The organism is Streptomyces radicis (assembly GCF_003626575.1).
Taxonomy (GTDB): Bacteria; Actinomycetota; Actinomycetes; order Streptomycetales; family Streptomycetaceae; genus Streptomyces; species Streptomyces radicis.
Map to the genome: position 1 here is coordinate 56,779 of NZ_RBDY01000014.1, position 57,671 is coordinate 114,449.

Annotated in this window: 46 protein-coding genes and 2 pseudogenes (2 of these 48 only partly in view); 23 read left to right on the top strand and 25 right to left on the bottom strand. The window is 73.3% G+C overall.

The window, feature by feature from the left end; genetic code table 11:
* From D7318_RS19065 to D7318_RS19085, 5 genes are all read right to left on the bottom strand, one after another.
* Positions 1–3,599, bottom strand: partial view of a multifunctional oxoglutarate decarboxylase/oxoglutarate dehydrogenase thiamine pyrophosphate-binding subunit/dihydrolipoyllysine-residue succinyltransferase subunit gene (locus D7318_RS19065; RefSeq protein ID WP_120698321.1) — the 5' portion only. The gene continues 205 nt to the left of window position 1, outside the view; the window shows 3,599 of its 3,804 coding nt (coding positions 1–3,599); its start codon is at positions 3,597–3,599; its stop codon lies off the left edge, out of view.
* A gap of 321 nt (positions 3,600–3,920) precedes the next feature.
* Positions 3,921–4,970 carry a HAMP domain-containing sensor histidine kinase gene (locus tag D7318_RS19070; RefSeq protein WP_120698404.1) on the bottom strand — a complete coding sequence of 350 codons (1,050 nt, stop codon included), beginning with the start codon at positions 4,968–4,970 and terminating at the stop codon, positions 3,921–3,923.
* Positions 4,971–5,017: 47 nt separating this feature from the next.
* Positions 5,018–5,887 (bottom strand): response regulator transcription factor, encoded by an 870-nt coding sequence (locus tag D7318_RS19075; protein WP_408055510.1) that lies wholly within the window; start codon positions 5,885–5,887, stop codon positions 5,018–5,020.
* A 115-nt stretch (positions 5,888–6,002) separates the two neighbouring features.
* Entirely contained in the window at positions 6,003–6,764 is a 762-nt protein-coding gene (locus tag D7318_RS19080) for a spermidine synthase family protein (protein ID WP_120698322.1), read from the bottom strand.
* A gap of 35 nt (positions 6,765–6,799) precedes the next feature.
* The gene (locus D7318_RS19085) at positions 6,800–7,612 is read right to left on the bottom strand and encodes a protein phosphatase 2C domain-containing protein (protein WP_120698405.1); all 813 of its coding nucleotides are present in this window, start codon (positions 7,610–7,612) and stop codon (positions 6,800–6,802) included.
* Between the two features lie 417 nt (positions 7,613–8,029).
* Here D7318_RS19085 and D7318_RS19090 point away from each other — a divergent pair, with 417 nt between their 5' ends.
* Positions 8,030–10,366, top strand: a complete 2,337-nt coding sequence (locus tag D7318_RS19090; RefSeq protein ID WP_183091545.1) for a sensor histidine kinase — start codon at positions 8,030–8,032, stop codon at positions 10,364–10,366.
* Positions 10,363–10,854, top strand: coding sequence for a roadblock/LC7 domain-containing protein (locus tag D7318_RS19095; RefSeq protein ID WP_230423884.1), 492 nt, complete (start codon positions 10,363–10,365; stop codon positions 10,852–10,854). The genes D7318_RS19090 and D7318_RS19095 overlap by 4 nt, the downstream gene beginning before the upstream one ends.
* A gap of 462 nt (positions 10,855–11,316) precedes the next feature.
* On the opposite strand, the gene D7318_RS19100 is transcribed toward D7318_RS19095, so the two are convergent.
* The 3 genes from D7318_RS19100 to D7318_RS19110 form a co-directional block, all read right to left on the bottom strand.
* A complete protein-coding gene (locus D7318_RS19100; protein WP_120698325.1) occupies positions 11,317–12,006 on the bottom strand; it encodes a hypothetical protein in 690 nt (229 codons plus the stop codon).
* A 99-nt stretch (positions 12,007–12,105) separates the two neighbouring features.
* On the bottom strand, positions 12,106–12,360 hold the full coding sequence (locus tag D7318_RS19105) for a hypothetical protein (protein ID WP_120698326.1): 255 nt from the start codon (positions 12,358–12,360) through the stop codon (positions 12,106–12,108).
* Positions 12,357–13,088 (bottom strand): TetR/AcrR family transcriptional regulator, encoded by a 732-nt coding sequence (locus D7318_RS19110; protein ID WP_120698327.1) that lies wholly within the window; start codon positions 13,086–13,088, stop codon positions 12,357–12,359. The genes D7318_RS19105 and D7318_RS19110 overlap by 4 nt, the downstream gene beginning before the upstream one ends.
* Positions 13,089–13,231: 143 nt before the next feature.
* Here D7318_RS19110 and D7318_RS19115 point away from each other — a divergent pair, with 143 nt between their 5' ends.
* Positions 13,232–15,193 (top strand): sensor histidine kinase, encoded by a 1,962-nt coding sequence (locus tag D7318_RS19115; protein ID WP_120698328.1) that lies wholly within the window; start codon positions 13,232–13,234, stop codon positions 15,191–15,193.
* 22 nt (positions 15,194–15,215) lie between these two features.
* On the opposite strand, the gene D7318_RS19120 is transcribed toward D7318_RS19115, so the two are convergent.
* Together D7318_RS19120 and D7318_RS19125 are read right to left on the bottom strand one after the other, a co-directional pair.
* The gene (locus D7318_RS19120; RefSeq protein ID WP_120698329.1) at positions 15,216–16,175 is read right to left on the bottom strand and encodes a methyltransferase domain-containing protein; all 960 of its coding nucleotides are present in this window, start codon (positions 16,173–16,175) and stop codon (positions 15,216–15,218) included.
* Between the two features lie 865 nt (positions 16,176–17,040).
* Complete coding sequence (locus D7318_RS19125) at positions 17,041–17,418, bottom strand: SH3 domain-containing protein (protein ID WP_147437754.1); 378 nt, start codon at positions 17,416–17,418, stop codon at positions 17,041–17,043.
* A gap of 280 nt (positions 17,419–17,698) precedes the next feature.
* Between D7318_RS19125 and D7318_RS19130 the strand changes: the two genes are divergently transcribed.
* Both D7318_RS19130 and D7318_RS19135 read left to right on the top strand, forming a co-directional pair.
* Positions 17,699–18,721 (top strand): glycoside hydrolase family 5 protein, encoded by a 1,023-nt coding sequence (locus D7318_RS19130; RefSeq protein WP_230423887.1) that lies wholly within the window; start codon positions 17,699–17,701, stop codon positions 18,719–18,721.
* 134 nt (positions 18,722–18,855) lie between these two features.
* A complete protein-coding gene (locus D7318_RS19135) occupies positions 18,856–20,598 on the top strand; it encodes a helix-hairpin-helix domain-containing protein (RefSeq protein WP_120698331.1) in 1,743 nt (580 codons plus the stop codon).
* Positions 20,599–20,629: 31 nt separating this feature from the next.
* Here the strand turns inward: D7318_RS19135 and D7318_RS34615 are convergent, their stop codons facing one another.
* From D7318_RS34615 to D7318_RS19155, 5 genes are all read right to left on the bottom strand, one after another.
* Positions 20,630–20,755, bottom strand: a complete 126-nt coding sequence (locus D7318_RS34615) for a hypothetical protein (protein WP_268987352.1) — start codon at positions 20,753–20,755, stop codon at positions 20,630–20,632.
* Between the two features lie 48 nt (positions 20,756–20,803).
* The gene (locus D7318_RS19140; protein WP_120698332.1) at positions 20,804–22,042 is read right to left on the bottom strand and encodes an alpha/beta family hydrolase; all 1,239 of its coding nucleotides are present in this window, start codon (positions 22,040–22,042) and stop codon (positions 20,804–20,806) included.
* 130 nt (positions 22,043–22,172) lie between these two features.
* Complete coding sequence (locus D7318_RS19145) at positions 22,173–23,051, bottom strand: hypothetical protein (RefSeq protein ID WP_230423888.1); 879 nt, start codon at positions 23,049–23,051, stop codon at positions 22,173–22,175.
* Between the two features lie 11 nt (positions 23,052–23,062).
* Entirely contained in the window at positions 23,063–24,313 is a 1,251-nt protein-coding gene (locus tag D7318_RS19150; protein WP_120698333.1) for a glycosyltransferase family 4 protein, read from the bottom strand.
* A gap of 102 nt (positions 24,314–24,415) precedes the next feature.
* A complete protein-coding gene (locus D7318_RS19155) occupies positions 24,416–26,788 on the bottom strand; it encodes a phosphoketolase family protein (RefSeq protein WP_120698334.1) in 2,373 nt (790 codons plus the stop codon).
* Positions 26,789–27,004: 216 nt separating this feature from the next.
* Between D7318_RS19155 and D7318_RS19160 the strand changes: the two genes are divergently transcribed.
* A complete protein-coding gene (locus tag D7318_RS19160; RefSeq protein ID WP_120698335.1) occupies positions 27,005–27,409 on the top strand; it encodes a DUF4870 domain-containing protein in 405 nt (134 codons plus the stop codon).
* A gap of 86 nt (positions 27,410–27,495) precedes the next feature.
* Here D7318_RS19160 and D7318_RS19165 read toward each other — a convergent pair whose 3' ends face one another.
* Positions 27,496–27,900, bottom strand: coding sequence for a hypothetical protein (locus tag D7318_RS19165; protein ID WP_147437756.1), 405 nt, complete (start codon positions 27,898–27,900; stop codon positions 27,496–27,498).
* Positions 27,901–28,164: 264 nt separating this feature from the next.
* Positions 28,165–29,379 (bottom strand): helix-turn-helix domain-containing protein, encoded by a 1,215-nt coding sequence (locus D7318_RS19170; RefSeq protein ID WP_120698337.1) that lies wholly within the window; start codon positions 29,377–29,379, stop codon positions 28,165–28,167.
* Positions 29,380–29,549: 170 nt separating this feature from the next.
* Here D7318_RS19170 and D7318_RS19175 point away from each other — a divergent pair, with 170 nt between their 5' ends.
* Entirely contained in the window at positions 29,550–29,957 is a 408-nt protein-coding gene (locus tag D7318_RS19175) for a hypothetical protein (protein ID WP_120698408.1), read from the top strand.
* 119 nt (positions 29,958–30,076) lie between these two features.
* Here D7318_RS19175 and D7318_RS19180 read toward each other — a convergent pair.
* Positions 30,077–31,504, bottom strand: a pseudogene (locus tag D7318_RS19180) (glycoside hydrolase family 30 protein); the annotation flags it as partial.
* Positions 31,505–31,619: 115 nt separating this feature from the next.
* Positions 31,620–34,127, bottom strand: coding sequence for a beta-glucosidase (locus D7318_RS19185; protein ID WP_120698339.1), 2,508 nt, complete (start codon positions 34,125–34,127; stop codon positions 31,620–31,622).
* Between the two features lie 303 nt (positions 34,128–34,430).
* Here D7318_RS19185 and D7318_RS19190 point away from each other — a divergent pair, with 303 nt between their 5' ends.
* From D7318_RS19190 to D7318_RS19235, 10 genes and pseudogenes are all read left to right on the top strand, one after another.
* The gene (locus tag D7318_RS19190) at positions 34,431–34,973 is read left to right on the top strand and encodes a TetR/AcrR family transcriptional regulator (protein ID WP_120698409.1); all 543 of its coding nucleotides are present in this window, start codon (positions 34,431–34,433) and stop codon (positions 34,971–34,973) included.
* Positions 34,974–35,219: 246 nt separating this feature from the next.
* Positions 35,220–37,640 carry a PQQ-dependent sugar dehydrogenase gene (locus tag D7318_RS19195; protein WP_230423890.1) on the top strand — a complete coding sequence of 807 codons (2,421 nt, stop codon included), beginning with the start codon at positions 35,220–35,222 and terminating at the stop codon, positions 37,638–37,640.
* 3 nt (positions 37,641–37,643) lie between these two features.
* Positions 37,644–38,981 (top strand): annotated as a pseudogene (locus D7318_RS19200) (ThuA domain-containing protein); the annotation flags it as partial.
* A 233-nt stretch (positions 38,982–39,214) separates the two neighbouring features.
* Complete coding sequence (locus tag D7318_RS19205) at positions 39,215–40,276, top strand: inositol-3-phosphate synthase (RefSeq protein WP_120698342.1); 1,062 nt, start codon at positions 39,215–39,217, stop codon at positions 40,274–40,276.
* Complete coding sequence (locus D7318_RS19210; RefSeq protein ID WP_230423891.1) at positions 40,273–41,478, top strand: SCO3242 family prenyltransferase; 1,206 nt, start codon at positions 40,273–40,275, stop codon at positions 41,476–41,478. Before D7318_RS19205 ends, D7318_RS19210 begins: the two co-directional genes overlap by 4 nt.
* Positions 41,475–42,356, top strand: coding sequence for a sugar phosphate isomerase/epimerase family protein (locus D7318_RS19215; RefSeq protein WP_120698343.1), 882 nt, complete (start codon positions 41,475–41,477; stop codon positions 42,354–42,356). Before D7318_RS19210 ends, D7318_RS19215 begins: the two co-directional genes overlap by 4 nt.
* Positions 42,350–42,907, top strand: a complete 558-nt coding sequence (locus D7318_RS19220) for an EboA domain-containing protein (RefSeq protein WP_120698344.1) — start codon at positions 42,350–42,352, stop codon at positions 42,905–42,907. Before D7318_RS19215 ends, D7318_RS19220 begins: the two co-directional genes overlap by 7 nt.
* On the top strand, positions 42,907–43,764 hold the full coding sequence (locus D7318_RS19225; protein ID WP_120698345.1) for a TatD family hydrolase: 858 nt from the start codon (positions 42,907–42,909) through the stop codon (positions 43,762–43,764). Before D7318_RS19220 ends, D7318_RS19225 begins: the two co-directional genes overlap by 1 nt.
* Before the next feature lie 4 nt (positions 43,765–43,768).
* Positions 43,769–44,950: a metabolite traffic protein EboE gene (gene eboE, locus D7318_RS19230; protein WP_120698346.1), complete on the top strand. Its 1,182-nt coding sequence runs from the start codon at positions 43,769–43,771 to the stop codon at positions 44,948–44,950.
* Positions 44,947–46,317, top strand: a complete 1,371-nt coding sequence (locus D7318_RS19235) for an alkaline phosphatase family protein (protein ID WP_120698347.1) — start codon at positions 44,947–44,949, stop codon at positions 46,315–46,317. Before eboE ends, D7318_RS19235 begins: the two co-directional genes overlap by 4 nt.
* 63 nt (positions 46,318–46,380) lie before the next feature.
* Here the strand turns inward: D7318_RS19235 and D7318_RS19240 are convergent, their stop codons facing one another.
* The gene (locus tag D7318_RS19240; protein WP_183091544.1) at positions 46,381–47,028 is read right to left on the bottom strand and encodes a response regulator transcription factor; all 648 of its coding nucleotides are present in this window, start codon (positions 47,026–47,028) and stop codon (positions 46,381–46,383) included.
* Positions 47,019–48,116 (bottom strand): sensor histidine kinase, encoded by a 1,098-nt coding sequence (locus D7318_RS19245; protein WP_120698412.1) that lies wholly within the window; start codon positions 48,114–48,116, stop codon positions 47,019–47,021. The genes D7318_RS19240 and D7318_RS19245 overlap by 10 nt, the downstream gene beginning before the upstream one ends.
* Positions 48,117–48,305: 189 nt before the next feature.
* Between D7318_RS19245 and D7318_RS19250 the strand changes: the two genes are divergently transcribed.
* Positions 48,306–48,929 (top strand): DedA family protein, encoded by a 624-nt coding sequence (locus tag D7318_RS19250; RefSeq protein ID WP_120698413.1) that lies wholly within the window; start codon positions 48,306–48,308, stop codon positions 48,927–48,929.
* 93 nt (positions 48,930–49,022) lie between these two features.
* Here D7318_RS19250 and D7318_RS19255 read toward each other — a convergent pair whose 3' ends face one another.
* Entirely contained in the window at positions 49,023–50,396 is a 1,374-nt protein-coding gene (locus tag D7318_RS19255) for an acetamidase/formamidase family protein (protein WP_120698348.1), read from the bottom strand.
* Between the two features lie 228 nt (positions 50,397–50,624).
* Between D7318_RS19255 and D7318_RS19260 the strand changes: the two genes are divergently transcribed.
* Positions 50,625–51,104 (top strand): MarR family winged helix-turn-helix transcriptional regulator, encoded by a 480-nt coding sequence (locus tag D7318_RS19260; RefSeq protein ID WP_120698349.1) that lies wholly within the window; start codon positions 50,625–50,627, stop codon positions 51,102–51,104.
* Positions 51,105–51,534: 430 nt separating this feature from the next.
* Here D7318_RS19260 and D7318_RS19265 read toward each other — a convergent pair whose 3' ends face one another.
* A complete protein-coding gene (locus tag D7318_RS19265; RefSeq protein ID WP_120698350.1) occupies positions 51,535–52,887 on the bottom strand; it encodes a cation:proton antiporter in 1,353 nt (450 codons plus the stop codon).
* 199 nt (positions 52,888–53,086) lie between these two features.
* Between D7318_RS19265 and D7318_RS19270 the strand changes: the two genes are divergently transcribed.
* The gene (locus D7318_RS19270; RefSeq protein WP_120698351.1) at positions 53,087–53,803 is read left to right on the top strand and encodes a Clp protease N-terminal domain-containing protein; all 717 of its coding nucleotides are present in this window, start codon (positions 53,087–53,089) and stop codon (positions 53,801–53,803) included.
* Between the two features lie 30 nt (positions 53,804–53,833).
* Here D7318_RS19270 and D7318_RS19275 read toward each other — a convergent pair whose 3' ends face one another.
* Positions 53,834–54,439, bottom strand: a complete 606-nt coding sequence (locus D7318_RS19275) for a GNAT family N-acetyltransferase (protein WP_120698352.1) — start codon at positions 54,437–54,439, stop codon at positions 53,834–53,836.
* Positions 54,440–54,523: 84 nt separating this feature from the next.
* On the opposite strand from D7318_RS19275, the gene D7318_RS19280 reads away from it, so the two are divergent.
* Together D7318_RS19280 and D7318_RS19285 are read left to right on the top strand one after the other, a co-directional pair.
* Positions 54,524–55,513, top strand: coding sequence for a dipeptidase (locus tag D7318_RS19280; RefSeq protein WP_120698353.1), 990 nt, complete (start codon positions 54,524–54,526; stop codon positions 55,511–55,513).
* 271 nt (positions 55,514–55,784) lie between these two features.
* A complete protein-coding gene (locus tag D7318_RS19285; RefSeq protein WP_120698354.1) occupies positions 55,785–56,123 on the top strand; it encodes a hypothetical protein in 339 nt (112 codons plus the stop codon).
* Positions 56,124–56,187: 64 nt separating this feature from the next.
* On the opposite strand, the gene D7318_RS19290 is transcribed toward D7318_RS19285, so the two are convergent.
* Positions 56,188–56,892 carry an SIMPL domain-containing protein gene (locus D7318_RS19290; RefSeq protein WP_120698355.1) on the bottom strand — a complete coding sequence of 235 codons (705 nt, stop codon included), beginning with the start codon at positions 56,890–56,892 and terminating at the stop codon, positions 56,188–56,190.
* Positions 56,893–57,049: 157 nt separating this feature from the next.
* Here D7318_RS19290 and D7318_RS19295 point away from each other — a divergent pair, with 157 nt between their 5' ends.
* Positions 57,050–57,671: the 5' portion of a GNAT family N-acetyltransferase gene (locus D7318_RS19295; RefSeq protein ID WP_120698356.1), read on the top strand. The gene runs 143 nt beyond the window's last position; 622 of the gene's 765 nt are visible here — the first part of the coding sequence; its start codon is at positions 57,050–57,052; its stop codon lies beyond the right edge, outside the window.

The following is a 57,671-nucleotide window of genomic DNA, read 5'->3' on the forward strand; positions in this document are numbered from 1 at the left end:
CCGGGGTACCGGCCGAGCTCGGCCTGCAACTCGGCCACCGGCAGCGGGAAAAGACGCTCGACGCGGACCAGCGCCACATCGTTCGCCTTGCGCTTGTCCCGCTCGGCCGCCAGCTCGTAGTACACCTTGCCCGAGCACAGGACGACCTTGCGCACCGCGGCCCGGTCGACCGTGGTGTCGCCGATGACCGGCGCGAACCCGCCCCTCGTGAAGTCCGCCGCCGCCGACGTCGCCGCCTTCAGGCGCAGCATCCACTTCGGGGTGAAGACCACGAGCGGCTTGTGGTGGGGGTTGTGCACCTGCCAGCGCAGCAGGTGGAAGTAGTTCGCGGGGGTGGTCGGCGTGGCCACCGTCATGTTGTTCTGCGCGCACAGCTGGAGGAAGCGCTCGATGCGGGCCGACGAGTGGTCGGGGCCCTGGCCCTCGTAGCCGTGCGGCAGCAGCAGCGTGACGCCCGAGGTCTGGCCCCACTTCTGCTCGGCCGACGAGATGAACTCGTCGATCACGGTCGCCGCGCCGTTGGCGAAGTCGCCGAACTGCGCCTCCCACATCACCAGCGCCTCGGGCCTGGCCAGGGAGTACCCGTACTCGAAGCCCATCGCCGCGTACTCGCTGAGCAGCGAGTCGTAGACGTTGAACCGCGCCTGGTCCTCGGTCAGGTAGAGCAGCGGGGTGTAGTCCTCGCCGGTCTTGCGGTCGATCAGCACCGAGTGCCGCTGGCCGAACGTGCCGCGGCGGCTGTCCTGGCCCGCGAGGCGGACCGGGGTGCCCTCCATCAGCAGGGAGCCGACGGCGAGCAGCTCGCCCATCGCCCAGTCGATCGCGTCCTCCTCGACCATCGCCGCGCGCCGCTGGAGCTGCGGCAGCAGCCGGGGGTGCACGGTGATGCGGTCGGGGATGTTGACCTGCGACTCGGCGATCCGCTTGACGACCTCGGCGGAGACGCCGGTCTCCACCGACACGGGGAACTCCGGCTTGGGCGCGGGGACCTCGGCCGGGGCCGGGGTCACGGTGGCCTCGCGGACCTCCTTGAACACCTTCTCCAGCTGGCCCTGGAAGTCCTGGAGCGCCTGCTCGGCCTCCTCCAGGGTGATGTCGCCGCGGCCGATGAGCGACTCGGTGTAGAGCTTGCGCACCGAGCGCTTCTTGTCGATCAGGTCGTACATGAGCGGCTGGGTGAACGAGGGGTTGTCCGTCTCATTGTGCCCGCGGCGCCGGTAGCAGACGAGGTCGATCACGACGTCCTTGTTGAACGCCTGCCGGTACTCGAACGCCAGCCGCGCCACCCGGCAGACGGCCTCGGGGTCGTCGCCGTTGACGTGGAAGATCGGCGCCTCGATCATGCGCGCCACGTCCGTGCAGTACGTGGAGGAGCGGGCGGCGGCGGCCGTGGCGGTGTAGCCGACCTGGTTGTTGATGATGACGTGGACCGTGCCGCCGGTGCGGTATCCGCGCAACTGCGACATGTTGAGCGTCTCGGCGACCACGCCCTGCCCGGCGAACGCCGCGTCGCCGTGGATCAGGATCGGCAGGACGGTGAAGTCCTTGCCGCCGCGGCCGATGACGTCCTGCTTGGCGCGGGCGACGCCCTCGACGATCGGGTCGACGGCCTCGAGGTGCGAGGGGTTCGCGGCGAGGGAGACCTTGATCTCCTCGCCCGACAGGCCGGTGAACGTGCCCGACGTGCCCAGGTGGTACTTGACGTCACCGGAGCCGTGCATCGACTTGGGGTCGAGGTTCCCCTCGAACTCCCGGAAGATCTGCGCGTACGACTTGCCCACGACGTTCGCCAGGACGTTCAGCCTGCCGCGGTGGGCCATGCCGATGACGACCTCGTCGAGCTTGTCGCCCGCGGCCTCGTCGAGCACCGTGTCGAGCAGCGGGATGACGGTCTCGCCGCCCTCGAGGGAGAAGCGCTTCTGCCCGACGTACTTGGTCTGGAGGAACGTCTCGAACGCCTCGGAGGCGTTCAGCCTGCGCAGGATCCGCAGCTGCTCCTCGCGCTCCGGCGGGGTGTGCGGGCGCTCCACGCGGTCCTGGATCCACTTGCGCTCCTTGGGATCCTGGATGTGCATGTACTCGATGCCCGTGGTGCGGCAGTACGAGTCGCGGAGCACGCCGAGGATGTCGCGGAGCCTGAGCATGGACTTGCCCGCGAAGCCGCCGACGGCGAACTCCCGCTCCAGGTCCCACAGGGTGAGCCCGTGCTCCTTGATGTCCAGGTCGGGGTGCTTGCGCTGGCGGTACTCCAGCGGGTCGGTGTCGGCCATCAGGTGGCCGCGCACGCGGTAGGAGTGGATCAGGTCGAACACCCGGGCGGCCTTGGTGACTTCGTCGTCGTGGTTGACGTCGATGTCCCGGTGCCAGCGCACGGGCTCGTACGGGATCCGCAGCGCCTCGAAGATGTCGTCGTAGAACCCGTGCTCGCCCAGCAGCAGCTGGCTGATCTGGCGCAGGAACTCACCCGAGGCCGCGCCCTGGATGACGCGGTGGTCGTAGGTGCTGGTGAGGGTCATCACCTTGGAGATGCCCAGTCTGTTGAGCGTCTCCTGGGAGGTCCCCTGGAACTCGGCGGGGTACTCCATCGCGCCCACGCCCAGGATGAGGCCCTGACCCGGCATCAGGCGGGGCACCGAGTGCACGGTGCCGATGCCGCCGGGGTTCGTCAGGGAGGCGGTGACGCCGGAGAAGTCATCCATCGTCAGCTTCCCGGTGCGGGCGCGGCGGACGATGTCCTCGTACGCCTGCCAGAACTCGAAGAAGCTGAGCGTCTCGGCCCTCTTGATCCCGGCGACGACGAGCTGGCGGTCGCCGTTCTCCTTGACCAGGTCGATGGCCAGGCCGAGGTTCACGTGGGCGGGCTTGACCAGGGTGGGCTTGCCATCCTTCTCGGTGAACGAGTGGTTCATCGAGGGCATCGCCTTGAGCGCCTGCACCATGGCGTAGCCGATGAGGTGCGTGAACGACACCTTGCCGCCGCGGGCGCGCTTGAGGTGGTTGTTGATGACGATGCGGTTGTCGAACAGGAGCTTCACGGGGACCGCGCGGACCGAGGTGGCGGTCGGCAGGTCGCGCGAGGCGTTCATGTTCTTCGCGACGGCGGCGGCGGGGCCGCGCAGCGTCACGAGCTCGGGGCCCTCGGCCGGCTCCTTGCCCGCCGCGGGCTTGGCGGCCGACGGCTGCGGCGTCTTCGGCGCGGGCGCGGCGGGCGCGGGCGAAGGCGCGGGTGCCGCGGCCTTGGCGGGCTGCGCCGCGGGGGCCGGGGCGGGGCGCGCGGGCTGGGCCTGCGGCTGGGCCGGGGCCTGCGGCCGCGCCTGCGCGGCGGCCGCCCGTGGGGCGGCCGGGTGGGCGTCCGCCTTCGGGGGCGAGACGACCGTGCCGTTCGGCCCGGATCCGTCCGCCGCGGCGGCGTCGCCGCCTCCCGGCTTGTAGTCGGCGAAGAAGTCCCACCAGGCACGGTCCACGGAGTTGGGGTCCTGGAGGTACTGCTGATAGATCTCGTCGACGAGCCATTCGTTGGCGCCGAACCCCGCGGCAGCGCTGGGCACTGCTCCTCGGTCGGTCTCGGCACTCGATGTGTTCGGGGACTGTGGCGACACGGCGGCAACCGCCCTCTTCCGCTCCGCAGTGGTGATGGACAGCGGAAATCAAGGCTACGCCCCTCATGCCCTCCGGCGCAGTCCTGGGCCACCAGTCGTGGCCTACACCACATTCATTCGGGGGTTTCAGGTCACGATGCCCCGGGAAACGGAACAAGTTCGGCGCCGAACGGTAACCATGTGGCAATGGTCGATCGTCGACCGGTCATGACCGGCATCGAGCTGGGCGAATGCCGCCGGGCATGACGAAACCCCCCGCCGCGGGGCGCGCGACGGCGCCGACCCGGCGTGGGGGAGTGGCCCCTCCCCGGGGACCCTACGTCAAGTGTTCGCCTGCGCGTTACCTGGCAGCGTGAGGCGGATCCGGCAGCCCCTGCGGGATTCGGCCACCCCGATCGTGCCGCCGTGCAGGTCGACCGCCCAGCGGGCGATCGCCAGGCCGAGCCCGGTGCCCCCGTCACGCGGCGTGACGCCGTTGGTGGTGCCGCGCCCGAAGCGTTCGAAGACCAGCTCCCGCTGCGCGTGCGGGATGCCGGGGCCCTCGTCGAGCACCTCGAGGACCAGGCCGCCCGTCTGCTGGCCCGCCCTGGCCACCACGGTGACCTGCCCGTTGCGCGGGCTGTGCTTGACGGCGTTGTCCACCAGGTTGGTCACCACCTGGTCGAGGCGCTCGGGGTCGGCGTGCGCCCGCAGGCCACCCGGGGTGACGTCGAGGCGGAACCTCACGTCCGTGCGCGCGTGGCCCCGGCGCAGCGCCACGGTCGCGTCGTTCAGCACGGCCGAGAGATACGGCTCCACCTGGAAGCCGCGCGGCTGGAGCGGGACCGCGCCGTTCTCGAGCCGTGAGAGGTCGAGCAGCTGCTCGACCAGCCGCCCGAGGCGCTCGGTGGAGCGGAGCGCCGTCGTCATGGTGGTGGGATCGGCCTCGGAGACTCCGTCCACCACGTTCTCCAGCACGGCGCGCAGCCCCGCGATGGGGGTGCGCAGCTCGTGCGAGACGTTGGCGATCAGCTCCTTGCGGTGCTGGTCGGCCGCCTGGAGATCGGCGGCCATGCGGTTGAACGCCAGCGCCAGGTCGCCCAGCTCGTCACGGCGCGCCACCCTGACCCGGCGGCCGTAGTCGCCCCTGGCCATCGCCCGCGCCGCCGAGGTCATCTCCAGCACGGGCGTGGCCAGACTGTGCGCGACGAACTGGGTGACGAGCAGCGAGGCGATGATCGCGATGATCGCGATGACCTGGAGCCCGATGTCGGAGCGGTAGGCCATCAGGATCAGCAGGGTGGTGATCGCCACCGAGATGATCACGAGCCAGCCGAGCGCGGCCTTGACCGAGCGGTAGGGATCGAGCGGGCGCAGCACGCGCCACATCATGGGCCACACCCTGCGCACGAGGGAATGGCTGATCTGCTCCTGCACCTCTAGACCTCGTTGGGCGCCTGACTCCGCGCGGCCGTCTCGCCGGCGAAGCCGGGCGGCGTCTCCAGGGCGTAGCCGACTCCGTGGACGGTGCGGATGCGCTCCGCGCCGATCTTCCGCCGCAGCGCCTTGACATGGCTGTCCACGGTCCTGGTGCCCGAGGCGTCGGCCCAGTCCCACACCTCGGCGAGCAACTGCTCGCGCGTGAGCACCGCGCGGGGCGAACGGGCCAGGCACATGAGCAGGTCGAACTCGGTGGGCGTCAGATGGATGTCCTTGCCCGCCGCCCTCACCCGCCGCTGGGTGCGGTCGATCTCCAGGTCGCCGAGGCGGACGCTGCCGGGGCGGGGCGTGGTCGCCGCGACCGCGGCGCGCTCGATGCGGCGGAGCAGCACATGGGAGCGGGCGACCAGCTCGCGCATCGAGAACGGCTTGGTCATGTAGTCGTCGGCGCCGACGCCAAGGCCGACCAGCATGTCCGTCTCGTCGTCGCGGGCGGTGAGCATCAGCACGGGCACCGGGCGCTGGGCCTGGACGCGGCGGCACACCTCGAGCCCGTCGAAGCCCGGCAGCATCACGTCGAGGATGAGCAGGTCGGGATGCCACGCGGCGGCGGTCTCCACGGCGGCAGGGCCGTCGGCCGCGGTCTGCACGAGGAAGCCCTCGGCGCGCAGCCTGGCGGCGATCGCCTCGACGATGGTCGGATCGTCCTCGACGACCAGGACGCGGCGCTGGGCGCCCGGTGTGGTCACTGTGGCGTTGTGGTGGCCGGCCCGTTCCTGCGCTGTGGGGTCGGCGTGGCCATGCGGTGACAGTGCCTTGTCCTGATGGTTCCGATCCATCGGTGGTGTCCTGGTTTCTGTTTGATTCATGTATCCCGCCCCCGGGATTCGTCCTGGTGCCAGTCGGCTGGTCTCTGGCTCTTGTTGTGCTGATCCTGTGCTGATGAGCACTTCCAAGAGCGTAGAGCGACGGATCAACCGTCGGCTACGCGGACCGGCTGGCGAGATGATGGCTGGCGAGAAACAGCACGTCGGGAACGCCCCGGACGACTGGCACTTCTCTGGTGCGAACGGTTGCGAACCCGGCATCCCTCAGATTTCGGGGGAAAACCTGTGAAGGTCGGGCGGACCAGACGGCCAGCACGCCGCCCGGGGTGAGCGCGGCGCGGCACGCCGCGAGCCCGGCGGGCGTGTACAGGCTCTCGTTGTCCGGCGTCACGGTCCAGTCGGGGCCGTTGTCGATGTCGAGGCACAGCGCGTCATAACGCCCCTCGCCCCCCGCGTCGCCTCGCCCCGCCACCTCGCGCAGCTGGTCGAGGAGGTCGGCGACGACCAGCTCGGCGCGCGGATCGGCCAGCGCCTCGGCGGTCACCTCGGACAGCGGCCCTTCCCTGTGCCAGTCGACGACGGCGGGCTCGCGCTCCACGACGGTGATCGCGCCCCAGCGCGGCTCGGCGGCGGCCTCGGCCAGCGAGAAGCCCACGCCGAGGCCCCCGATCAGCACGCGCGGCGCCGGGCGTTCGCCGTCGAGCGCGTCCACGTCGTCAAGAGCCTCAAGTGCCGCGCTCACCAACAGGCGTTCCGAGCGGCCGTCCGAGGTGTCCATCAGGAAGCAGCCGTTGGCGATGATCTGGAACAGCTCCCCGTGCCTGCGCAGCACGACCTCGCCGTGCGGGCCCTGCCTGCGGTCGAGGACCACGGGGCCGGCGTCGTCGGCGGGCTGGCCGGGGGGGTGGAGCGCTGCCATGGGCCCATCCTCCTACAGGTCGCCCTACAGGATCGCTACAGCCGGGATCGCTCCAGCTCGACGACCACGGCGCTGGCGTCGTCGTGCGCCTTGCCGCGGGGGAACGCCGCCCCATCGGGGTCGTCCGCCTCGGCGGCGCGCACCTCGGCGATCGCGGGCCCCGGCCCGCGCGTGAGCAGCGCGGCGAACAACTCGGGCCAGCCGCCCAGCCGGAACGTCTCCACCCAGCGCCCGAGACCGTCCGTCACCGCCGCGAGGGCGCGCACCCGCTCGCGGGTCACCGCGCCCGTCACCGCGAGCTCGGCCACCGCGGGGTCGGCCGCCGCGGTGAAGAAGCCGCCGGGCGCGTTCCGCAGCGACTCGACGAACGCGCCCCTGCTCTCCCTCGGCAGCCTGCGGGCAGCCGGGCCCAGGTCGTCGAGGCGCGTGTCGAGCACGGGGCGGACCGCGCCCTCGGGCTCGCCGAGCAGCAACACCGAGTCGGAGAGCACCAGATACTCCACGGCGGCCTCGTCCCAGCGCGCGCACACGACCGTGGACTGCGGCGTTCGCGGGTGAGAAAGGTCACATGTCCCCCGATGGGCGTCCGCCGTGCGGGAGATGGCCGACGCGAGACAGTCGGTGAGGGACAAGTCCCGCCGGGAGCCGGTGAGTTCGAGCAACGCCCCGCCCAGGCGCGCGACGTACCAGGAGACCTCGTGGGAGCAGCCGTTGTCGGGGAAACTGGCCGTCACCCCGTCGAGCAGGACCAGCGCGCCGCCGGATCCGGCGGCGGGGACGGCGACGGCGGCGTAATCCTCGTTCGGCCGCCCCGGGGTTCCTGGCACGGTCGTGGACTGGGTGCGCATGGTGATCACTCTGCCGTAAGCTGGCATTTGTCAGCGAATGTGGGGCTGGCCCCGGTTGGGGGAGCCTTCGTCCCCGGCGAGTCCGGGGAGGGCGTTCCACTCCGGTCGCCCCACGGTCCGGCAGGCAAGGAGGAGGGATCTTGCCAGGAGCCGATGGGGAATTCCAGTCGGCTCCCCGCGTCCCGACGCGCCCGGCGAGGTCACCGGCTTGTCCGTCAACTCCCGGTGTTGTTCACTCCTTCGGGTAAGGCCGGAGGGAGTCGGCCCCCGGGTGCCGCCGTCGCTGGCAAGGTCGGTGCCCACGTGACGAGAATGCGAGCACAGGTGCGGAAGACGACACTGCACGACCCCGCCGACCCGTCTCCCTCCGCACCGGCAGGCTCCCGGGCCCGAGCGGCTCGCAGGCGGCGCGTCCGGGTGCGCAGCAGGCTGCTCGTGGGCGTCCTGCTGACGGGGCTCGCCGTGGTCGCCGCCGGCGCGCCCGCCGTGCACGGGGCCTTCACGCGGCTGACCGAGTCCCAGCGGCTCGTGGACGACGCCGAGTCGGGCCGCCGCGCGCTCGCCCTGTCACACCTGCTCGCCGACGAGCGCGAGGCGCTCGTGGTGGCCGTGGCCGACGGCGACCCCGACGTCCTCGGCGGCGCGCTCTCCGGCGAGGCCAGGGAGCGCACCGACCGCGCCGTCGACCAACTGCCCGACGACGCGGGGCAGTCGGTCCACGACCGGCTCGCCGCCCTGCCCGCGGCCAGGGACGCCGCCCTGGCGGGCGAGAGCACCGCCGTCGAGACCTACGAGGCGTACACCGCCGCGGTCGACGCGCTCGACGCCGTCTTCAGGGACGTCAGCCGCTCGCGCCCCGACCGGGCCGCCGACCCCACGGGCGACGCGCTGCCCGACCTCGTACGCGCCGTGCACGCCTCGTCCGCGACCCGCGGGCTCGTGCTCGCCGGGCTGCGCTCGGGCGGCGAGGCCCCCGAGCTCGCCTCCCTGGCCCACCTCGAGGCGGCGCGCGAGCGCGCCGCGGTCGCCGACTTCACCACCATCGCGGGACCCGCGGGGCGCGACGCGTACGAGCGGGCCATGGCGGGCGACGAGACCGCCGCGGCCGATGAGTTGCTCGCCTCGCTCACCGACACCGCCTATCTGTCGGCCGAGGACCGGGCCGCGGACGAGGGCGCGGTGCACGAGGCGCTCGTCGCGCGCACCGCGCTCCAGCAGGAGGTGCTCACCTCGCTCGCCGCCGAGCGGGCCGCGGCGCTCACATCCCTGAACGACGAGGACATGACGGCGCTCCAGATCACCGCCGTCGTCGTGCTCGTGGCGTTGCTCCTCGCGCTGGGCGTGAGCGTCCAGACCGCCCGCTCCCTCACCCGCCCGCTGGCCGCCGTCCGGCTCGGCACGCGCCGCGTCGCCGCCGACCCCGCGGGCCAGGAGCCCGTCAAGTACACGGGAAGGAACGACGAGTTCGCCGAGGTCGTCGCGTCGGTCAACGCCCTGCGCGCCCGCACCGTCGCCCTCCAGGAGCAGGCCACGAGCGCCGTGACGGAGGCCGAGGAGGCCGCGCGGGACAGCGGCGGGCTGCGCATGGAGCGCGACCGGCTGCTCGCCGAGCAGAGCGATCTGACGGCGCGCCTGGCGGCGTTGCACGGCGCGGTGCACGGGATGTTCGCCCACCACGCCCAGCGGCTGCTCGCCCTCGTCGGCGAACAGCTCGCGGTCATCGAGGGGTTGGAGGAGCACGAGGCCGATCCCGACCGCCTGGCCGTGCTGTTCAGCGTGGACCACCTCGCGGCCCGCATGCGCCGCCACGGGGAGAACCTCCTGCTGCTCGCCGGTGCCCCGCCCGTCGCCGAGCTGGGCGAGCCCCAGACCCTCATCGACGTGGCGCGCGCCGCCGTCAGCGAGATAGAGCGCTACGAGCTGGTGGAGACGACGCCCCCGCCACCGCCGGGGCGGGTCGTGGGCGTGGCCGCCCGCGACGTCAGCCACCTGCTGGCCGAGCTGCTCGACAACGCCACGGCGTTCTCGCCGACCGGCGCCCGGGTGCGGCTGACGGCGCGCTGGGTGGAGAGCGATCTGCTGTTCTCCGTCGAGGACGAGGGCCTCGGCCTGTCCCCCGCGCGGCTCGCGGAGCTGAACGCACGCCTCGTCGACCCCGTGACCCCGCCGCCGGGCGCCGACCAGGCCGGGACCGGCGTGGGCATCGGCATGGGCCTGTACACCGTGGCGCGCCTCGCCGCCCGGCACGGCCTGCGCTGCTGGCTCGACACCAGGCCCACCGGCGGCACGATCGCCCAGGTCGTGGTGCCGGGCGCGTTGATCGAGGCGATGCCCGACGCGTACCAGGCCGACCCCTACACCTCGACCGGCGCGGTCCCCACCGTCGCCCCGCCGACGCCCCACCACACCGGCGCCGTCCCGACCGTCGGGCACCACCCCGTCGATCACCACACGGGCGCGCACCCGACCCTTCCACACCCGTCGGTCGAGCTGCCGCCCGAGCACGGGCGGGCCACCGACACCATCCCAGGATCACACCCGGTCACCGAGAGCGGCCTGCCGCTGCGCAGCCGGGCCACCGCCACCCCCGCCACCCCGCCCACCGCCGCACGGGAGCGCGCCTCCGTTGACGCCGAGGAGCTGCGCCGCCGCCTTGGCGGCTTCCAGCGCGGCGCCAGGGACGGCCACCGCGACGCGGCAGGTGCGGCGGGGGGCCCGTACCCCGGCGAGACCGGAGAGGGGATGCCGTCATGAGTTCACGGACCCGTATGGCCCCCGGCACCAACAGCGGCCGAGGGGGCGCCGACCTGCGCTGGCTGCTGACCCGGCTGGTCGAGGAGGTGCCAGGGGTGCTTTCGGTCGCCGTCGTCTCGGCCGACGGCCTGCCGCTGCTCTCCTCGCAGCCGTCGAGCGGGGCCCCGGGGCTTGCCCACCCCGGCGGAGGCCCCTCGGGCGCGGTGGCCGACCTGGCCACGGTGGTCTCGGGCCTCGGCAGCCTCACCGGCGGCGCGGCCACGCTGATGGAGGGCGGACGCGTCCGCCAGACGCTTGTCGCGATGGACACCGGGAACCTCCTGGTGATGACCATCAGCGACGGCTCGCTCCTCGGCGTCTACACGGTGCCGGACGCGGACATGAGCTCGGTGACGTACCAGATGGCCCTGTTCGTGGGCCGCGCGGGCCACCTCCTGACCCCGGAGCTCAGAGCGGAGCTACGCCAGGCGGCACCGGCGATCCGGTGAGGGCCCCGGGGCGGTGCCCCTCCCCGGGAACCCCCCGGTGGCGGCTCGTTGCCGGATCGCTGGCGTGGCAGCGCGGCCGCGACTCGGTCGCGGATCACCCGGTGGCTGCTGGTTGCCGGATCGCTGGGGCGGCGACGCCCGCGCCGGGAGGCGGTGTCGAGCTGCGGGCCGGGTGGGCGTGTTGACCGCTCGGCAGGCAACCGGGCGGGCCCGCCGGGAGTCGGCAGCTGCGGCGCAGCCGCGAACTGTCCGCGGGTGGCCTCTCGCCGTGGGGTGGCGGCGGCGTCCCGGTCGCGGACCACTCGGCGGCTGCTGGTTGCCGGATCGCTGGCAACGCCCGTGCCGCGGAGCGGCAGCCGCGGACCCCCGGTGGCGGCTCGTTGCCCGATAGTTGGTGCCGTAACGCCCTCGCCGCGCAGCGGCAGCCGCGTGGTGGCTTCTCGCCGGGCAGCGCCCGGCAGTTCACGAGCGCGTCGTCGTGGGCGTCGTTTCCCGGCGAGGGACAAGCTCGGCCGGTGAGAGTCCCGCCAGCAGGGCCGCCGCCTCGTCCATGCGTCGGTGCACCTCGTCGCGCTGCTCGCGCCGTTCCTCGGCGAGCGAGCGTTCCTCGTCCAGTGCGGCGCGGGCCGCCGTGGCCAGCTTGTCGGCGTGCCGCTCCCCGGCCGTCAGCCGCCGGACGGCATCCGCCGTCCGTGCCTCGGCGCGGGCGGCGGCCGTTCCGGCGTGGAGCGAACGCGTCGGGTCATCGCCGAGCAGCACGAGCAGCGCGGGCGGCAGGCGGAGGCCCCCGCCGCCGCGGTACTCCTCGCGCGCGATGGCCCCGGCGAGCTGCCTCGCCTCCGCGAGCTCGCCGCGGACGTCCGCCAGCTCGTCGGTCAACTCCTCGGTCTCCCGCTGCTGTTCACGCAGCCGGGCCTCGGTCTCGCCGTATGCCTCGGCCGCCTCGCCGGTCGCGCGGTACGCGGTCCGCAGCTCGGCCAGCAGCTCCGCGGTGTCCCGCGCGCCCGCTTCCGAAGCACCCGCTTCCGAAGCACCCGCTTCCGATGCACCCGGCTCCGACGCGCCGGGCTCGGCGGCCGCCGGGGGCGCGAATGGCGATGCGGTGGCCAGGGCCAGCGCGGCGAGGGTCGTGCTCAGCGTCGTTCGGTACATCGGGGCGCACCTCTCCCATCCGTCGCGGCGCTCGCCGCGACGGACCGATGGTGTGCACACCCGCGCCGGGGGCGCGCGCCGGGAGGCGCGAACGGGTGGTCAGCCCCTGCGGCGGTGGGCCCGGCTGGGTGTGGCGTCCGGCGCGTAGACGTAACGCCAGCCGCGCGGCACCCGCAGCAGGCGGGTGTGGCCCGCGGCCTCCAGGTGGTAGACGTGCACGGTGTCGGGCTCGTCGCCCTCGCCGGGCACCGGCACCTCGTACACGCGCGGCGGCTTGCCGGTCGGCCCCGTCAGCACCGGCAGCACCCGGCCGTCGAGCGGCCCCCCGACGAACGGCGTCTCCTCGCTTCTCACAGCTCGAGTGTGGCAGGCGCCATCCTGGTGAGCGTGCGCTCCACCAGCGCGTCGACGCGCCCGCCCGGCGCTTCGAGCGCCGCCGCGGCGCGCAGCACGCGCGCGGTCTCCTTGTCCCGCCCCGCCGTGACGACCAGCTGTGCGATGAACTGGTCGACGAGCCAGTCGCGCAGCTCGCCCAGCGGCACCCGCCGCCCCTCGTCGAGCCAGATCAGCGACGCCGCCTCGACCGATGTGATCCAGGTGCGCACCGTCAAGTCAAGGCGGGCGCCCGGCTGTTCGACGGCGAGATGGTCGAGCACACGCCGGGCCGCGGCGCGCCGCACGCCGTCCACGATGGCCGAAGTGCGCGACGTCTCCACCACGCTGCCGCCCGCGAGCAGCGCCGAGAAGCCCTCGCCGTGCTCCACGGCGAACGTCAGATAGCGGTCGAGCACCTCGGCCAGCCGCTCGCTCAGCGGACCCGAGGCGCCCACGGTGAAGCACCGCTCGAGATCGGCCGCGGCGCCGCGCAGCACCGCCTCGTACAACTGCTGCTTGCCGCCGGGGAAATAGCGGTACACCAGCGGCCGGGAGACGCCCGCGGTGCGCGCCACCCGGTCGAGCGACACGGCGTCGGGCGCGTGCCGCGCGAACAGCCGCCGCGCGGCGGCGAGCAGCTCGTCCTTGCGCTGCTCCACGCTGAGCCTGCGGTACGCCCGAGGGGGTGCTGCGGGACGGCTGGTCATGCTCCGAAGCGTAACGGCCGCCACCGACACGACGTCGTGACCCGGCCATCCACAGGTTCACCCACAGGTTCACTCCCCCCGTTCACTTGACGGACACGGGTCCCCGGGGCGCAGGTAACCGCGTTGGGCTGTGCTGGGTGACCATGAAGCGACGACGGACGGGCCGCCTTCCCTACTGGGGCACGATCCGAGGCCGGGTGGCGATCGTTCTCGCCGTGCCCACGGCCCTGCTCCTCGTCCTCACCGGCATCGGGGTCGCGGACCGCGCGGCGGACTGGTCGGCGGCGAGGGAGAGCGGCGACCGGGTCCAACTCGCGCTCGACGTCCAGGACTTGGTGCGCGAGTTGCAGCGCGAGCACGGGCTCACCAGCGGGCTGATGGTGGGCGCGGGGCGGTATCGGCCCGAGCTCGCGGACACGCGCCGCCGCGTGGACGCGATCCGCGGCGAGCTGGTCAGGCGCGTCGACGGGGGCGCGGCCCCCGCGTTCGATGAGGCGCTCGGCTCGCTGGGCGAGCTGGACGGCACGCGCGCCCGCGTGGACGACGAGAACATCGCGCCCGAGGAGGCCCTGGCCTACTTCGCCGACGCCATCGCGCGGCTCAACGAGGCGCAGCTTGCCGAGGATCCCGCCCATGGCGACCAGCGGCTGAGCGACGGCATGGCCGCCCTCCAGGCCCTGTCCACCGCCACCGAGGCGCTCGCCCAGGAACGCGGCCTGATGAACGGGGTGTTCGTCGCGGGCCGCTTCGACGACGGCCAGTACCTGGAGTTCGTCGCGACGCGCGCCGCACGCGACGCCGCGCTCGCCAGCTATGGCCGACTGGCCACCGACGCCCAACAGGCCGCGCTCGACGGGGCGTTCGACTCGCCGGAGGCCGAGCGGGTCGCCACGTTCGAGGACCGCGCGGACGCGGGCGCCGACGGCTCGCCGCTCGGGACCGACGCGGCGGAGTGGTGGGAGGCCGCCACCGCGCTGACCGACGCGCTGCACGAGGTGCAGCAGCGGGTCGGGCCCGACGCGACGAGCCGCGCCGACCAGTTGCGCAGGGCGGCCACGGCGCAGCTCGTGGGCTTCGTCGCGCTCGGCGTCCTGATCGTGGCCGTCGCGATCGCCCTTGCCGTGCTGGCCGCGCGCTCGATCACGCGCCCGCTGGACGAGCTGACGCGGCAGGCGGAGAACGTCGCGGGCGAACGGCTCCCCGATACCGTCCGCACCATCCAGGAGGCCGAGCCCGAGGAGGCCGCACGCCTCGAACCGCCCGGGCCCGACCCGGGGTTGGGCGGGGGCGCGGAGGAAGTCACGCGCTTGGCCGCCGCGTTGCACGACGTCGAACGCACCGCCGTCGACCTGGCCGCCCAGCAGACCGTGCTGCGGCGCAACGGCACCGAGTCGCTCGCCAACCTCGGCCACCGCAACCAGGCCCTGGTCCGCCGCCAACTCCGGCTGATCACCGCGCTGGAGAGCAAGGAGCTCGACCCGGACGCGCTGGCGGAGCTGTTCGAGCTCGACCACCTGGCCACCCGCATGCGCCGCAACGCCGACTCGCTGCTCATCCTCACCGGCCAGCAGCTCCCGCCGCGCGTGTGGACCGGCACGGCCGAGGTGGCGGAGGTGGTGCGTTCGGCCGTCTCGGAGGTCGAGGAGTACCGCCGGGTGACGCTCGTGGAGTCCGAGCCCTGCCTGATCCATGGCTCGACGGTCTACGAACTGTCGCACCTGCTCGCGGAGTTGATCGAGAACGCGCTCACCGCCTCGCCCCCGGCGCGCCCTGTCGAGGTGTACGGCTGGTGGGACGGCGCGGAGTACTGCCTGGCCGTCGTGGACCGTGGCACGGGCATGACCGATGAGGAGCTGGGCCGTGCCAACGACCGGCTCGCGGGCAAGGACAACTTCCTTGTCGCGCCGACCCGTTTCCTCGGCCACTACGTCGTGGGCACGATCGCGGCCCGCCTCGGCGTGCAGGTGGAGGTCAGGCACACGCAGAGCGCGCCGACCAACGCGTCCGCGAGGGGCGCCGGGGTGTCGGCGTATGTGGCCCTGCCGCCCCGGCTGTTGAGCCCGGGCCTGGCGCAGGAGCGACACGGCAGCGGCGTTCCCGCCTGAGTCCGTTGCCCGCGCGGCCCGTTCAGCCGGGGAGGAACCAACCAGGGCCGTCCACGGGGTTGTCGAGCCACAGCCGGTGCCGCCCGTCTGCCGAGACGCCGAGCCCGTACCGCTCGGGGCGCGGCCGCCCGGCGTCCGCCCACGCCGCCAGCACCGGGGCGCGCTCGCCCCACAGGTCGCGGGCGCCCTCGTACTGGATGCGCGCGGTCCCGTCGTCGCGCGGCGCCACCCGCGCCCATGACCCGCTGCCGGGGTGCACCAGCCCGTAGATCCGCCGCCCGTCCGCGTCGATGAGCGACAGCTCATGCACGTCGGGCTGCACCAACCCCCCGAGGAAACGCGGCACTTCGGCCGAGAGCTCCACCGGGAGCGGCACGTCTGCGGCCGTGCCGAGCGGCACGAGCAACGCCGGGATGTAGCTGCGCACCGAGGGCGCCGCCCCCGCCCCCGGCCGCGCCAGCACCGGCAGGAAGCGGCCCGACGCCGTCGCGTCCACCCCCGCGGTCAGCACCGCGATGCCCGAGCTGAGCGCCACGGCCAACGCGCCCCCCGGCGCCACCTGTGCCAGCAGCGCCGCGGGCACCCGCCCGTTGACCGGCCGCCCGACCACCGCCCCATAGGGGGCGTACTCCGAGCAGCCGCGAGCCCCGTCCCCCGCTGCGAGCGCCGGCGCGTATCCGGCGCCCGCCAGCCGGGCGCGCGCCTTGCCCAGTACCTCGGGATCGGGGTCGAGCGACACGACGCGTGCGCCGCCGAAGCGTTGGCACAGCAGCGCGGCGCCGTACCCCGTGCCGGTGCCAAGCTCGAGCACCCGCCCGCCGTCCGGCACGTCGAGCGCCTCGAACATGGTCCGCAGCATCCCGTGCGGCTCCTCGCCCCCACCCGGCTCGGGAAGGAACGCGTCACGCGGCACGGCGTCGAACACCGCACGCCACACGGAGCCGCGTGGACTGCCGTCGGCAGGGCGGGTGGCGATGGTCATGGGGATCCCTCCGAAGCGAGTCACGGCGGTTCGCCGTGCACAACGAGCGGACCCCGCCCGACGTACCGCACCGAACGTTTCCGCGCCGCCTGGCTTGGTGGGGGGCGGCGGCTACGGGCTGGATGTCCTCCCGTTCGCCGTCTGCCGTCCTCTGCTTTTGTGGTGGGTGCGGGTCAGGGCTTGCACCTACGGGGGGAGGGGTGTCGGGTGTGCGGCCGTCTCGGTAAACGGTGGGTCTCGTTGTCGGCTGGGGCCGTTCGCCGAACGGGCGCGGCCGCGTCCCTTGTGGGCGGCCGTTTTGCCGGTGGTCGGTTGCGGTGGCGCGCACCCTTCGGGCCTGCCCTGGCCGCCGCTCTCGTCGTTCACCGCGCGCACGTTGAGCTTATGGAGCGGGCCGGTCCGGGGCCGGGGCGCGCGTCGTTCAGCGGGCCCGTCAAGCTTTATGCCTCGCTTACGCGAGGCCGGGTGCTCTTCTGAAACGCGGCACGTTCTGTTCAACACAAAGTGTGCCGCGTTTCAAAAGAGCATCCGCCCCGGCATAAGCCGCGGATAAGCACCGGCCCGCTACATCAGCTCAACGGACGCCAGGCTTGAAAACGCTTCGGGCGGCCAGGGCAGGCCCGAAGGGTGCGCGCTACCTTAAGCGACCACCGGCACAACGGCCGCCAACTACCGTCGCGGCTGCGCCCGTTCGGCGAACGGTCCCGGCCCAAGAACAAACAGCCCGTTTACCGAGACGGCCGCACACCCGACGCCCCCCTCCCGTAGGTGTCGATCTCTGACCCGCACCGCCACAACACCGGACACCGCGGGCGACGGCAACAACCACCGGACCCTCCGTAGCCGCCCCCAAGCTCAACGCCGCTCAACACCGCTCAACCCCCCGCACCCCCACAACCTCCACCTCCGTCGCCGGAACCCACGCGTAGTCGTCGCCCCGCACGAGGTACCACCACGAGTGCTGTTCGCCCTCCGCCGCGCACAGCACGCGCAGCCGCTCCCCCTCGGGCGCCGACGCCAGGACGGTGGACGCGGCGTGCGGGGCCTCGCGGAGGCGCGTGCCCGAGGCGTTCGCGACCTGGCCCGCCACGGCGTCCGCCTCGGCCGTCGCCGCAGCGTCGGGCGCCTGCGCCCCGCCGCCGGGCGCCGCAGCGGCAGCCCCGGCCACGGCCGCAGCCACGGTCACGGCCATCGCGCCGCCCGACGCGCACCGCGAGAGCCTGCCGAACACGGATCGGGACATGTCGCACGCCTCCTCGCCCTCACGCCCCCTTCTCACTCTCCGCAACCGTTCCCAGCCTAGGTGCACCCGAATGGGGGTGCAAATCATGGCGAAGAGTAACGAACAGTGCGGAGTCCAGCCCTCCACTTGGAGTTGTCGCGTCCCGTCTCTTGACAGGCCGGGGCGGGGTGGCTGAGATGGGGGTGGCTCATGGGAGCGCTCCCACTGCGCTCCCGCGCCGGTCTCCTTTCCCCCCACCCACTCGGAGTCCTACGGGACGGAACTCCCTGAGGAGAAGACCTTGAACGCCAAGACCCGAATCGGCGGCATCGTGGCCGCCATGGCCGCCGGTCTGCTCGGTGCCTCGCTCGCGGCGCCCCCCGCGCTCGCGGAAGGCCCCGTTGTTCCCGCCGCCACCGGTTTGACCGTGCAGGGTGGTCGGTTGGTGGAGTCGACGGGGAGTGATCTGGTGCTTCGTGGGGTGAATCATCCGCATGCCTGGTATGCGGGGGAGACGTCGGAGTCGTTGGCGGCGATCAAGGCGGAGGGTGCCAACTCCGTGCGGGTGGTGCTCTCCAGTGGTGATCAGTGGGCGGAGACGTCGGCGGCCGAGTTGTCGGGGATCGTCGAGGAGTGCAAGGCGAACCGGCTGATCTGTGTGCTCGAGGTGCATGACACGACGGGGTATCCGGAGGCGTCGGCCGCGGTGTCGCTGGAGCGTGCGGCGGAGTACTGGCTGAGTGTGCGGAGCGCGGTGGTGGGCCAGGAGGACTATGTCGTGGTCAACATCGGTAACGAGCCGTACGGGAACACGGGTTACGCGGAGTGGACACGGGCGACGATCGACGCGGTGGCGACGTTGCGGGGTGGGGGTTTCGAGCACACGTTGCTGGTGGACGCGCCGAACTGGGGTCAGGACTGGTCGTTCACGATGCGGGACACGGCGCGGGAGGTGTATGACGCCGATCCGACGGGGAATCTGGTGTTCTCCATCCACATGTACGGGGTCTTCAGCGCGGAGTCCACGGTGCGTTCGTATCTGACGGGCTTTGTCGAGGCCGGGCTGCCGATTCTGGTGGGTGAGTTCGGGCACGATCATTCCGACGGGAATCCGGACGAGGACGCGATCATGTCCGTGACGCGGGAGTTGGGGCTTGGTTACATCGGCTGGTCCTGGAGCGGGAACAGCGGTGGTGTGGAGTACCTTGACATGGTCAACGGCTTCGACCCGGCCTCGTTGACGCCCTGGGGCGAGCGGTTCCTCAACGGGCCCGACGGCATAGGCGAAACGTCCGAGGAAGCCACCATCTACTCGGGCGCATAGACCCGTTCGGCCGCTCGCGGTCGTTCGGAGCACGGGTCACCCGGGGCGTCGGCGTCGCCCCGGGCGGCCCGTGGCCTCGTCGCCGGTCGTGGCGCCGGGTCGCGCGCCTCGGCGGGCGCTGCGAGACTGGCCGCATGGCCCGGCCGAACGACGAGGTCGACGCGCTGCTGCGGGAGTACGCCGACCTCATCGCCATCACCGGCGGAGACGCGTTCAAGCAGCGCGCCTACGAGAAGGCGGCGCGCGCCATCCGTGGCCACCCGCGCGACATCGGGGGGCTCGACGCGGCCGGGCTGCGCGACATTCCCGGCGTGGGCGCGTCCATCGCGGACAAGGTCGAGGAGTATCTGCGCACCGGGCGCGTCCAGGCGTTCGACGCGACCCGCGCGGCGGTGCCGCCCGGCGTGCGGCGGCTGATGTCGATCCCGTCGCTCGGCCCCAAGAAGGCCATGACGTTGTACCGCGAGCGCGGCATCACGGGCGTGGACGAGCTGGTCGAGGCGATCAACGCGGGCAGGCTGTCAGGGCTTTCCGGCTTCGGCCCCAGGACGCGCGAGAAGATCCTGCGCGGGGTGGCGGTGGCCAGGGAGACCGGGGGCCGGATGCTGCTCGACGCGGCGCACGACCTGGCCGACGAGGCCGCGCAAGGCCTGGTTGCCGCCGGGTGTGAGCGCGCCACATGGGCGGGGGCGCTGCGCCGGATGCGTGAGACGGTCGGCTCGGTGGATCTGGTGGCCGCCGCGCGGGATCCGGGTCCGGTGCTCGAGGCGTTCACCGCGTTGCCGTTCGCGGCCAGGACGGTCGAGGTGGGCCGGGTGCGGGCGGCCGTGGCCACGGCCGGAGGGCAGCGCGTGACGGTTCGCGTGGTGGCGCCCGATGGCTGGGGCGCGGGCCTGGCGCACGCGACCGGCGCGCGGGCGCATGTCGCCGCGCTGCGGGAGCGGGCCGCGCGCCGGGGGCTGCGGTTCGCGCCCGACGGGCTGGTGGACGTAGACGCGGGGGAACGGGTCGCGACCGCGACGGAGGAGGAGCTCTACGCCGCGCTGGGCCTCGACTGGGTGCCGCCGACGCTGCGCGAGAACCGGGGCGAGATCGACGCGGCCGCCGAGGGGGCGCTGCCCGCGCTCGTCACCGAGGACGCGCTGCGCGGCGACCTGCACACGCACACGGACCTCACGGACGGCCTCGCGCCGCTGGCCGCGATGGTCGAGGCGGCGGCCGCGCGCGGCTACGCGTACCTGGCGGTCACCGATCACGCGCCCCGGCTGCGGATGCAGCGCATGACGGAGGAGAAGATCCTGGCGCAGCGGGAGGAGCTGCGGGCCCTTGAGCGCGGCATGGGCGGGCGCGGCGCGGGCGGGATGCGGCTGCTGCACGGCACGGAGCTGAACATCGACCCGGACGGCGGCGTCGACTGGCCCGACGCGTTCCTCGCGGGGTTCGACCTGTGCGTGGCGTCGATCCACTCGCACTTCGGCCTGGACCGGGCGGCCCAGACGCGCCGCCTGATCCGGGCCTGCGAGAACCCCCACGTCCAGGTCATCGGCCACCCGACGACCCGCAAGATCGGCCTGCGCGGCCGGATCGACGCCGACCTGGACGCGGTCTTCGCGGCCTGCGCGCGCACGGGCACGGCGTTGGAGATCAACGGCCACCCCAACCGCCTCGACCTCCACGACGAGCACGTCATGCGGGCGCGCCGCCATGGCGTGCGGTTCGCGCTCGACAGCGACGCGCACAGCACGCGCGAGCTGGCGAACGTCCGCTGGTCGGCGGCCACGGCCCAGCGCGCGTGGCTGCCCGCCGCCGAGGTGATCAACACCTGGCCCCTCGCCCGCCTCCGCCGCTTCCTCGGCCGCGACGCCGAACGCCCGTGAACGCCTCGGCCGCGGCGGGCCGTTCGCCCCGTCAGTCCGCCGCGCGCGGGCGCACGAGCGGGAGGAAGACGTCGTCGACGATCCCGGCGATGGCGTCCTCGGTGATCCTGCCGCGGACGAGCAGCTCGTTGCGCGGCAGGTCGAGGGGCAGGCTCATCCGCCGTCCCGTCACCCGTGCGGGATCGACGTGGCCGACGCGCAACGCCTACAGCCGGTCGAGGAACCAGTCGCGGGCCAGCTCCGCGACCTGGGACAGGGCGCCCGGCTCCTCGAAGAGGTGGGTGGCGCCCTGGACCGTCGACAGACGGGTGGGGGCGCGGAGGATCTCCTGGGCCTCGCGGTTCATCGTGAGGACCTCGGGGTCGTCCTCGCCCACGATCAGCAGGGTCGGGGCCTGGACCTCGGGGAGGCGGTCGCCCGCGAGGTCGGGGCGGCCGCCGCGGGAGACCACCGCGCCGACCGGCGGGTCGCCGTCGGCCGCCGCCCACAGCGCCGCCGCCGCGCCCGTGCTCGCGCCGAAGTAGCCGAGCGGGAGCGAGGAGTCGAGCCAGCGGGTGGCGGCGGCGAGGCGGTCGGCGAGCAGCGGGACGTCGAACACCTTCGCCCGGTCGCCCTCCTCCTCGTCGGTCAGCAGGTCGAAGAGGAGCGTGCCGAGCCCCGCGGTGTTCAGGGCGTCGGCCACGAACTGGTTGCGCGGGCTGTGCCGTCCGCTGCCGCTGCCGTGCGCGAACACCACGATCCCCGACGCGCCCTCCGGCACCGTCAGCTCGCCCGAGAGCCGCACGGGCCCGGCCTGGACGGTGACCTCGCGCGAGCTGCCGTGCTCGAGGAACGACACCACCTGCTCGTTCGTGGTGGGGGCGAAGTCGCGGTAGAACTGGCCGACCGCCATGAAGTCCGCCGCCGTCTCGGGGCACACGCACTCGTCGGCGTCCCCGCCCACGCGCTCGCGCCAGTCGTCGGGCGCGACCGGCACCGCCAGGATCACCCGGCTCGCGCCCCGCGTGCGCGCCGCCCGGCACGCCGCGCGCGCCGTCGCGGCGGTGGCGATGCCGTCGTCCACGATCACCACGGTGCGGCCGCTCACCGAGACGGGGGGCCGCCCGCCCCGGTACTGGCGGGCCCTGCGGGCCAGCTCGGCCCGTTCGTTCCGCTCGACCTCGGCCAGCTGGTCGTCGCTGACGCGCGCGGTGTTCACCACCTGCTGGTTGATCACGCGCGCGCCGTCCTCCGCGATGGCGCCCATGGCGAGCTCGGGCTGCATCGGCAGGCCCAGCTTTCTGACCACCCCCACGTCGAGCGGGGCCCGCAGCGCGGAGGCGACCTCGGCGGCCACCGGCACCCCGCCCCTCGGCAGGCCGAGGACCACCACGTCCTGGCCGCGCAGGTATGTCAGCTCCCGGGCGAGCCGCCGCCCTGCGTCCACGCGGTCGGCGAAGATCATGCCGTTACCTCCCTGCTCCACCCTGTGGGCCTGCCCCTCCATCGAACCCCCTCGGCGCCCCGCCCGCGCGGCGAGCGGGGCGGCGAGCGGGTCGCGCCGCGGGTCCGCCGCGCGGGTCGGCCGCGCGGATCTACCGCGCCGAGACCTGGACGGCCAGGTCGTTGTCCAGCGTGTAGTACGGGCGGATGGTCACCTGGCCGAGCTCCGTCGTGGGGTAGACGAACACCGTCTTCTTGTCCGCCACGTCGTCGAGCAGCCGCGCCACCCTGACCCGCGCGGTCCTGCCGCCCGGCTTGAGGTAGACGTCCCAGTACGCCGGGTCAGGACCCTGGACGTCGTGCGGGATGTCGGCGTAGTCGGCGCGGAAGGTGAACGCGCCCTGCCCCTCGTCGGCGAGACGCGTCTCCACCTGGGGGCCGCCCTTGCCGCGCCGCTTGAGCAGCGCCCGCGCCCCCCGGCCGAGGCGCGCGCCAAGCAGGCGCCCGGTGACCGTCAACGTGCCGTCCCGCACGGTGAGATCGCCCGCCTCCGCATGGCTGGGCCGCCGCCAGGCGCGGATCGAGAAGTACCCGTCCTTGGTGGCGTAGGGGACGCGCACCTCCAGCGGGAGCACCGGGTCAGGGAAGCCGCCCGAGGCGAGGATCCGCAGGTCGCGGGCCCCCGGCACCACGCGCAGCTCGCCGCCCGTGGTGCTGCCGCCGGGGGCGACCCAGACGTCCCAGCGGCCCTCGTCGAGGACGGGGCCCCCGCCGTTGAGCGCGGCGCGCCAGCGGCCCGGCTCGTCGGGGGAGGGGGCGAGGTCCACCTCGTGCGTGGCCCGGTCGGCGACGGCGACCTGCTCGGTGCCGCGCTTGGGGCGCAGCCGCAGCAGCAGCCGAGGGCGGTCGGCGCCGCGCAGCCCGCCCACCTCCAACGTGAGGGTGCCGGTGGCGTCCACCGTGCAGTCGGCGCGCGGCAGCTTGTCCTTGGGGAGATCCCCACCGGTCGCGTCGGGGGTCGTGTCGTTCACCGAAGAGGGATTCACCGCTTGACCTTTCGTAGGGTCCGCAGAGGAGCGAAGGCGAGGGTGAGGGCCGCGTCCTTGATGGCGTGGACGCTGGCCCTCCGGCGGAACGCGCCGGTGATCCGGCCACGGGTGGTCTTGCTCCGCAGCAGGTCGTCGAACAGTTCCTCGGCCTGCTCGACGATCGGTCCAGGGCCGTAGCGGCGGGAGCGGGCGAGCGCGGCGGCGCCCATGCGGTGGCGCAGCGCGTCGTCGCGCATGAGGTCGAGCAGCGCCCCCGCCAGGGTCTCCTCGTCGCCGACGGGCACGAGCCTGCCGTCCACGCCGTCCTCGATGATCTCGGCGGGGCCGTAGGGGCAGTTGGTGGAGACGACGGGCAGGCCGCAGCGCATCGCCTCGACGATCGTCATGCCGAACGGCTCGAAGCTCGAGGTCACCGCCGCGATCGAGCCCTTGACCCACTCGGCCTCGATGGGGGAGTAGGCGCCCATGAGGTGCACGTGGTTGTAGAGGCCGAGCTCCTCGATCAACGCGCGCAGCCGGTCGTGCTCGTCGCCCTTGCCGTAGATCCGCAGCCGCCAGTCGGGCCGTTCGGCCACGACGCGCGCGAACGCGCGGATCAGCACGTCGTGCCGCTTCGAGCGGACCAGGCGGCCCGCCGCGATCACGATGCGGCCCTCGCCGTCGGCGGGGGCGAGGCGCGGCTCGGGAACGCTGTTGGGCAGCGCGGTCACCCGCACGCCCGGCATCCGCATCTTGCGCCGGTAGGCGTCGGCGTCCGCCCGTGTGACGGTGGTGATCGCGTCAAGGCGCGGATAGACGGCGCGCAACGCGTTGCGCAGGGCCGGGGGGTGGCCGTCGAGCGTCAGGTGCTCCTGGCCGACGAGCGCGGCGCCGCGCGGGCCCTGGAGGGCGAGGTGGACGTTCAGCCCGGGCCGTGTGCCGATGACCACGTCGGACGTGAGCCCGGTCAGGCACTCCTCGATGCGCTGGTCGGTCAGCTCGCTGTACTGGTCGTAGCGGTACTCGGAGGCGGGGAACACCTTGGCGGCGCGCTGCCTGAGGGGATGGTCCTTCTCCACCCGCTGATCGGTCAGGGCGCGTAGTCGCACCTTTGTGTCGAGGGTGAAATTCGGCTCCTCCCGGTGCCGGTGGACGGAGATGATCTCCACCTCGTGCCGCTCGGCGAGCGCACCGGCCAGGTTGAACGTGGTCTTGATGGTCCCTCCGATCCCATAGGCGTTGTGGAGGAGGAAGGAAATCTTCATGTGGACATAGACCCTTGGAGGCAAGCGCGCGGTTGCCCGGCGTTCGGCGTGAGTTCACACATCCGTTCACCTGACGGATGGTCACTTGAAGGTAGCGCAGAGTCAGGCGCGCGCTCGCCAGGTCCAGTCGGCCACTTCGGGCAGGTCGACGCCGTGTTCGGTGATCCACAGGCCGTGCCGGTAGCGGACGTCGGCCATGTGCTGGCGGATGTGGGCGGCGCGCACGGCGAGCCCGGGCACGCGGTCGATGACGTCCATCACGAGCCGGTACCGGTCCATGTCGTTGCGCACGACCATGTCGAACGGCGTGGTGGTGCCGCCCTCTTCGTGGTAGCCGCGCACATGCAGGTCCGCGTGGTTGGCGCGCTTGTAGGTCAGCCGGTGGATCAGCCAGGGGTAGCCGTGGTAGGCGAAGATCACCGGCCGGTCGGTCGTGAACAGCGCGTCGTAGTCGTGCTCCGACAGCCCGTGCGGGTGGTCATCCGATGGCAGCAGCCGCGCGATGTCCACCACGTTGACCACGCGCACCGCCAGCTCGGGCAGGTGGCGGCGGAGCAGGTCGGAGGCGGCGAGCACCTCCTGGGTGGGGACGTCGCCCGCGCAGGCGAGCACGACGTCGGGCTCGCGGTTGTCCGCCTCGGAGCCCGCCCACTCCCAGATCCCCGCGCCGCGCGCGCAGTGCGCCCTGGCGTCGGGCAGGCTCAGCCAGTCGAAGCACGCCTGCTTGCCCGCCACCACGACGTTGACGTAGTCGCGGCTGCGCAGCACGTGATCGGCGCACGCCAGCAGGGTGTTGGTGTCGGGCGGCAGATAGACGCGGACGACCTCGGGGCTCTTGTTGAGCACATGGTCGACGAACCCCGGGTCCTGGTGCGAGAAGCCGTTGTGGTCCTGGCGCCACACGTGCGACGTCAGCAGGTAGTTCAACGACGCGACCGGGCGCCGCCAGGGCAGCTCGCGCGACGAGTGCAGCCACTTGATGTGCTGGTTGGCCATCGAGTCGACGATGTGCACGAACGCCTCGTAGCTGGAGAACAGCCCGTGCCGCCCGGTCAGCAGATAGCCCTCGAGCCAGCCCTGGCACAGGTGCTCGGACAGGATCTCCATCACCCGGCCGTCGCGCGCCAGGTGCTCGTCCACCGGCAGCGTCTCGGCCTCCCACGCCTTGCCCGTCGCCTCGTAGACGGCCTGGAGCCGGTTGGACGCGGTCTCGTCGGGGCCGACCAGGCGGAAGTCGCGGCGTTCGCCGGTGGCCTCCATCAGCCGGGCGAGCAGCCTGCCGAGCACGGCGGTCGGCTCGTGCTGGCCCGAGCCCGGCGTGGTCACCGGCACGGCGCACGACTCCAACGGCGGCACGGGCAGCTCGCGCAGCAGCAGGCCGCCGTTGGCGCGCGGGTTGGCGCCGAGGCGCCGCTCGCCGGTCGGGCACGCCGCGCGCACGAGGTCGACGGGCCCGCCGCGCTCGTCGAACAGCTCCCGTGGCCGGTAGGAACGCAGCCAGCTCTCCAACTGGCGCAGGTGCTCGGGGTTCTCACGGGCCGCCGCGAGCGGGATCTGGTGGGCGCGCCACGTGCCCTCGACCGGAAGGCCGTCCACCTCGGCGGGGCCCGTCCAGCCCTTGGGCGTGCGCAGCACGATCGCGGGCCAGCGCGGGCGGCGCGTGGCGCCCTCCTCGCGGGCGGCCCGCTGGAACGCCGCGATCCGGTCGAGCGCGGTGTCCAACGCGGCGGCGAGCTCCCGGTGCACCGCCTCGGGCTCCTCGCCCGCGACCATCAGCGGGTCGTGGCCGTAGCCGCGCAGCAGCTCGGCCAGCTCGGACTCGGGCAGCCTGGCGAGCACGGTCGGGTTGGCGATCTTGTAGCCGTTGAGGTGCAGGATCGGCAGCACCGCGCCGTCGTGCACCGGGTCGAGGAACTTGTTCGCGTGCCACGAGCCCGCGAGCGGGCCCGTCTCCGCCTCGCCGTCGCCGATCACGCACGCCGCGAGCAGCCCGGGGTTGTCGCACGCCGCGCCGTACGCGTGCGCCAGCGAGTAGCCGAGCTCGCCGCCCTCGTGGATCGATCCCGGGGTCTCGGGCGACGCGTGGCTGGGGACGCCACCGGGGAACGAGAACTGCTTGAACAACCGCCCCATCCCCGCCGCGTCCCGCGTCACATCCGGGTAGGTGGCCGTGTAGCTGCCGTCGAGCCACGCGTTGGCGAGCACGGCGGGCGCGCCGTGGCCGGGCCCCCAGACGCAGATGGCGTCCAGGTCACGGGCGTTGATCACGCGGTTGATGTGCGTGTGGATGAGGTTGAGCCCGGGCGAAGTGCCCCAGTGGCCGAGCAGCCGTGGCTTGACGTGCTCGGGGCGCAGCGGCTCGGTCAGCAGGGGGTTGGCGAGCAGGTAGATCTGCCCTGCGGCCAGGTAGTTGGCCGCGCGCCAGTGGGCGTCGAGGGCGGACAGCTCGTCGCGGCCCAGCTGGGTCTCCGGCATCGACGTGGCCCCTTCCGTGCGTGCGTCCCGGGGTCCAGGACCGTCCCCTGACCGTTTCCTGAGGACCGTCCCGTTCCCTGGCGCGTTCCTAGCGCGCCTTCCTGGTGCGCGAGCGGTTGGCCTTGCGGTACGTGTCGTGTCTGACCCCCGCGAGTACCCCTGCCCGGGTCGGCGAAACGGGAGGGGTCCCGTGCGCGCGGTGGTACATCCGGGGGCATGACGACGAACGCGGACCGCGGCGCGCCGGGCAAGGGCGCGGCGCTGACCTATCTGACGGCAGGAGTGGTCGGCTTCACCATGGTGGGCGTCTTCCTGATCTGGCTGGTCCCGCTGGCCGTGCGGGCCAGGGCCCGCGACCCCCTCACCCGCGCACACGCCACGGCCGCCGCCAACTTCGGCCTCACGGTGCTGATGGCGCTCGTCGCGGGCGCGCTGATGTCCGTTCTGCTCGGGCTCGGTCCTGAGCCCGGCGAGGACCCGGGCCCGGGGCCGCTGCCGATGATCGCCGTGGCCTCCTACACGCTGTTCGGCATGTTCGCCCTGCTGGTCGGCGCCGCCCGCACGGCCCTGGGGAAGGACTTCCGCCTCATAGGGGCGATGTCGCTGCGGGTGCTGCGGTAGCCCTTGCCGGGCGATCCGCGCTGAACGGGCTCCCCGCCGGTGGTAGGGCGCCCAGCGGGCGGCCCACAGGACGGTGGTGGCGTTGTTCAGCGGGCCTCCCGAACGGCGTCGCTCCCCAGCCGGGCGGCCTCTCGCAGGCGCGCCACGGCGGCGCGGGCCTCGTCGTGGGCGGCGTGCCGCTGGTCGGCGTCGAGCATGCGGTCCTTCGTGCGGGCCACGGCGGCCAGGAGCCGTCCGATCGGGGCGGCGAGCGCGGGTGATTCGCCCAACACGGCGAGTTTGGCGACCAGTTCGTTCGGGACGACCTCCGGGTAGGGCAGCCGCGTCCCATCGTGGTTCAGCGGGTGGAAGGTGAACGGGATCAGCCGCTCACGGGCCAGACAGCTCGCGCACGCGCGATGCGTCCACCCGCCACCCGACCCGGCATGGTGCACCGCCACCACGGTCAACGGCGGCATCGTCGTCCCGCACGACGCACAGCGCTCGCTCACGACCCACCACCGCAACACACGTGCGTGGCCAGCGAAGGAACGCGGTCGCGACAGCCAAGACACAGGTCGAGCGGCATCGCGGGCGGACAGTCCCGCCCCACGATCACCGTAGGCGGATCATCGCTCAACGGCGGCGGCGCGGGCTCGGGGGGCAGGGTGCGGCGGGTACGCGTCATGTCAGCTCCGGTGTCATCGGTGATCCGGTGATGACAGACCGTAGGTGCCGGGTGACCGCCGGATATGACCCGCAGGAATACCCGCTGGTCAGCCGTCCAAGTGGAACCGACTCGACATCCGCCGCAGACGCTCGGACACCCCCGCCCGTTCGCCACTTCGGATCCGGCGCAGGGTGGCGCGGGCGATGGGGTGATTTCGGATCAGCTGAGGCGCCGTCCGCTCCGCCCGCTCCAGCTCGGTCAGCGCGCGCTCCCGCTGTCCGGTCCACAGGTACGCGCGTGCAAGGTCCAGTTGATAGTGTCCGCGGCGCGACTTCGGCAACGCCAGGATCGCCGCCTTCCCCTTCGCCTCGTGAAGCCGCAGTGCCTCGTCCTGCTGGCTCATCTCCAGCTCGACGTTGACCGCGTGAGCGGCCACATTCCCGGCGCTGAACGTGAGGCTGTGCCGGTCGAACGCGGTGGGCGGCATGCGTTCGGCGGCCTCCTCGGCCTGGGCGATGCGATGGCGGGCCTCGTTCGGGAGGCTGCCACGTGCCGCCGATACGGCCGCGCGCAGATGCAGGGAGCCCCAGACGCGCACGGCGTGCGGGTCCCCACGGGTGTACAGCGGCTCCACCAGCCGCAGGGCCTTGTCCGACAGGGCCGTCGCGTCGCCCCAGTCGGCCGTGGCCCACATGTCCCAGACCCGCATCCAGTCGGCCACGGCGGGCATCAGCTCGTCACCTGACCGGCCCGCCGCCCAGGCCGCCCGCTCGCACGTCATCGCCACCAGCTCGGGATGTCCCAGGGCGTGCGCGGCGGTGTGGCCGAACTTGCAGCAGATCGCATAGATGCCGAACGCCTCCTCCCGTTCCCGGCCGCTCGATACCTCGGCCAAGGCCCGCGCCTCGCGCAGGAGGTCGGGGAGGGCTTGGAGAATGGCTGTGCTCGCGGCGTTGTCACGCAGCCCGTGCAGGCGTGTGGTCTCCCCCCAGAGGGCCGCGGCCGACCGGGGCGGACCGTCGAAAACGGGCGTCAGGTCGTAGCGCCTCAGCTCCCTTATGATCGCCGAGGCGCTCACCTCCCACTGATTCGCCGCGGCGGCGCCCCAATACGGGCGTTCGATCAGCTCGTTGGGGTGGATGTGCAGGACACCGGCGACCGCGTTGATGACGCTGGTGCGGTCGAGCTCGATGCGGCCCTTCTCCGCCTTGGAGACCCAGCCCTGCGTATAGCCGAGCGCGGCGGCGACGTCGGCCTGTGTCAGGCCGAGGCGAAGCCGCGCATCGCGCATCCGTCGGCCGATCTCCTGCGCCTCGTTCATCGGCGTCTCCGTGTTCGTCCTGCGTCGGCACTCAGGACCGTACCCCTCCCCCCGGCGGCGGGAACGGCGAACGACCCCGTCAACACCGTGGAGGCGCCGTCGCCGGTGGCCCCCCGCGAGGCGACACGGCGTCGTCTACTCGTTCCGCTGCCGCCTCCGCGCTACGCGAGCTGCTGGCCGCTTACCGGCCCGCCGAGTTGGTCGGGGTGTCCTGTGTGGCCGCGGGCGCCGACGCGCTGTTCGCGGAGGCGGTGGTGGAGGTCGGCGGGCGACTGGTCCTGGTGATCCCGTCGCGTGACTACCGGGCGCGGAAGGTGGGCCCCGAGCAATTCCGGCAGTTCGACCGGCTGGTCGAGTCCGCTCACGAGGTCGTCACCATGCCCCGCGAACGAGCGGACCGGGAGGCGTACGAGGCTGCTGGCAAGGAGCTGCTGCGTCGCGCGGACCGCCTCGTCGCGGTGTGGGACGGCTCACCACCGAACGGCAGGGGAGGCACGGCTTGCGTGGTCCGCCAAGCGCGTGAGGCCGGGCTGCCGGTCGATGTCGTATGGCCCGAGGGCGCCGCCCGGCGCGGATAGCGCGTCCAGCGTGCATGCCTGGTGCCGCGCGTGACCGCCGCCGGGACGGCGAACGACCCCGCCCGCGGCGGGCGCGCTTCGCCGGTGGCCCGCCGCGAGGCGACGACTTACGCCGGGGGGCCGTCCCACACATAGGTGCCGACGGCGCCCGCGGGGAGGGCCGTGGACAGGGAGCGGCCCGACTCCGTGATCGAGAACCGCTGTTCGGACCCGGACGCGTTCACGACATAGGCGACGCGCTGGCCGTCCGGGTTCTCGAACACGACGTTCTGCACGCCGCCGGGGCCCTGGCTGGTGGAGCCGATGCGGACCGCGCCGGGGTCGACGAATGTCGACAGGTGGCCGAGCACGTAGTACTCCGCGCCCCGGGTGACCCGCGTGCCGTCGATCTCGACCACGCCGTTGCAGCGGTTGTCGCAGTGGCCCTGGTGGGGGCCGCCGTTCGCGTCGAGGGCGAGGTTCCAGGTGATCACGGTCTCGCCGCCGTTGCGCATGTTGCGGACCACCAGGTTCTCGGCCTGCCAGCGCAGGCTGTCGCTGAACGTCTGGGCCGGGGTGGCGCTGTCCGTGCCCGAGCACTCGGTGAAGAAGACCCGCGCGCCCGTCTCGGCGATCAGGGACTGGGACTCGGGCTGGCCCCCGTAGCAGTGGAACGCCGCCCCGATCACGCGGTCGATGTCCCCGGTGGCGGCCAGGACGTCGAGGGGGTACTGCGGGGTGTCCCAATTGTGGTCGTACGCCAGCAGGTTGGTGGGCAGCCCGGCGGCGTCCAACGCGCCGTCCAACACCCGTAGGAACGCCGCCTGTTCGGCGGCCGTCATCGACATCGAGGGGTAACTCGTCGCGAACTGCGGCTCGTTCTGCACCGTGAGATCGGTCAGCTCGATGCCCTCGGCGCCGTACTCCTGGATCGCGCGCACCAGGTGGCCCGCGTAGGTCTGGTAGTGCTCGGGGCGCAGACTGCCGCCGTTGAGCGAGTCGTTGGTCTTCATCCACGCGGGCGGCGACCATGGGCTGCCCATCAATCGCAGGTCGGGGTTGAGGCCGGTGGCCTGCCGGAGCAGCGGGATGATCTGCTGCCGGTCGCGGTCGATCGAGAACTGCCCTGGGGTGTCCTCGAAGGTGTAGAACGGGCCCGAGTTGAAGTCCGTGCTGCCCAACGGCTGCCGCAGATAGCTCAGTCCGATGCCGTCGCCCCCGTCGGAGAACAGCGACGTCATGAGCGAGTCCCGTTCGCCCTGGGGCAGTTGGTCGATGAGGCTGGCCGACGCCTCGGTGATCGAGGCGCCCGCTCCGGTGAACGGCTGGTGGCGCACGCGGGAGTCCACGCTGATGTCGACGGCCTCGGGGGCGCCGGTGAACGACGCCTCGCCCTGCCGGGCCAGGCGCGTTCCGCCGTCGGACGTGGTCAGCCAGACGTCCGCGGTGCTGTCGGCGGCGCGCGCGGGCTCGGCGAGGCCCGCCGCGGCGAGCGTCAGACCGGCGGCGAGCACGGCGAGGCGCCGAGCGCGGACACGGGCGCGGGTGCGGGTGCGGGTGCGGGTCATGGGGGCGGCTCCTTCTTCACTGTGGGGGTCCCCGTGCGGGGATGTGGGGGACGGGAGGCGAAGCGCCCGGGCGGCCGCCCCCGGTGGGGCGGGGACGGCCGCCCCCGGGAAAGGGCTACACCTCCACGTCGGTGACCAGGCGCAGATCGCGGCTCGAGCGCCCGATGTGCAGGCGGTAGCGCCCGCGCGGCGTGCGCCAGGCCGCCGCGTCCGGGTCCCAGACGCGGAACGCCTGGCCCGGCACGGTCACGGTGACCGAGGCCGACTCGCCCGCGGCGACGCGCGCGCCCGCGAACCCGGCGAACGTCAGCACCGGGCGTTCGGGCCCCTCGTCGGGTGACTCGACATAGACCTGCACGACCTCGCGGCCCTCGCGGGGCCCGGTGTTGGCGATCCTGACGGTCAGCCGCAGGTCGTCGCCCGCGGCCGGGTGGCCCGCGGCGGCGGCGACCGAGTCGTAGCGCCACGTCGTCCAGCCGAGGCCGTGGCCGAACGGGAACGCCGGGGTCAGCCCGGCGCGGTCCCAGCCGCGGTGGCCGATGTCCAGGCCCTCGGCGTAGGCGACGACGCCGTCGACCGGGCGGGCGTGCGGCACGGGGACGTCGTCGGCGCGGGCGGGCAGGGTGCAGGGCAGGCGGCCCGCGGGCTCGGCGCGGCCGAGCAGCACGTCGGCGAGCGCGTGGCCCGCCTCCTGGCCCGGCAGCCACGCCCACAGCAGGGTGGGCACCTCGTCCTCGGTCCAGGGCAGCACGACGGGGGCGCCCGCGTTGACCACCACGACCGTGCGGGGGTTGGCCGCGGCGACGCGGGTGACGAGCTCCACCTGGTGGCCCGGCAGGTCGAGCGATGTGCGGTCCCAACCCTCGGACTCCACCTCCTCGTTGGTGCCGATGACCACCACGGCGACATCGGCGCGCCGCGCCTCGGCGACCGCCTCGGCGATCTCGTCCTCCACGGCGGGCCCCGGCGGCCGGTGGCGCAGATGCAGGGTGATGAGGCGCCCATAGCCCTCGGCGTCCACGACGGCCAGGTCGAACTCCAGTGGGACGCACCGCGGTTGGTCGCCGACGGTCACCTCGACATGGGTGCCGGGCGGGTGGTGGTGGGTGGAGTCGAGGACGACCTCGACGCCGCGGTCCTCGTCGCCCGACGCCACGACGTCGCCGTCGAGGCGCGCGGTGAAGCGGCCGACCGCGCCGATCTCGAGGTCGTGCACACCCGGCTCGCTCAGCGTCAACTCCCCGCGCAGCACCACCCGTTGGGTCTCATCGGGGTAGTCGTGGAAGCCACCCCAGTCGCCCGTGCGGCGCGTGACGCCGCCGACGCGCACGCCGTTCGCGTCGAGGAAGTCGGCCGTGATGCCCTCGCCCAGCAGCTCGGGGTCGGCGAACGGCGCGTGCGCGCGGTCGTCGCCGCCGCGCAGCACCGTCAACGCCACGCCCGCGGGCAGCGCGTTCCGCAGCCCCTCTTCGAAGCCCACGGTGCGCACCGCGGGGACGAACGCGCTGCCGCCGCCCTGGTAGTACGGCGCGACCGCGTTGGGCCCGATGAGCGCCACCCGGTGCAACGCGCCCGCGTCGAGCGGGAGAAGCCCGTCGCGGTCGCGCAGCAGCACGGTCGAACGCGTCGCCACCTCGCGGAGCAGCGCGAACTCCTCCTCGGTGGGCCCGGCGGGGGGCGCGGGGCGCTCCAGCGGGGCGCCGGGCTCTGACAGCCGTCCGACGTGGCGGGCCAGGCGCAGCAGCCGCAGCACCTTGTCGTCCACGACGGACTCGGGCACCTCGCCCGCGTGCACCGCCTCGACCAGGGCGTCGCCCCAGGGCCCTTCGGGCCCCGGCATCACCAGGTCGAGGCCGCCCATCGCCGAGGCCACGGTCGTGCGGGTCGCGGCCCAGTCGCTGACGACGGGGCCGCTGAAGTGCCACTCGCCCTTGAGCACCCCGCGCAGCAGCCCCAGGTGCTCGGTCATGGGCGCGACCTCGGAGCCGTCGTCCACCCCCGAGTAGGCGGCCATCACGGTCCACGCGTCGGCGTCGGCGATGAGCGCCTCGAACGGCGCCAGATACACCTCGCGCAGCGTCCGCTCGGCCAACTCGACGCGGTAGCGCGTGCGATCGGTCTCGGAGTCGTTGGCCACGTAGTGCTTGGGGCATCCGGCGACGCCGTTGCGCTGGAGCCCGCGCACCAGGCCGCCCGCGATGGCCCCGGTGAGCAGCGGGTCCTCGGCGACATACTCGAAGTGCCGCCCGGCCACGGGGGTGCGCTGGAGGTTGACGGCGGGGGCGAGCAGCACGTCGACGCGCTTGCGGCGGGCCTCGGCGGCGAACAACGCGCCGAGCCGCTCGGCCAGTTCGACGTCCCACGCGGCGCCGACCGCGCTGGGCGCGGGGGCGAGCAGCCCGGTCGCGCCGGGGATCTCGCCCGTGCCGCGCACGCCCTGGGGGCCGTCGGACATCACCACGGGGTGCAGGCCGAGGCGTGGCTCGTCCGGCAGGGCCCACAGCGTCGCCCCGGTCAGCAGCCGCACCTTGGCCGCGACGTCGAGGCCGCGCACCCGGCGCGCCAGCTCGGCGTCGTCAGGGGCGGCCGCCGAAGCGGCGGCCGGGGTGGAAAGCGAGGTCATGGGCGGTCCTGTCCTTGTGCGAATGGGGTTGGTCGAATGGTTGCCACAGGACTCGATGAAAGCAGACCTACCAAGTGCTTAGTAAGGTGCATCCGGTTCCGGAACCGATCCGGCACCCCGACGGACACGTCGACGACGACGTGTGCTCCGAGCAGGGAAAGCGGGACTCGTATGCCTCCTTCGCACACACCGAGGAGCTCGACCGAGGACAGCAAGGGCGGTGCCGCCCGGGGCGGCAAGGGCGGTGCCCGGGGCGCGCGGGGCAACCGGGAGCACAGACGCGACGAGATCCTCCGCATCGCCATGGAGACCTTCGCGACGCGCGGCTACCACAACGCCTCGCTCGCCGAGATCGCAGAGCGCGCGGGCCTGACCCAGGCGGGCGTGCTGCACCACTTCCGCTCGAAGGCCGGGCTGCTGACGGGCGTTCTCGACCTGCGGGACCAGTCGGACATCGGCACGCTGGGCGAGGAGCGGCCACGCGGTCTCGCGTTCCTGCGGCACCTGGTGGAGACCGCGGCGCGCAACGCGGAGCGCGAGGGCATCGTGCGGCTCTACGCCGTTCTCTCCGCGGAGAGCGTGACGGAGGGCCATCCGGCGCAGGACTACTTCAGGACACGGTACGAGGGGCTGCGCGGGCTGCTCGTCGAGGCGCTCACCGAGGCCGGTGAGCTGGGCGAGATCGACGAGGGCATCGATCCGGTGGCGGCGGCGAGCGCCGTGATCGCGGTGATGGACGGCCTCCAGGTGCAGTGGCTGCTCGCGCCCGAGGCCGTGGACATGGCGGCGGTGACGGAGTTGGCGATCACCGCGCTGCTCGGCCGACCGCTGCCCGAGGCGGACTGAGAACGTCGCTTTTCGGACACTTCGGCCGCGCACTTTGTCCGCGTGGTGGATGAAGTTCGCGCTTCTCGTTTCAAAGGGGTTTCCACTGAGGGAGAAAGTCGTTACCGTCCCTGTTGTGTACCGGTCACTCCCCGACCGCGTGGTCCGACCCCTCCTCTGACGGCCGCGCGGTTCCTTCGGCGCGGCGGCGCGCGCCCATCGAGAGAGCTCAACCCCCCACCCCGTGCGCTCAACCGGAGGATGCGCGTGCACCGGAAACTTCACAAGGCCACCGCCGCGCTCGCGGGCTCGCTGCTCGCGGCGACCGGCGTCCTGGCCTTCGACACCGCGACCACGTCGGCCCAGGAGCCGCCGCCCGACGTGGTCCAGGCGCAGTTCCAGCAGGTGACGCTCGCCAAGGGCGAAGCCGAGACGGGCGAGCCCATGACGCTCGCCGTGCTCCCCGACCGCTCCGTGCTGCACACCTCGCGCGACGGCACGCTGCGCCGCACCGACGCCAACGGCAGCACCAGCGTCGCGGGCCAACTCCCCGTCTACAGCCACGACGAGGAGGGGCTCCAAGGCATAGGCGTCGACCCGGACTTCGAGAGCAATCGTTTCATCTATCTCTACTACGCGCCCCCGTTGGACACCCCCGGCGGCGACGCGCCCGCCGAGGGCTCGGCCGCCGACTTCGCGCCGTTCGACGGCGTCAACCGGCTGTCCCGCTTCACGCTGAACGACGACAACACCCTGAACCTCGGCAGCGAGACGGAGATCCTCGACGTCGCCGCGAGCAGGGGCCAGTGCTGCCACGTCGGCGGCGACATCGACTTCGACGCCGAGGGCAACCTCTACCTGTCCACCGGCGACGACACCAACCCGTTCGCCTCGGACGGCTTCACCCCGATCGACGAACGCGCCGACCGCAACCCCGCGTTCGACGCGCAGCGCTCCTCGGGCAACACGAACGACCTGCGCGGCAAGGTGCTGCGGATCCATGTCGAGGACGACGGCGGCTACACGATCCCCGCGGGGAACCTCTTCGCCCCCGGCACCGAGGGCACCCGCCCCGAGATCTACGCCATGGGCTTCCGCAACCCGTTCAGGATGAGCGTCGACAAGGCGACCGGCACCGTCTACGTGGGCGACTACGGCCCCGACTCCGGCACGTCGTCCCCGACGCGGGGCCCGGCCGGGCAGGTCGAGTTCAACAGGATCACCGAGCCGGGGAACTTCGGCTGGCCCTACTGCACCGGCGACCAGGACGCCTACGTCGACTACGACTTCGGCAGCGGCGCCTCGGGCGGCACGTTCAACTGCTCGGCCCCGGTGAACACTTCGCCGAACAACACGGGACTGACCGAGCTGCCTCCCGCGCAGCCCGCGTGGATCCCCTACGACGGCGGATCCGTCCCCGAGTTCGGCAACGGCTCCGAGTCCCCGATGGCGGGCCCTGTCTACAACTTCGACCCCGACCTCCAGTCGTCGGTCAAGTTCCCGCAGGAGTACGACGGGCACTTCTTCGCCACGGAGTTCGGCCGCCGCTGGATACGCGATATCGCCCCCGACGGCACGATCAACGAGTTCCCGTGGTCCGGCACCCAGGTGATGGACAGCGCCTTCGGCCCCGACGGCGCTCTGTATGTCCTGGACTACGGCACCGGCTGGTTCACCGGCGACGAGAACAGCGCCCTCTACCGGATCGAGGCCGTCAGCGAGGGCGGGCTCGCCCCCATCGCGCAGGCGTCGGGCGACCCCACCTCGGGAGCCGCGCCGCTCGACGTCCGGTTCTCGTCCGAGGGATCCACCGACCCCGACGGCGAAACCCTCTCCTACGCCTGGGACTTCGGCGACGGCGCGACCTCGACCGAGCCGAACCCGAGCCACACCTACACCGAGAACGGCGACTACACCGCCGAGTTGACCGTGACGGACGCGGGCGGCCTCACCGCATCCGCCTCGGTCCCGATCACCGTGGGCAACACCGCGCCCACCGTCGAGCTGCACCTGCCCGAGGACGGCCAACTCGTCGACTTCGGCGACGCGGTGCCCTTCGAGATCACCGTGACCGACCCCGAGGACGGCGAGATCGACTGCGCGGACGTCACCCTGACGTTCATCCTCGGCCACGACAGCCACGGCCACGCGCTGACCTCGACCGACGGCTGCTCCGGCACCCTCCAGACCTTGGAGGACGGCGAGCACGACCCCAACGCCAACATCTACGGGGTGTGGGACGCCGAGTACACCGACAGCGGCGGCCTCACCGGGCGCGACCAGCACGTCTCACAGACCAAGACCCGCCAGGCCGAGCACTTCGGCGACATGAGCGGCGTCCAGATCACCGAGTACGCGGGCGCCCACGGCGGCCGCGCGGTCGGCTTCATCGAGAACGGCGACTGGATCTCCTTCGAACCCTATGTGGTCGACAACGCCACGGAGTTCACCGCGCGGGCGGCATCCGGCGGCGCGGGCGGCACCATCACGGTCCGCACCGGCGCGCCCGACGGGCCAGCGATCGGCACGGTCGACGTGCCCGCGACCGGCGGCTGGGACCAGTACGTGGACGTGAGCACCACGCTTTCCGGGCAGCCGGATGGTACGACCACCCTCTACCTCACCTTCAGCGGTGGGGCGGGCGGCCTCCTGGACATCGACGACTTCACCTTCACCACAGGGGAGTAGCGCATGACCGACCGGACGAAACGCACACGGCGGCTCGCCTGCTGGGCCGCGCTCGGGCTGCTCGGCACGGCCGTCCTGCCCTCGGCGACGGCCTCGGCCGACCCGACGGCCGCGCCGGACGACCCGGCCTACGACGTGCTCGTCTTCTCCAAGACGGCGGGCTTCCGGCACGACTCCATCGAGGAGGGCATCGCGGCGATCACCCAGCTCGGCGCCGAGAACAACTTCACGGTCACCGCCACCGAGGACTCGACGGCGTTCGACGAGGCGAACCTGGCGCAGTTCGAGGTCGTCGTCTTCCTCTCCACCACGGGCGACGTCCTCGACGACACCCAACAGGCCGCGTTCGAGGGCTACATCCAGGGTGGCGGCGGCTACGTCGGCGTCCACGCCGCGGCGGACACCGAGTACGACTGGGAGTGGTACAACGGCCTGGCCGGTGCCCTCTTCCAGTCGCACCCGCACATCCAGCCCGCCGACGTGGTCGTCGAGGACCGGGCGCACGACGCGACCGCCCACCTGGGCGAGACGTGGCAGCGCACCGACGAGTGGTACGACTACCGCACCAACCCCCGCGAGGACTCCCACGTCCTGGCCTCGCTCGACGAGTCCAGCTACGAGGGCGGCACCATGAACGGCGACCACCCCATCGCCTGGTGCAAGGAGTACGACGGAGGGCGCGCGTTCTACACCGGCGGCGGCCACACCGAAGAGTCGTACAGCGAGCCGGAGTTCGTGCGCCACCTGCTCGGCGGCATCCGCTGGGCGGCCGAGGTCACCCAGGCCGACTGCCGCCCGGAGAGCGGCTACACCTCGCTCTTCGACGGCTCGGGCACCGAGGGCTGGTCGCAGGCCGGGCCCGGCTCGTTCTCGCTCGACGAGGACGGCAGCCTCACGAGCGTCGGCGGCATGGGCCTGCTGTGGTACGAGACGGCCGAGTTCGCGTCGTACTCCCTCAAGCTCGACTGGCGCATGGCGGGCGACGACAACTCCGGGATCTTCGTGGGCTTCCCGCCGTCCGACGACCCCTGGTCGGCCGTCGACAACGGCTACGAGATCCAGATCGACGCCACCGACGCCGACGACCGCACCACGGGATCCGTCTACGGCTTCCAGTCCGCCGACATCGAGGCGCGCGACGCCAGCCTCAACCCGCCGGGGGAGTGGAACACTTATGAGATACGGGTCGAGGGCGAGCGACTCCAGATCTTCCTCAACGGGACTCTGATCAACGACTTCACCAACGCCGACCCGGCGCGTAGCCTCCAAGGCCACATAGGCATCCAGAACCACGGTGACGGCGACACCGTGTCCTTCCGCGACATCCGCATCCAAGAGCTGACCCCCTAGCCCGCTCCGAGCGCGTTTCCCCAGCACATCCCCCAGACCCGTCGACGCCGCGAGGGGCGGCGGCGACGGCCCGGCCCGTACAGCCGGGAAACGGCGGCGCGGGTGGTGACGCCGAACCCACCCCGCCGTCGGCACTCCGGTGCCCGGCCGCGTACCCGTACGCGGCCGGGCACCTCTCCGCACCACCCGCCTTCCGCACCACCCGAGAAAAGGGAGGGCCCCCCGTGTCCACCGCATCCACCGAACGCACCGGCCTCTGGCTCATCGGGGCCAGGGGCTCCGTGGCCACCACCACCATCGCGGGCCGGGCGGCCCTCGCCGCCGGGCTCTGGCCACCCACCGGTCTTGTCACCGCGCTCCCGCCGTTCGCCGCCTCGGGGCTTCCCGACCTGGACCATCTGGTCATCGGGGGCCACGACATCGCCGACACGCCCCTCGTCAAGCGCGCCGAGGAGCTGGTCGCGGGCGGCGTCCTCCCCCATGGCCTCCCCTCCGCCATCGCCTCCGAACTCGCCGCCGCCGACACCGAGATCCGCTACCCGCACGGCGATCCCGCCCTGGACATCGCCGACTTCACCCGCCGCCACGGCCTCGCCCGCACGGTCGTCGTCAACGTCGCCACCGTGGAGACCGACCCCTCCGTCTCCACCGGCTACGCCAACGCCGCGATCGACGCGGGCTGTTCGTATGTGAACTTCACCCCGGCCACCGGCATGCGCGGCGAGGGCTTGGCCGAACGCGCCACCGCCGCCGGTCTGCCGTTCGCCGGGCGCGACGGCAAGACCGGGCAGACGCTGCTACGCGCCGCGCTGGCCCCGATGTTCGCCCAGCGCGCCCTGAACGTCCGCTCCTGGTCGGGCACCAACCTGCTGGGCGGCGGCGACGGCGCCGCCCTGGCCGACCCGGCAGCGGCGGCGGCCAAGAACGCGGGAAAGGAGCGCGTCCTCGACGACAACCTCGGCACCCTGCCCGAGGGCACCGTCCACATCGACAACGTCCCGGCCCTCGGCGACTGGAAGACCGCCTGGGACCATGTCGCGTTCGACGGCTTCCTCGGCACCCGCATGGTCCTCCAGACCATCTGGGAGGGCTGCGACTCCTCGCTCGCCGCGCCCCTCGTGCTCGACCTGGCCCGGCTCGTCTCCCGCGCCCACGCCGTGGGCCTCGCGGGCCCCGTGCCAGGCCTCGGCTTCTTCTTCAAGGACCCCGACTCGGGATCCGCCGCCCTCGGCGACCAGTGGCGCGAGCTCATCGCGCTGGCCGAGACGCTGCGGACCGGATCGTGAGCCCCACCGCCCGGGCCTGGGTCGAACTGCTGCGTGGACCAGCGGCGTTGACGGTGCCCGGCGACATCATCGCGGGCGCCGTCACGGCGGGCGGTGCGCCCCCTCGGCGCATCGCCATGGCCGCGGGGGCCTCGGTGTGCCTGTACTGGTCGGGGATGGCGCTCAACGACTGGGCCGACCGGGAGCTTGACGCGGTGGAACGCCCCGAACGCCCGCTGCCATCGGGCCGCATCCCGCCGCGCGCGGCGTTCGGCGCGGCGGCGGCGCTGACGGCGGCGGGCCTCGGCCTGGCCGCCGCGTGCGGCCGCACCGCCGCGACGACGGCCACGGCGGTCGCGGCCACGGCGTGGGCGTACAACCTCGGCCTGAAGAACACCCCCGCGGGCCCGGCGGCGATGGCCACCGCCCGTTCGCTCAACGTCCTGCTGGGCGCGGCCACTTCGGGCGACACCCCGCCCACGGCCCTGCGGCGTTCCGCGCTCGCCGCCGCCCACACGTTCACGCTGACGACGGTCTCACGCCACGAGGTCGGCGGCGCCCCCCGCGCGGTCCCGCTCGCCGCGGCGGCGGCAACGACGACGATCGCGGCGGCCCTGCTGCTGCCTCGTCGCCGCGAGAGGGAGGCGCGTAGCGCCTCGGGAAGCGGCCTCACCACTGCGGCGTCGGCGCGGAAGCGCGCGCTTCCGCGGAACGCCTCGCGCCGGAAGGCAGGTTCGCCTTCCCGAGCGCTGCGCCTCGGCGGCGGAACGCCGCCCTCCGACGGCCTCCCCGCCGTCGCGGCACGGGCGTTGTCGCGCGCGTGGCCCGAGTCCGCCCCCGGCGGTGGCCGGAGCGCCGTCGCGGCGCACCGCCGCGGAGCGGCCGTTGCCTCCGCCCGTCGGTCCACCTGCCCGGAGGGCACCCTCAGGGACGCCCCAGGGGCCGTGTCACCCGTCGGGGCCCCGGCCCGGTCCCTTCGGGTGACCTGGCCGGAGGCCATCTGCGCTGTCGCCTACGCCGCCACCGCGCTGCCGCCGCTCGTGCGGGCCGTGCGGGAGCCGACCGGGGGGCGCATGCGGCAGGGCGTGGTCGGTGGGCTCAACGCCATGCTGCCGCTCCAGGCCGCCCTCGTGGCCCGCGCCGGAGGCGGCCTCGCCGCGCCCGCCCTGCTCGCCACCCTGCTCGCCGCCAAGCGGCTGTCCAGGAAGGTCACACCCACATGACCGAACTCCGTTTCGCCTACGGCACCAACGGCCTCACCGATCTGCGCCTGTCCGACGCCCTCGCCCTGCTCGCCGACCTCGGCTACCGGGGCGTCGCGCTCACGCTCGACCACATGCACCTCGACCCGTGCGCCCCCGACCTGGCCCGCCGCACCGCCGATGTCGCCCGCGACCTGGAGCGGCACGGGCTCGCCGTCGCGATCGAGACCGGCGCGCGTTACGTCCTCAGCCCCACCGCCAAGCACGGCCCCAGCCTCCTCGACCCCGACCCTGCGGCCCGCGCCCGCCGCACCGCGCTGCTCGTGGACGCCGTGCGGGTCGGCGCCGACCTCGGGGCCACCGCCGTGCACTGCTTCAGCGGCCATCTCCCGCCCGGCACCCCCGAGGACGCCGCCTGGCCGCGCCTCGCCGACGCCCTCACCCCCGTCGTCGAGGCCGCGACCGCCGCCGGGATCCCGCTCGCTGTCGAGCCCGAGCCCGGCATGCTGCTCGACACGCTCGCCGCGTTCCACCGGCTGCGGGCCGAGCTCGGCGACCCCGACGCGCTGCGCCTGACCCTCGACATCGGGCACTGCCACTGCCTCGAACCCGACCCCGTCCCCGACTGCGTCACCGCCGCCGCGCCCTGGCTCGCGCACGTCCAGATCGAGGACATGCGGCGCGGCGTGCACGAGCATCTGCCGTTCGGCGAGGGCGAGATGGATGTCGAGGGCGCGCTGGCCGCGCTCGCCGCCACCGGCTACGACGGGCTCATATCCGTCGAGCTGCCCCGCCACTCCCACGCGGGACCCGACCTCGCCCGCCGCTCGATCGCGTTCCTCACCCGCGCCCTCGACCAGCTCCCCACCGCCAGCAGGGAGGCGCCCGCGCCATGCTGACCGACCCCGACCTCACCCCCGAGGGCCGCGCCTGGCTGGACGGCGTCGCGGGCGCGGAAGGCTGGGAGACCGCCTTCACCGCCGCCGGACGCCACGTCGGCCGCGACCACGCCGACGCCGCCCGCGTCGAGCTCCTGCGCGTCGCCCGCCCCGACGCCGAGACCCTGACCCGCCTCTACCAGCGCGGCGACGCGGCGGAGCGCCGCGCCGTGCTGCTCGCCCTGCCCGAACTGCCCCTCGGGCCCGAGGCGTTGCCCCTGGTCGAGGACGCCCTGCGGGCCAACGACGCGCGCCTGATCGCCGCCGCCCTCGGCCCCTACGCCGCCCGCCACCTCGACCAGCACCTGTGGCGGCACGCCGTCCTGAAGTGCGTCTTCATCGGCGTCCCGATCCATGAGGTGGCCGGGCTCGCCGACCGCGCGGACATCGAACTCGCCCGCATGGCCCGCGACTTCGCCGCCGAGCGGGCCGCCGCCGGGCGCCCGGTCCCCGACGACGTGCGCCACATCCTCAGCCTCGTCCCCGACTTCCCGCCCGTGCAGGAGGCGTGATGCGCATCTTCGATCCTCATATCCACATGTCCTCCCGCACCACCGACGACTACGAGCGGATGCGTGCGTCGGGCGTGACCGCGCTGGTCGAGCCGTCGTTCTGGCTCGGCCAACCCCGCACGTCCGCCGCCTCGTTCGTCGACCACTTCGACGCGCTCCTCGGCTGGGAGCCCTACCGCGCCGCCCAGTACGGCATCGCCCACCACTGCGCGCTCGCCCTCAACCCCAAGGAGGCCAACGACCCGCGCTGCACCCCGATCCTGAAGGAGCTGCCGCGCTACCTGGAGAAGGACAGCGTGGTCGCCGTGGGCGAGATCGGCTACGACTCGATCACCCCCGCCGAGGACGAGGCGCTCGCCGCCCAGCTCGAACTGGCGGCCCGCCACGGCCTGCCCGCCCTGGTCCACACCCCGCACCGCGACAAGCTGGCCGGTCTCGAACGCACCCTCGCCGTGCTGGCCGAGTCCGAACTGCCGCCCGAGCGCGTGGTGTTGGACCACCTCAACGAGACCACCGTGGACCGCGCGGCCGATTCCGGCTGCTGGCTGGCGTTCTCCGTCTACCCCGACACCAAGATGGACGAGGCCCGCACCGTCGCCGTGCTGCGCCGCCTCGGCCTCGACCGGATGCTGGTCAACTCGGCGGCGGACTGGGGCAAGAGCGACCCGCTCAAGACCCGCAAGGTCGGCGACGCCATGCTGGCCGCCGGGTTCGGCGAGGACGACGTGGACCGCGTGCTGTGGCGCAACCCCGTGGAGTTCTACGGCCTGAGCGGCCGCCTCGACCTGGGCGAGCGCGAGCGGCCCGAGCTGTTCGAGGGGAACTCCATCGCGCGCGGCGCCCCCGCGGGGCGGTGACCCGATGCGCTTCCTGCACCCCGACGGCTCCACCGTCCACCTGTCCTACTGCACCAACGTCCACCCGGCCGAGACCCTCGACGGGGTGCGGGCCCAACTCCGCGACCACTGCGAGCCGGTGCGCCGCGCCCTGGGCCGCGAACGGCTCGGCATCGGCCTGTGGCTGGCCCGCGACGCCGCCGCCGCGCTGGTCGCGGACGCCGACGCCCGCCGCGCGCTGCGCGGCGCGCTCGACGCCCGCGGCCTCGAGGTCGTGACCCTCAACGGCTTCCCCTACCGGGGGTTCGGCGGCGAACGCGTCAAGTACGCCGTCTACACGCCCGACTGGACCAGCAGGGAACGCCTCGACCACACCGCCGACCTGGCCGAGATCCTGGCCGGGCTGCTGCCCGACGACGTCACCGAAGGCACCATATCCACCCTGCCGCTGGCCTGGCGGCACCCGTTCGGGCCCGCCGACCGGGCCCGCGCGCTCGGCCATCTCACCGAGCTGGCCGAGCGGTTGGACACCCTCGCCGAGCGCACCGGCCGCCAGATACGCATCGCGCTCGAACCCGAGCCCGGCTGCACCGTCGAGACCACGGGCCAGGCCGCCGACGTCCTCACGGGGCCCGACGCCCCGCCGGGGCACCGCGTCGGCGTGTGCCTTGACACGTGCCACCTGGCCACCCAGTTCGAGGACCCCGACCAGGCCGTCGACGGGCTGACCGCCCAGGGCGTCGCCATCGTCAAGTCCCAGCTCTCGGCCGCCCTGCACGCCGAGCACCCGGGCCGCCCCGAAGTCCGCACCGCCCTGGCCGACTTCGCCGAGCCCCGCTTTCTGCACCAGACCAGGGAACGCGTCAGGGCGGGCGTCAATGGGCGCGACGACCTCGACACCGCGCTGTTCGGCCCCGACCCGCTCCCGGGACGCGGCCCCTGGCGCGTCCACCTGCACGTTCCGCTGCACGCCAGGCCCGCCCCGCCGCTCACCTCCACGCTGCCGCAGCTCCAGCGCGCCCTGGCCCGCCTGGTCGGCGGCGCACACCCGCTCACCACCCACCTCGAGGTCGAGACCTACACGTGGCAGGTGCTGCCGCCCGCGCTGCGCCCGCGCACCCCCGAGCGGCTCGCCGAGGGGATAGCCGCCGAACTCACCCTCGCCCGCGACCTGTTGACCGGCCTCGGCCTCAAGGAGTTGCCATGACCCGCCCCTTGGTCGTCCTCGACGTGGTGGGCCTGACCCCGGCCCTCCTCCCGCACATGCCGCGCCTGGCCGCCCTGGCGGGCAAGGGGTCGAGCGCGCCGCTCGGCACCGTGCTGCCCGCCGTGACGTGCTCGGCGCAGGCGACGTTCCTCACCGGCGCGCCGCCGTCCGAGCACGGCATCGTCGGCAACGGCTGGTACTTCCGCGGCCTGGGCGACGTGCTGCTGTGGCGGCAGCACAACGCGCTGGTCGGCGGCGAGAAGGTGTGGGACGCGGCCCGCCGCGAGCGGCCCGACTACACCGTCGCGAACGTCTGCTGGTGGTACGCGATGGGCGCCGACACCGACTACACGGTCACCCCGCGCCCCATCTACTACGCCGACGGCCGCAAGGACCCCGACTGCTACACCAGGCCCGTCGAGCTGCACGACGAACTGGTCGGCCACCTCGGGGAGTTCCCGCTCTTCCAGTACTGGGGGCCGACGGCGGGCATCGTGTCGTCGCGCTGGATCGCGGGCGCCGCCCGCCACCTGCTCACCAGCCGCCGCCCCGACCTCACGCTCGTCTATCTGCCCCATCTGGACTACGACCTCCAGCGGTTCGGCCCCGACGGGCCCGAGGCGCGGGCGGCGGCGGCCCAACTCAACGACGAGCTCGGCCCGTTGCTGGATGCCGCCGAAACCGTCGGGGCGCGGGTCCTGGTGCTGTCCGAGTACGGCATCAGCCCGGCCTCGCGCCCGGTCGACATCAACCGCGAGCTGCGCCGCGCCGGGCTCCTGGAGGTCTACACCCAGGCCGGGATGGAGTATCTGGACCCCTGGGTCTCCCGGGCGTTCGCCGTCGCCGACCACCAGCTGGCGCACGTCTACGTCCGCCGCCCCGAGGACCTCGCCCGCACGCGCGAGGTGCTGGCCGGGCTGCCCGGCGTGGACGAGGTGCTCGACGAGACGGGCAAGAAGAGCGCCGGGCTCGACCACGAGCGCGCGGGCGAGCTGGTCGCGGTGGCCGAGCCGGACGCGTGGTTCACCTACTACTACTGGCTCGACGACGCCCGCGCCCCCGACAACGCCGCCACCGTGGACATCCACAAGAAGCCCGGCTACGACCCGGCCGAGCTGTTCTTCGACCCGGCCGACCGCCTGGCCAAGCCACGCGCGGGCCTGGCGCTCGCGCGCAAGAAGCTGGGCCTGCGCTACCGCATGAACGTCGTCCCGCTCGACGGCTCATGGGTGAAGGGCAGCCATGGCCGCCTCCCCGCGACCCCCGACGAGGGCCCGGTCCTGCTCTGCTCGGATCCCGACGCCCTGACCGGCGAGCCGGTCGCCGCGACGGAGGTGAAGGACCTCATCCTGAAGCTCTCCCTCTGACCCGACGCCTCGTCGCCGACGCGGGGGCGTCAGCCGTCCGGGCACGTCAGCCGTCCGGGCGCGTCAGCTGTCCAGGTACCGCAGCACCGCGAGCACCCTCCTGCTGTAGTCGCCCCCGCTCCCCGGCAGCCCCAACTTGTCGAAGATCGCGTTCACATGCTTCTCCACCGCGCTCGTCGACACGAAGAGCCGCCGCCCGATGGCCGCGTTGGTGTGCCCCTGCGCCATCTCCCGCAGCACGTCATGCTCCCTCGGCGTCAGCCGAGCCAGCGGATCCGTGTGCGTGCTGCGCGCCAGCAGCTGGCGCACCACCTCGGGGTCGAACGCGGTGCCGCGCGCCCCCACCCGGTCCAGCGCGTCGAGGAACTCGTCGATCTCCACGACCCGGTCCTTCAGCAGATAGCCCACCCCCGCCGGGTCCCCGGTCAGCAGCTCGGTCGCGTACCGCCGCTCCACGTACTGCGACAGCACCAGCACCCCCACCCCGGGCCAGCGCCGCCTGATCTCGAGCGCCGCCCGCAGCCCCTCGTCGCTGTGCGTGGGCGGCATCCGCACATCCACCACCGCCACATCGGGCCGGTCGCGCTCCACCGTCGCGAGCAGCGCCTCCGCGTCGCCCACGGCCGCCACCACGTCGTGGCCCTCCTCGGCCAGCAGCCGCACCAGGCCCTCCCGCAGCAGCGTCGAGTCGTCCGCGAGCGTCACGCGCACGGCAGCTCCGCGCCGATCACCGTGGGGCCGCCCGGCGGGCTGCTCACCGAGAGCCGCCCGTCGAGCGCCGCGACCCGCCGCGCGAGCCCGAGCAGCCCGCCGCCCGCCGGATCCGCGCCGCCCACCCCGTCATCCGTCACCCGGACGTCGACCCCGCCCCCGGCGTCCGTCACCTCGACCCCGATCGTCCCGGCCCCCGAGTGCTTCACGGCGTTCGTCACCGCCTCGGAGACCGTGAAGTACGTCACCGCCGCCACCGCGCGCGGCGGCTCGCCGCCCACGCGGTACGCCAACCGCACCGGCAGCGGCGATCGCTCCGCCACGGCCTCGAGCGCCGCCCGAAGACCGTCCTCGTCCAGCACCGCCGGATAGACCCGCCACGCGACGTCGCGCAGCTCGGTCAACGCCTGCCGCGCCTCCTGGTGCGCCTGGGCCAGCAGCTCGCCGCCCTCGTCGCCGCGCCGCCTGGCCCGCCCGAGCAGCATGCCGAGCGCCACGAGCCGCTGCTGGACGCCGTCGTGCAGGTCGCGTTCTATTCGGCGCCGCTCGTCGTGCACCGCCTCGACCACCCCGGCCCTGCTCTCCGCCAACTCCCTGATGCGCCGCTCGAGCACCTCCTCGCGCCCGGGCCCGAGGAACCGCCGCGCCACCGCCGTCTCCAGCGCGGCCACCGCGAACACCGCGTAGGCCGCGAGGAATATCAGGAACACCCCGCCCACCCCGCTCGGCGCCACCAGCCACCAGCGGTCCAGATAGAAGAACCACAGCCAGACCAGGAACGAGCCGTACGCCGCCCCCACCAGCACCGAGAGCAGCACGAGGCCACCCAGCAGCCCGACCGCCCAGCGCACCGCCAGATACGCGAGCGCCGCCCGGCGCTCCACCACCGCCCCCTGCGGGGGCCGCTCGCCGCCGAGGAACGCCACGACCCTGGCCCGCTCCCACGCGGCCACCCGCGCGGGCACCGCCGTCCCCGCCCGCCCCGGCAGCGCGCCCACGAGCAGCGCGGCGACGTCGAGCACGGCCGTCGCCGTGCCGCACGCCAGCCCGGCCGCCATCAGCGCCCACCGGCGCGCCACCTGTCCCATGCCGACCAAGCTAACGCGGAGGGCCGGGGCAGCGGACTGCGGTTCTCCGCAGAACGTCCCTGAGGCGGCCCGCATGGCGGGGCCCCGCCGGGACTTTGTACCGTTCACTGTGTGATCTCTTCCTCCGCACCCCTTCACCTGGCCTCGTCCGAGGACCCCGGCGGCATCGCCGGGTGGGCCACCGACCTCATGGAGGCCCTCGGCGCACCGGGCGCCGGCGCGGCCATCGCCCTGGAGAACCTGTTCCCGCCGCTGCCGAGCGAGGTGATCCTGCCCCTGGCCGGGTTCACCGCGAGCCAGGGCGACATGAGCCTGTGGGCCGCGCTCGTGTGGACCACCATCGGCTCCGTGGTCGGCGCGGTGGCGCTGTACTACCTCGGCGTATGGCTGGGCAGGGAGCGGCTGATCGCGATCGCCGACAAGCTGCCGCTGGTCAAGGTCGAGGACATCGAGAAGACGGAGGCGTGGTTCGCCAAGCACGGCAGCAAGGCCGTCTTCTTCGGGCGCATGATCCCGATCTTCCGAAGTCTCATCTCGATCCCCGCGGGGGTCGAGAGGATGCCGCTGCCCTCCTTCCTCCTGCTCACCACGCTGGGCAGCGCCATCTGGAACACTCTGTTCGTCCTCGCCGGGTACCGCCTCGGCGAGGACTGGGAGCGGGTCACCGACATGGTGTCGGTCTACTCCAAGGTCGTGCTGGTCGTGGTGGTGCTCGCGCTCGTCGCGTTCATCCTCTACCGCGTGTTCCGGCCGGGGAAGGGCAAGCGCCGCGCCTCGGCGCCGCCGCAGGACCGGGAGCCGGACCACTCCTGATCGCTACCGGTTCCTGATCGTCACCGTTCGCGTTCAGACCGTCCCAGACCGCCCCAGACCGCCCCAGACCGTCCCAGTCCATCTCAGCCCGCCTCAGTCCGTGAAGTGCTCCTTGGTGATCGTCGCGTGGACCCCGACCGTGCGGTCGACCACCTGGGAGACATGGAAGTCGGCGGCGGCCGACAGGTACGCGTAGGCGACCGCGCGGTCCATGCCCTGGTCGTGCTCGAGGAAGTCCAGGGCGTTGACCACGGCCCGCCGCATCGCCACATCGAGATCGCCGAGCTGCCCGCCCAGGCCGCCGTCAGGGTCGGACAGGCCGACGGGCAGCCACGCGTCCTCCGTCTCCCCGAACGGGTAGCGGAACGCCACGGACGGCGCGTCCCCCGACCCCGGCTTGCACACGGTCAGCCGGAACGTCGCCCGCAACGACCCCTCGACCGCCGTCAGCGCCACCTCGCCGTCGGCCATGGCGAAGTGCGGGTCGCCCGTGTAGAAGAGGGCGCCCTCGGCGAAGACCGGCAGGTAGAGCGCCGAGCCACGGCGCAGCAGCGCGATGTCGATGTTGCCGCCGCCGAGGTTGGGGGGTATGGAGTTCAGCTCGGGGGCGTTGAGCGTGCCCCCTTCCACGAACGCGACGCCCATCGTGCCCATGTGCGGCCCCAGCGGGAACGTCACCTCGCGCCGCCGCCCCAGCGGCAGCACACCGCTCAACTCCCCGCCCCTGCCGCGCCGTACGGGCGTGAACACCGAGACGTTGCCATACGCCTCCGGGTCCCCTCCCGGCCGCCCGTCGGTGGCGACGGGCGGCATGACCTCGGACAGCTCGATCCCGTCGGGCGCCGAGCCGTCGGGGCGCCGCGCGAGCGCCCCCTTGCCGTGGCGGCTCGAGATCACGCCGTAGGGCACGCGCGGCAGCAGCGAAAGCGGCTCGACCTTCAGCACGTCGCCGGGCTCCGCGCCCCGCACCGCGATCGGCCCGGTGATCACATGCGGTCCGTCGGCGTCGAAGTCGCGCTCGGTCCGGTCGTATTCGCGCGCGATGGCCACGGCGTCGTCGAGCACGTCGCGCCGGTCGACGTCGTGCCCGCCGAACCACGCGACCGGGTCGCGGCCCTGGTCCTCCAGGATCCCCTCGTGGGACACGGAGTCGACGGTCACCGTGTCGCCCGACCTGACGCGCAGCACCGGCTCGGCGTCGCGCGCGGGCAGGTAGCCCCAGCGGACCTGCTCGGGCAGGGACGGCACGTAGTGGTCGCCGTCGATGCGGCCCCTGCGGGGCTGGAGCACGTCGCGGGGGTAGTCGTCGCGGCCGCGCCCTGCGGCGCTCGCGGTCCCTGCCGCGCCGATCGCCCCGGCGGCGGCGCCGCCCCCGACGGCGGTCACGGCGGAGGCGGCCCGCAGGAACCCCCGCCGCCCCAGTCCTTCGACGAGCAGGTCACGGGCGTGGCTGGGGTCGTGGTTCATGGCGTTTCTCCTGTTCCGCGCGGTGGCACGACCGCACCAGAACAGAACGCCCGCCCTCCCCGCCACCCCCGGGCCCAAGACGTTGCACCCCTCTAACGGCCCCGAAACCCCCCCGCACCGCCCGCGCCTTCTCGGTCCCGGCGGGACACACGCGGGAAACGCGGCGATATGCATGTCGCCTAACATGCATGTGTCGTCCGGCCTGTTGTCCGACCCGGAGGGGGGCGCGTGGAAGACGCTCACGCCCGTGACATCGCCGCCATCGAGGCGGCCGTCGTCGCCCTGCGCCGCACCTACAAGCGCCGCGCCCCGGCCCGGCTCGCCGCGCGGCGCGGTGAGCGGCCCGTTCGGCACGGGCAACTGCCGGACGCCGTCTTCGAGTTGCTCGACGCGATCGAGTCCTCGGCGGCGCGCGGCGAAACGTTGACCGTGAGCGAGGCCGCCGCCGTCCTCGGCGTGGACCAGCCGCGCTCGAGCCGCCTCACCGCGCAGGCCCTCGCGGCGGGCCTCCTGCGCCGCGAGGCGGACCATCACGACGGCCGCCGCTCGCTCCTGGCGCTGACCCCCGAGGGCCACGACGTCCTGCTCCGCATCCGCGGCTTCCGCCGCCGGGTGATCGCCGAGGCGACGGCCGACTGGCCGGACACGGACCGCGCGACGCTCGCGCGGCTGCTGACGCGGTTCGTGCGGGACGTCGATCCGGGGTAGGGGTGGGGGCGGTTCTCGCCGTCTGCCGCGGTGTCCGAGGGGTGCCCTTCTGAAACGCGGCACACTTTGTGTTGAACAGAACGTGCCCTGTTTCAGAAGAGCACCCGTCCCCGCGTAAGCGGACATAAGGCCCAAGGTGCCCGCTGAATGAAACGCGCCCCGGCCCGGACCGGCCCGCTCCATGAGCTCAACGTGCGCGCGGTGAACGACGAGAGCGGCGGCCAGGGCAGGCCCGAAGGGCCGCGCCCGTTCGGCGAACGGTCCCGACCAGCGACGAGACCGATCGTTGACCGAGACGGCCGGTCACCCGACGCCCCCTCCCCCGTAGGTGCCATCTCTGACCCGCACCCCCACGAAACAGACCAACCGGCAGACGGCGAACGGGAGGACGTCCAGCCCGCACCCGCCCCGGCCAAGCGCCGCAGGCCCCTCACCCCGACCCCCGCGCCGTCGGCTGGTGCGGCACGTGCCAGGCCAGCGCGCGCTGTTCGCGGGTGTCCTCGTCCGCCGTGCGCTCCACCCGGCTCATCGCGACCCGCAGCAGCGGCGGCGCCATCACGGAGGTCAGCACCGCGACAAGCACCACGACCGAGAACATCTCCGTGGACAGCAGCCCGAGCCGCACCCCCGCCATGGCGATGATGACCTCGATCACGCCCCGCGCGTTCATGCCAGCGCCCAGGGCCAGCGCCTCCCAGCGCGACATGCGCGCCCCCAGCGCGCCGATGAACGCCCCGGCGAACTTCCCCGCGATCGCCGTCGCCACCACCGCGCCCGCCCACAGCGCCGTCACCGGGTCGGCCAGCGCCGTGAGGTCCATCCGCAACCCCGCCGTCGCGAAGAACAGCGGGGCGAGCACGACCAACACCGTGGTGTTGAGCGGCTCGAGCCGACGCGGGCCCACCTCCTCGGTCGTGCGGCCGATCAGGATCCCGCACAGGAACGCCCCGAAAACCGCCTCGAGGCCCAGCGCATGCGTCCCCGCCGCGGCCAGCGTGATCAGCACCACGGACACCGCTATCGGCATGCCCCGCACCTCGGAACGCGCCGCCAGCCGCATCGCGGCCCCGACCACCACGCGTCCGACCGTTGCCGCGCACAGCAGCACCAGGCCCAACTGCCCGAACGTCCAGACCAGTTCGCCGCCGTCCAGGCCCGTGGTCGCCATCGCGGCCACCACCGAGAGCAGCAGCCAGCCGATCGCGTCGTCCACCGTTCCGACGACGAGTATCAGCTGCCCGAGCGTCCGGTGCAGCAGCCCCATGTCGATCAGCGTGCGGGCGATCACCGGGATCGCGCTCACCGACATCGCCACGCCCACGAACAGCGCGAACGTCAACGTATCCGCCTCGGGCCCCCGCATGGCGTCAGGCAGCAGCAGCCCGAGCCCGAGCCCCATGGCCAACGGCACCAGCAGGCCCGCGGCGCTGACCCCGGCCGCCTTCGCGCCATGCCTGCGCACCAGCGACATGTCCAGGTGCACCCCGGTGAACCCGACCAGCAGCAGCACCCCCAACTGGCCCACGGCGTCCAGCAGATGCATCTGCCCCGGCTCCTGAGGGAAGAGCCACTCGGCCACCCCGGGCGCCACCGCGGTCAGCAGCGAGGGCCCCATCAACACGCCCGCGCACAGCTCCCCGACGATCGCGGGCATCCTCAACCGCACGGCCAGGCGCCCGAGAAGGAGGGCCATCAGGAGCAACAGGCCGATCTGGAGGAGGAGAAGCAGCAGCTCGTGCTCGGGGATGGGCGCCACCGGAACGGAGTCGGCGCTCAAGGACATACGAACCCCTTGTCGGACAAGGCGGGTTGCCCCGGGTTTCCACCGTCCCGCCGATCTTAGGAGAGTTCGGGTGGCCTTGGGTCACCGCGCGTCAGAGAATCGTTACTGCGCGCACATCGGATCGCCGCCCTGGCCAGGGTCATATCCAGGTGTCAACTCCGGGTTGACGCGACGCCCGCTGTCAACCTACGGTTGACGCATGACGACGCAGATTCGGCTCGACGATCTGATCGAGGCCATCAAGAAGGTCCACGACAACGCCCTTGACCAGCTCGCCGACGCGGTGATCGCGGCCGATCACCTCGGCGAGCTGGCCGATCACCTGATCGGCCACTTCGTCGACCAGGCCCGCCGCTCGGGCGCCTCGTGGACGGAGATCGGCCGCAGCATGGGCGTCACGCGGCAGGCGGCGCAGAAGCGTTTCGTCCCCAAGGACGTCAGCGCCGACCTCGACCCCGCCGAGGGCTTCAACCGCTTCACGCCCCGCGCGCGCAAGGCGCTGATGGCGGGGCACGAGGCGGCCAAGGCCGCCGGGAACGACCAGGTGGTCCCCGCCCACATCGTGCTCGGCCTGCTCGACGACCCGGGCGCGCTCGCCGGGGTGACGATCACGGAGCTCGGCGTCCGGCTCGACGCCGTGCGCGAGGCCGCCGAGGCCGCGCTCCCCGAGCCCGCCGCCGAGGTCCCCTCGCTCGTCCCCTACGACGCGGCCGCCAAGAAGGCGCTCGAGCTGACGTTCCGCGAGGCCCTGCGCCTGGGGCACAACTACATCGGCACCGAGCACATGCTGCTCGCCCTCCTCGAACAGGAGGACGGCGCAGGGGTGTTGGCCGGGGTCGGCCTGGAGAAGGCGGCCGTCGAGGCACGGGTCGTCGAGACGCTCAAGGCGATCACGGCCTTCCCGAAGAAGGACTGAGGCCGACGGCGGGCGCCCGTACGAGAGCGTCTACGCGTTCCGCCACGACGGGAGCGGCGGGCGCCTGGTGGGCGTCGAGGAGTACGGCAACCCCGTGACGTTCTGCGCCACGTTCGCCTCCCCCGACTGCCCGGCCTGAGCGCGCGCGGGCACCTGGCAGAGGCTCCGCGAGAAGCGCAGCGCCGGACGCCCTTCGAGCACCGTCTCGCCGTCCTGGGTGAAGCCCGTGCGCCCCAGGACCGCGCGGGAGCCCGCGTTGTCCAGCGTCGTGGCCGCGCGCAGCATCCTCAGCCCGTACTCCTCGGCGGCGACCCCGCACATCTGCCGCACCGCCGTGGTCGCGAGTCCGCGCCCCGCCGCGCACTTGGCGATCCTGAAGCCCAACTCGGCGGCCGCGTCCGCCACATCGACCAGGTTGACCCGCCCGACGATCGCCCCGTCGGCGTCCACCAGCACATGGAAGTGGCAGGTACCGGCGGCCTGTTCGGCGAGCAGTGACTCGTGCCTGGCCTCGAAGTCCGCGAAGTACGCGTCCCCGCGGTCGGGCACTGACGCGGCGAAGTAGCTCCGGTTCTCCCGCTCGAAAGCGAGCAGGGCCGGGGCGTGATCGCGGTGGAGCCGCACGAGTTCGGTCATGGGAGAACGCTAGGCGAAGCCCCCGCTCCGGGCGAGACCGTGATCGCTGGCCCGCCGCCGGGTCCGCGGCGCATGATGGCTGCCATGCCCAACGCGTCCCCGCCACCGCGCCTTTCGCCTCTGCTGTGGGAGCAGCACTGCTGCCTTCCGCTGGAAAGACGGGCGGACGTCGGTGAGTTGGCGCGTTACCGCAGGCCGGGGGGCAGCTTTGTCTCGGTGAACGCGGGCTATGTCCCGCACGGCGCCGACGACGTGACCGGCCTGCTCACGAGCTGGCGGGCGCGGATCGCCGCGGACGACCGCCTGCGGCTGGCCGCGAGCGTCGATGACGTCGACGCCGCCGCGCGCGCGGGCGAGGTGGCGGTGGCGTTCGACCTGGAGGACTCGGGGCCGCTCGAGGGGCGGTTGGACCGGGTGCGCCACTTCTACGACCTCGGCGTCCGCACGATGCTGCCGAGTTACAACAACCGCAACGCGGCGGGCGGCGGCTGCCTCGACGAGGTCGACGAGGGGCTCACCGCCTACGGCCGCGCGCTGATACGGGAGATGAACGCCGTCGGCATGGTCGCGGACGGCTCCCACTGTGGCGCCCGCACGGGGCTCGACATGTGCGAGGTCTCCGAACGGCCCGTGATCTACAGCCACTCGTGCATGCGCGCGGTGTGGGACCACCCCCGCAACATCACCGACGAGCAGGCCAGGGCGTGCGCCGCCACGGGCGGGGTCGTCGGCATCACGGGCGTCGGGATCTTCCTCGGCCCCAACGTCGCGGATGTCGACGCGCTGGTCCGGCACATCGACCACGCCGTCGACCTCGTCGGCCCCGAACACGTCGGGCTGTCGACCGACTACCCGTTCGACCAGGGGGACTTCAACGCGCTGCTCAAGGAGAGCCCCGAGCTGTTCCCCGACTGCTACACCCGCTGGGGGCCGATCGCCTTCATGCCCCCCGAGGACCTGCTGACCGTCGAACGCGCGCTGCTCGCCCGGGGATACCCCGACGACGCCGTCGCCGCGATCCTGGGCGGCAACTTCCGCCGCGTCGCCGCGCGGGTGTGGCGACAGCAGCACTAGGGCCAACGACGTCACGCCCCCGCATGCCGAAGGACGAGTCAGGCTACGCCCGTTTCCGGCACGCCGCCGAGCCGTAACGACCGGGTCGCCCTCGCCCGGCTGACCCATCCACCCCTCGCCGCCCGGGAGTTGACCGGGGACACCCGGCGCGGGCCCGATCCGGGCGCCCAGGGAAGGCCGAGGCTCCTTCGGCGAGCCTGCCGGACCATGGCCGCGGTCCCGCTACGATCATCCTTCCGTCCACCCGAACGAGCGCCGGAGGGGTCGCGGCATGGAGCAGGTCATGCGCTGGCTGAACGACTGGCACGCCACCCACGAGGGCGAACTCACCGCCCACCGGGTGCGTTTCCGTGGGACGCCGCCCTCCCTCGCGCTCGAGGCGGGCTCCCACCTGGTCACGCTCGACATCCGCCCCGCCGACGCCCCCCGCGAAGGGCCCGCACCCGAGGGCCGGGCACCCGATGGCCCGGCCCACCGCGTCCGCGCGGTGTTCCTCGACCAGGACGCCGAAGAGACCTGGGAGGAAGAGGAGTTGGTGGCCAGCGAGGACGACCTGCGCGAACTCCTCGATCCCCTGCTCAAGTTCATGGTGGCCAACGCCGAAGCCTGAGGCGCGCGGGACCCGTTCGGCTGCCGTTCGGGACCCGGCCGTTGCGTTCAGAGGGCGGGTTCGTTCAGAGGGCGGGCGGGGTGATCGTGAACCGGGCGTTGATCCGCGCGTACACGGTCTGGCGGCGGGGCTCCAGGTCGAGCGCGGGCGGCGGCGCCGCCGCCCCCGCGGGCGCCGGGCCGCGCCTGCCGCCGTAGCCACCCGCCATGGCCCCGTACTCGGGCTGCCCTTCGGCCCCCAGATCGGCGATGTCGATCAGCCCGGCCAGCTCCGAACCCACCGCCGCCGCGTACTCCCGCGCCCGCTCGACCGCTTGGCGCACGGCCTGCTGCCGCGCCTCCCGGTGCACGGGCGACCCGGGGCGCAGCGCCCACCACGGCCCCGAGACGCTGGTCAGCTCCAGGTCGGCGAGCCGCGTGGTCAGCTCGCCGAGCGCGGTGAAGTCCACGACCGTGGCCTGGACATACACCTTCCCGTGGTACGCCCGCACGCGCTCCCCGCGGCCCGACCTGAGCTCGGGGCTGATCGCGAACGCCCCCGTCTCGACCTTCTCCACCGCCTCGCCATAGGACGTGAGCAGCTCGAGAACGGCGTTGTTGCGCCGCGTGAGATCGGTGAGCGCCGCCCGCCGGTCACTGCCCCTGGCGCCCACCGTGACCCCGAGCCGCGCCGTCTCCGGCTCCACCTCGAGCCGTGCCTCCCCGCGCACCGCGACCCGCGGCGGGCCGGGCGCGGGGGCGGGATCGGCGGCGTTGGGGGACGACGTCATGGGGGCTCCTCCTCGGAACGACGACTCGGCGGCCGACGGGCTCGACGGCCGACGGACTCGACGGCTCGATGTCTCGACGGCGCTCAGGCTACAAGTGCGATGCCGCGTCCCTTTATGGGGCGGCGGGGGCGGCCCTTCGGCGTCTAGCCTGGCCCGCATGGCCATCTCTCCCGAGCTCGCCCGGGTCCACGCCTTCCTGACCGGCTTCGCGCGGCGGCAGGCGCCCCGGGTCGCCGAGGTGCCCGGTGGGTTCGCCGTGCGCGACGACGCGCTGCGGTACTCGCACCATGACAATCAGCTGTTCATCGACGCCCCGGTCGAGCCCGCCGCGCTTCCCGGCCTCGCGGACGAGGCGTTGAACGGGCTCGCTCACCGGCTGATCACGGTGCTCGACGACGGGCTCGGGCAGGCGTGCGTTCCCGCGCTCACCGGCGCCGGTTACACCCATGAGGCGAACCTCCTCATGCTGCACACGGGCCCGGTGCCAAGGGCGGGGGCGGCCGAGCCGGTCGAACTCGCGGCGTTCGCCGAGCCGTTGAGCCGCCGCTGGCGCGGCTTCCTGCCGCACGCCGACGACGAGGCCGTCCGCCAGCTCGTCGAACGCCGCACCGCCCGCCACAGGGGCGCCGCCACGGTCCACTTCATCGGCGCCCGCACCTCGGAGGGCGAGGTCGCGTCCTGGGCGGACCTCTACCTCGAACCGGCCCTGGGCATCGGCCAGTTCGAGGACTTCCTGACCGCCGAGCGCCACCTGGGCAAGGGTTATGGCACCGCCGTGC

Excerpts from the sequence above, each read along its gene's own strand:
- D7318_RS19070 (WP_120698404.1), bottom strand. The coding sequence starts at position 4,970 with ATGATGTGGCGCGTGCTGCGCCCGCTCGATCCCTACCGCTCGGTCAAG.
- D7318_RS19075 (WP_408055510.1), bottom strand. The coding sequence starts at position 5,887 with ATGAATCAAACAGAAACCAGGACACCACCGATGGATCGGAACCATCAG.
- D7318_RS19080 (WP_120698322.1), bottom strand. The coding sequence starts at position 6,764 with ATGGCAGCGCTCCACCCCCCCGGCCAGCCCGCCGACGACGCCGGCCCC.
- D7318_RS19085 (WP_120698405.1), bottom strand. The coding sequence starts at position 7,612 with ATGCGCACCCAGTCCACGACCGTGCCAGGAACCCCGGGGCGGCCGAAC.
- D7318_RS19095 (WP_230423884.1), top strand. The coding sequence starts at position 10,363 with ATGAGTTCACGGACCCGTATGGCCCCCGGCACCAACAGCGGCCGAGGG.
- D7318_RS19100 (WP_120698325.1), bottom strand. The coding sequence starts at position 12,006 with ATGTACCGAACGACGCTGAGCACGACCCTCGCCGCGCTGGCCCTGGCC.
- D7318_RS19110 (WP_120698327.1), bottom strand. The coding sequence starts at position 13,088 with ATGACCAGCCGTCCCGCAGCACCCCCTCGGGCGTACCGCAGGCTCAGC.
- D7318_RS19115 (WP_120698328.1), top strand. The coding sequence starts at position 13,232 with ATGAAGCGACGACGGACGGGCCGCCTTCCCTACTGGGGCACGATCCGA.
- D7318_RS19120 (WP_120698329.1), bottom strand. The coding sequence starts at position 16,175 with ATGACCATCGCCACCCGCCCTGCCGACGGCAGTCCACGCGGCTCCGTG.
- D7318_RS19125 (WP_147437754.1), bottom strand. The coding sequence starts at position 17,418 with ATGTCCCGATCCGTGTTCGGCAGGCTCTCGCGGTGCGCGTCGGGCGGC.
- D7318_RS19135 (WP_120698331.1), top strand. The coding sequence starts at position 18,856 with ATGGCCCGGCCGAACGACGAGGTCGACGCGCTGCTGCGGGAGTACGCC.
- D7318_RS34615 (WP_268987352.1), bottom strand. The coding sequence starts at position 20,755 with ATGAGCCTGCCCCTCGACCTGCCGCGCAACGAGCTGCTCGTCCGCGGC.
- D7318_RS19140 (WP_120698332.1), bottom strand. The coding sequence starts at position 22,042 with ATGATCTTCGCCGACCGCGTGGACGCAGGGCGGCGGCTCGCCCGGGAG.
- D7318_RS19150 (WP_120698333.1), bottom strand. The coding sequence starts at position 24,313 with ATGAAGATTTCCTTCCTCCTCCACAACGCCTATGGGATCGGAGGGACC.
- D7318_RS19155 (WP_120698334.1), bottom strand. The coding sequence starts at position 26,788 with ATGCCGGAGACCCAGCTGGGCCGCGACGAGCTGTCCGCCCTCGACGCC.
- D7318_RS19160 (WP_120698335.1), top strand. The coding sequence starts at position 27,005 with ATGACGACGAACGCGGACCGCGGCGCGCCGGGCAAGGGCGCGGCGCTG.
- D7318_RS19170 (WP_120698337.1), bottom strand. The coding sequence starts at position 29,379 with ATGAACGAGGCGCAGGAGATCGGCCGACGGATGCGCGATGCGCGGCTT.
- D7318_RS19185 (WP_120698339.1), bottom strand. The coding sequence starts at position 34,127 with ATGACCTCGCTTTCCACCCCGGCCGCCGCTTCGGCGGCCGCCCCTGAC.
- D7318_RS19190 (WP_120698409.1), top strand. The coding sequence starts at position 34,431 with ATGGAGACCTTCGCGACGCGCGGCTACCACAACGCCTCGCTCGCCGAG.
- D7318_RS19215 (WP_120698343.1), top strand. The coding sequence starts at position 41,475 with ATGACCGAACTCCGTTTCGCCTACGGCACCAACGGCCTCACCGATCTG.
- D7318_RS19220 (WP_120698344.1), top strand. The coding sequence starts at position 42,350 with ATGCTGACCGACCCCGACCTCACCCCCGAGGGCCGCGCCTGGCTGGAC.
- D7318_RS19225 (WP_120698345.1), top strand. The coding sequence starts at position 42,907 with ATGCGCATCTTCGATCCTCATATCCACATGTCCTCCCGCACCACCGAC.
- eboE (WP_120698346.1), top strand. The coding sequence starts at position 43,769 with ATGCGCTTCCTGCACCCCGACGGCTCCACCGTCCACCTGTCCTACTGC.
- D7318_RS19235 (WP_120698347.1), top strand. The coding sequence starts at position 44,947 with ATGACCCGCCCCTTGGTCGTCCTCGACGTGGTGGGCCTGACCCCGGCC.
- D7318_RS19245 (WP_120698412.1), bottom strand. The coding sequence starts at position 48,116 with ATGGGACAGGTGGCGCGCCGGTGGGCGCTGATGGCGGCCGGGCTGGCG.
- D7318_RS19250 (WP_120698413.1), top strand. The coding sequence starts at position 48,306 with ATGGAGGCCCTCGGCGCACCGGGCGCCGGCGCGGCCATCGCCCTGGAG.
- D7318_RS19255 (WP_120698348.1), bottom strand. The coding sequence starts at position 50,396 with ATGAACCACGACCCCAGCCACGCCCGTGACCTGCTCGTCGAAGGACTG.
- D7318_RS19265 (WP_120698350.1), bottom strand. The coding sequence starts at position 52,887 with ATGTCCTTGAGCGCCGACTCCGTTCCGGTGGCGCCCATCCCCGAGCAC.
- D7318_RS19270 (WP_120698351.1), top strand. The coding sequence starts at position 53,087 with ATGACGACGCAGATTCGGCTCGACGATCTGATCGAGGCCATCAAGAAG.
- D7318_RS19275 (WP_120698352.1), bottom strand. The coding sequence starts at position 54,439 with ATGACCGAACTCGTGCGGCTCCACCGCGATCACGCCCCGGCCCTGCTC.
- D7318_RS19280 (WP_120698353.1), top strand. The coding sequence starts at position 54,524 with ATGCCCAACGCGTCCCCGCCACCGCGCCTTTCGCCTCTGCTGTGGGAG.
- D7318_RS19285 (WP_120698354.1), top strand. The coding sequence starts at position 55,785 with ATGGAGCAGGTCATGCGCTGGCTGAACGACTGGCACGCCACCCACGAG.
- D7318_RS19290 (WP_120698355.1), bottom strand. The coding sequence starts at position 56,892 with ATGACGTCGTCCCCCAACGCCGCCGATCCCGCCCCCGCGCCCGGCCCG.